The 55,366-nt window shown below is 64.1% G+C and carries 59 protein-coding genes and 3 pseudogenes (1 of these 62 cut by a window edge); 28 read left to right on the forward strand and 34 right to left on the reverse strand.

Annotation, left to right across the window (positions count from 1 at the left end):
- The 5 genes and pseudogenes from LQ220_RS13660 to LQ220_RS13680 form a co-directional block, all read left to right on the forward strand.
- Positions 1 to 108: pseudogene (locus LQ220_RS13660) on the forward strand (IS5/IS1182 family transposase); the annotation flags it as partial.
- A 149-nt stretch (positions 109 to 257) separates the two neighbouring features.
- Positions 258 to 662, forward strand: a complete 405-nt coding sequence (locus LQ220_RS13665; protein ID WP_066764031.1) for a DUF2147 domain-containing protein — start codon at positions 258 to 260, stop codon at positions 660 to 662.
- Between the two features lie 38 nt (positions 663 to 700).
- Complete coding sequence (locus LQ220_RS13670; protein WP_025290589.1) at positions 701 to 2,002, forward strand: porin; 1,302 nt, start codon at positions 701 to 703, stop codon at positions 2,000 to 2,002.
- A gap of 14 nt (positions 2,003 to 2,016) precedes the next feature.
- Positions 2,017 to 3,678: a long-chain fatty acid--CoA ligase gene (locus tag LQ220_RS13675; protein WP_047099898.1), complete on the forward strand. Its 1,662-nt coding sequence runs from the start codon at positions 2,017 to 2,019 to the stop codon at positions 3,676 to 3,678.
- An 81-nt stretch (positions 3,679 to 3,759) separates the two neighbouring features.
- On the forward strand, positions 3,760 to 4,230 hold the full coding sequence (locus LQ220_RS13680; RefSeq protein WP_004206963.1) for a MerR family DNA-binding transcriptional regulator: 471 nt from the start codon (positions 3,760 to 3,762) through the stop codon (positions 4,228 to 4,230).
- Between the two features lie 59 nt (positions 4,231 to 4,289).
- On the opposite strand, the gene LQ220_RS13685 is transcribed toward LQ220_RS13680, so the two are convergent.
- The 6 genes from LQ220_RS13685 to copC form a co-directional block, all read right to left on the reverse strand.
- Entirely contained in the window at positions 4,290 to 4,562 is a 273-nt protein-coding gene (locus tag LQ220_RS13685; RefSeq protein ID WP_017503288.1) for a hypothetical protein, read from the reverse strand.
- A gap of 372 nt (positions 4,563 to 4,934) precedes the next feature.
- On the reverse strand, positions 4,935 to 5,351 hold the full coding sequence (locus tag LQ220_RS13690) for a MerR family transcriptional regulator (RefSeq protein ID WP_230188858.1): 417 nt from the start codon (positions 5,349 to 5,351) through the stop codon (positions 4,935 to 4,937).
- Positions 5,348 to 7,705 carry a heavy metal translocating P-type ATPase gene (locus tag LQ220_RS13695; protein ID WP_230188859.1) on the reverse strand — a complete coding sequence of 786 codons (2,358 nt, stop codon included), beginning with the start codon at positions 7,703 to 7,705 and terminating at the stop codon, positions 5,348 to 5,350. The genes LQ220_RS13690 and LQ220_RS13695 overlap by 4 nt, the downstream gene beginning before the upstream one ends.
- Positions 7,706 to 7,812: 107 nt before the next feature.
- Entirely contained in the window at positions 7,813 to 8,487 is a 675-nt protein-coding gene (locus LQ220_RS13700) for a class I SAM-dependent methyltransferase (RefSeq protein ID WP_017501308.1), read from the reverse strand.
- Between the two features lie 36 nt (positions 8,488 to 8,523).
- Entirely contained in the window at positions 8,524 to 9,429 is a 906-nt protein-coding gene (gene copD / locus LQ220_RS13705; protein ID WP_230188860.1) for a copper homeostasis membrane protein CopD, read from the reverse strand.
- Positions 9,430 to 9,433: 4 nt separating this feature from the next.
- A complete protein-coding gene (gene copC, locus LQ220_RS13710) occupies positions 9,434 to 9,811 on the reverse strand; it encodes a copper homeostasis periplasmic binding protein CopC (RefSeq protein ID WP_007406420.1) in 378 nt (125 codons plus the stop codon).
- Positions 9,812 to 9,943: 132 nt separating this feature from the next.
- On the opposite strand from copC, the gene LQ220_RS13715 reads away from it, so the two are divergent.
- From LQ220_RS13715 to LQ220_RS13755, 9 genes are all read left to right on the forward strand, one after another.
- Positions 9,944 to 10,216: a hypothetical protein gene (locus LQ220_RS13715; RefSeq protein WP_010336583.1), complete on the forward strand. Its 273-nt coding sequence runs from the start codon at positions 9,944 to 9,946 to the stop codon at positions 10,214 to 10,216.
- Positions 10,216 to 10,653: a periplasmic heavy metal sensor gene (locus tag LQ220_RS13720; RefSeq protein ID WP_029547545.1), complete on the forward strand. Its 438-nt coding sequence runs from the start codon at positions 10,216 to 10,218 to the stop codon at positions 10,651 to 10,653. Before LQ220_RS13715 ends, LQ220_RS13720 begins: the two co-directional genes overlap by 1 nt.
- Complete coding sequence (locus LQ220_RS13725; RefSeq protein WP_010336585.1) at positions 10,650 to 11,216, forward strand: RNA polymerase sigma factor; 567 nt, start codon at positions 10,650 to 10,652, stop codon at positions 11,214 to 11,216. The genes LQ220_RS13720 and LQ220_RS13725 overlap by 4 nt, the downstream gene beginning before the upstream one ends.
- 66 nt (positions 11,217 to 11,282) lie before the next feature.
- On the forward strand, positions 11,283 to 13,211 hold the full coding sequence (locus LQ220_RS13730) for a copper resistance system multicopper oxidase (protein WP_010336586.1): 1,929 nt from the start codon (positions 11,283 to 11,285) through the stop codon (positions 13,209 to 13,211).
- Complete coding sequence (locus tag LQ220_RS13735; protein WP_004212733.1) at positions 13,208 to 14,395, forward strand: copper resistance protein B; 1,188 nt, start codon at positions 13,208 to 13,210, stop codon at positions 14,393 to 14,395. Before LQ220_RS13730 ends, LQ220_RS13735 begins: the two co-directional genes overlap by 4 nt.
- Before the next feature lie 90 nt (positions 14,396 to 14,485).
- The gene (locus tag LQ220_RS13740; RefSeq protein WP_007406421.1) at positions 14,486 to 14,959 is read left to right on the forward strand and encodes a DUF305 domain-containing protein; all 474 of its coding nucleotides are present in this window, start codon (positions 14,486 to 14,488) and stop codon (positions 14,957 to 14,959) included.
- 58 nt (positions 14,960 to 15,017) lie between these two features.
- Positions 15,018 to 16,553: a PAS domain S-box protein gene (locus LQ220_RS13745; RefSeq protein ID WP_230188861.1), complete on the forward strand. Its 1,536-nt coding sequence runs from the start codon at positions 15,018 to 15,020 to the stop codon at positions 16,551 to 16,553.
- On the forward strand, positions 16,543 to 17,166 hold the full coding sequence (locus LQ220_RS13750) for a response regulator (protein ID WP_048938668.1): 624 nt from the start codon (positions 16,543 to 16,545) through the stop codon (positions 17,164 to 17,166). Before LQ220_RS13745 ends, LQ220_RS13750 begins: the two co-directional genes overlap by 11 nt.
- An 81-nt stretch (positions 17,167 to 17,247) precedes the next feature.
- The gene (locus LQ220_RS13755; protein WP_048938667.1) at positions 17,248 to 17,655 is read left to right on the forward strand and encodes a response regulator; all 408 of its coding nucleotides are present in this window, start codon (positions 17,248 to 17,250) and stop codon (positions 17,653 to 17,655) included.
- Between the two features lie 61 nt (positions 17,656 to 17,716).
- Here LQ220_RS13755 and LQ220_RS13760 read toward each other — a convergent pair.
- From LQ220_RS13760 to LQ220_RS13770, 3 genes and pseudogenes are all read right to left on the reverse strand, one after another.
- Positions 17,717 to 18,400 (reverse strand): annotated as a pseudogene (locus LQ220_RS13760) (magnesium and cobalt transport protein CorA); the annotation flags it as partial.
- A 421-nt stretch (positions 18,401 to 18,821) separates the two neighbouring features.
- Positions 18,822 to 19,259, reverse strand: coding sequence for a DUF411 domain-containing protein (locus LQ220_RS13765; RefSeq protein ID WP_185706855.1), 438 nt, complete (start codon positions 19,257 to 19,259; stop codon positions 18,822 to 18,824).
- Positions 19,260 to 19,355: 96 nt separating this feature from the next.
- A pseudogene (locus LQ220_RS13770) lies at positions 19,356 to 19,556 on the reverse strand (MFS transporter); the annotation flags it as partial.
- Between the two features lie 226 nt (positions 19,557 to 19,782).
- Between LQ220_RS13770 and LQ220_RS13775 the strand changes: the two are divergent.
- Genes LQ220_RS13775 through LQ220_RS13785 form a run of 3 tightly spaced genes read left to right on the forward strand, consistent with a single transcriptional unit; the run spans position 19,783 to position 23,931 of the window.
- Entirely contained in the window at positions 19,783 to 22,485 is a 2,703-nt protein-coding gene (locus LQ220_RS13775) for a TonB-dependent receptor (RefSeq protein WP_230188862.1), read from the forward strand.
- 10 nt (positions 22,486 to 22,495) lie between these two features.
- A complete protein-coding gene (locus LQ220_RS13780; protein ID WP_004213138.1) occupies positions 22,496 to 23,200 on the forward strand; it encodes a PepSY domain-containing protein in 705 nt (234 codons plus the stop codon).
- Positions 23,197 to 23,931 carry a PepSY domain-containing protein gene (locus LQ220_RS13785; protein WP_004213137.1) on the forward strand — a complete coding sequence of 245 codons (735 nt, stop codon included), beginning with the start codon at positions 23,197 to 23,199 and terminating at the stop codon, positions 23,929 to 23,931. The genes LQ220_RS13780 and LQ220_RS13785 overlap by 4 nt, the downstream gene beginning before the upstream one ends.
- A gap of 3 nt (positions 23,932 to 23,934) precedes the next feature.
- On the opposite strand, the gene hutC is transcribed toward LQ220_RS13785, so the two are convergent.
- The 10 genes from hutC to LQ220_RS13835 form a co-directional block, all read right to left on the reverse strand.
- On the reverse strand, positions 23,935 to 24,675 hold the full coding sequence (hutC, locus tag LQ220_RS13790; protein ID WP_004213136.1) for a histidine utilization repressor: 741 nt from the start codon (positions 24,673 to 24,675) through the stop codon (positions 23,935 to 23,937).
- A gap of 140 nt (positions 24,676 to 24,815) precedes the next feature.
- A complete protein-coding gene (locus LQ220_RS13795) occupies positions 24,816 to 25,253 on the reverse strand; it encodes a DUF411 domain-containing protein (protein ID WP_004213035.1) in 438 nt (145 codons plus the stop codon).
- Between the two features lie 68 nt (positions 25,254 to 25,321).
- On the reverse strand, positions 25,322 to 26,563 hold the full coding sequence (locus LQ220_RS13800; RefSeq protein WP_015449261.1) for an MFS transporter: 1,242 nt from the start codon (positions 26,561 to 26,563) through the stop codon (positions 25,322 to 25,324).
- A complete protein-coding gene (locus LQ220_RS13805; RefSeq protein ID WP_230188863.1) occupies positions 26,557 to 27,543 on the reverse strand; it encodes a copper resistance protein B in 987 nt (328 codons plus the stop codon). The genes LQ220_RS13800 and LQ220_RS13805 overlap by 7 nt, the downstream gene beginning before the upstream one ends.
- On the reverse strand, positions 27,540 to 29,246 hold the full coding sequence (locus LQ220_RS13810; RefSeq protein ID WP_015449263.1) for a copper resistance system multicopper oxidase: 1,707 nt from the start codon (positions 29,244 to 29,246) through the stop codon (positions 27,540 to 27,542). Before LQ220_RS13810 ends, LQ220_RS13805 begins: the two co-directional genes overlap by 4 nt.
- Before the next feature lie 25 nt (positions 29,247 to 29,271).
- Positions 29,272 to 30,288 (reverse strand): alcohol dehydrogenase AdhP, encoded by a 1,017-nt coding sequence (gene adhP / locus LQ220_RS13815; RefSeq protein ID WP_230188864.1) that lies wholly within the window; start codon positions 30,286 to 30,288, stop codon positions 29,272 to 29,274.
- Positions 30,289 to 30,314: 26 nt separating this feature from the next.
- On the reverse strand, positions 30,315 to 31,835 hold the full coding sequence (locus LQ220_RS13820; protein WP_015449264.1) for an aldehyde dehydrogenase family protein: 1,521 nt from the start codon (positions 31,833 to 31,835) through the stop codon (positions 30,315 to 30,317).
- A gap of 252 nt (positions 31,836 to 32,087) precedes the next feature.
- On the reverse strand, positions 32,088 to 32,417 hold the full coding sequence (locus tag LQ220_RS13825) for a hypothetical protein (protein WP_004212674.1): 330 nt from the start codon (positions 32,415 to 32,417) through the stop codon (positions 32,088 to 32,090).
- Between the two features lie 147 nt (positions 32,418 to 32,564).
- Positions 32,565 to 32,966, reverse strand: a complete 402-nt coding sequence (locus tag LQ220_RS13830; RefSeq protein WP_015449265.1) for a hypothetical protein — start codon at positions 32,964 to 32,966, stop codon at positions 32,565 to 32,567.
- Positions 32,967 to 33,289: 323 nt separating this feature from the next.
- Positions 33,290 to 33,580, reverse strand: a complete 291-nt coding sequence (locus LQ220_RS13835; RefSeq protein WP_076605627.1) for a hypothetical protein — start codon at positions 33,578 to 33,580, stop codon at positions 33,290 to 33,292.
- A gap of 627 nt (positions 33,581 to 34,207) precedes the next feature.
- On the opposite strand from LQ220_RS13835, the gene LQ220_RS13840 reads away from it, so the two are divergent.
- A complete protein-coding gene (locus tag LQ220_RS13840) occupies positions 34,208 to 35,674 on the forward strand; it encodes a multicopper oxidase domain-containing protein (protein ID WP_037479746.1) in 1,467 nt (488 codons plus the stop codon).
- A gap of 1,331 nt (positions 35,675 to 37,005) precedes the next feature.
- On the opposite strand, the gene istB is transcribed toward LQ220_RS13840, so the two are convergent.
- The 6 genes from istB to LQ220_RS13870 all read right to left on the reverse strand — a co-directional run bounded on the left by istB (position 37,006) and on the right by LQ220_RS13870 (position 43,591).
- Positions 37,006 to 37,836, reverse strand: coding sequence for an IS21-like element helper ATPase IstB (gene istB / locus LQ220_RS13845; protein WP_037479744.1), 831 nt, complete (start codon positions 37,834 to 37,836; stop codon positions 37,006 to 37,008).
- Positions 37,833 to 39,332 carry an IS21 family transposase gene (istA, locus tag LQ220_RS13850; protein WP_093068369.1) on the reverse strand — a complete coding sequence of 500 codons (1,500 nt, stop codon included), beginning with the start codon at positions 39,330 to 39,332 and terminating at the stop codon, positions 37,833 to 37,835. The genes istB and istA overlap by 4 nt, the downstream gene beginning before the upstream one ends.
- 57 nt (positions 39,333 to 39,389) lie before the next feature.
- Positions 39,390 to 40,409, reverse strand: coding sequence for a Cj0069 family protein (locus tag LQ220_RS13855; RefSeq protein WP_162182219.1), 1,020 nt, complete (start codon positions 40,407 to 40,409; stop codon positions 39,390 to 39,392).
- Between the two features lie 88 nt (positions 40,410 to 40,497).
- The gene (locus tag LQ220_RS13860) at positions 40,498 to 41,166 is read right to left on the reverse strand and encodes a Fe-Mn family superoxide dismutase (protein ID WP_017184236.1); all 669 of its coding nucleotides are present in this window, start codon (positions 41,164 to 41,166) and stop codon (positions 40,498 to 40,500) included.
- A 74-nt stretch (positions 41,167 to 41,240) separates the two neighbouring features.
- Entirely contained in the window at positions 41,241 to 42,638 is a 1,398-nt protein-coding gene (gene chrA, locus LQ220_RS13865) for a chromate efflux transporter (protein WP_017184237.1), read from the reverse strand.
- 2 nt (positions 42,639 to 42,640) lie between these two features.
- On the reverse strand, positions 42,641 to 43,591 hold the full coding sequence (locus LQ220_RS13870) for a chromate resistance protein ChrB domain-containing protein (protein WP_025160483.1): 951 nt from the start codon (positions 43,589 to 43,591) through the stop codon (positions 42,641 to 42,643).
- Between the two features lie 168 nt (positions 43,592 to 43,759).
- Here LQ220_RS13870 and LQ220_RS13875 point away from each other — a divergent pair, with 168 nt between their 5' ends.
- The 7 genes from LQ220_RS13875 (at position 43,760) to LQ220_RS13895 (ending at position 48,062) form a co-directional block, all read left to right on the forward strand.
- Positions 43,760 to 44,650: a DUF1259 domain-containing protein gene (locus LQ220_RS13875; protein WP_230188865.1), complete on the forward strand. Its 891-nt coding sequence runs from the start codon at positions 43,760 to 43,762 to the stop codon at positions 44,648 to 44,650.
- A gap of 77 nt (positions 44,651 to 44,727) precedes the next feature.
- Positions 44,728 to 45,051, forward strand: a complete 324-nt coding sequence (locus LQ220_RS13880) for a PepSY domain-containing protein (protein WP_202408384.1) — start codon at positions 44,728 to 44,730, stop codon at positions 45,049 to 45,051.
- Between the two features lie 75 nt (positions 45,052 to 45,126).
- Positions 45,127 to 45,453, forward strand: a complete 327-nt coding sequence (locus tag LQ220_RS25020; RefSeq protein ID WP_354957803.1) for a Rap1a/Tai family immunity protein — start codon at positions 45,127 to 45,129, stop codon at positions 45,451 to 45,453.
- Positions 45,454 to 45,635: 182 nt separating this feature from the next.
- On the forward strand, positions 45,636 to 46,985 hold the full coding sequence (gene zwf, locus LQ220_RS13885; RefSeq protein ID WP_081912901.1) for a glucose-6-phosphate dehydrogenase: 1,350 nt from the start codon (positions 45,636 to 45,638) through the stop codon (positions 46,983 to 46,985).
- A 34-nt stretch (positions 46,986 to 47,019) separates the two neighbouring features.
- Complete coding sequence (locus tag LQ220_RS13890) at positions 47,020 to 47,214, forward strand: hypothetical protein (protein WP_037476108.1); 195 nt, start codon at positions 47,020 to 47,022, stop codon at positions 47,212 to 47,214.
- The gene (locus tag LQ220_RS25025; protein WP_202807666.1) at positions 47,198 to 47,383 is read left to right on the forward strand and encodes a hypothetical protein; all 186 of its coding nucleotides are present in this window, start codon (positions 47,198 to 47,200) and stop codon (positions 47,381 to 47,383) included. Before LQ220_RS13890 ends, LQ220_RS25025 begins: the two co-directional genes overlap by 17 nt.
- Positions 47,316 to 48,062, forward strand: coding sequence for an HAD-IIB family hydrolase (locus tag LQ220_RS13895; protein ID WP_009824013.1), 747 nt, complete (start codon positions 47,316 to 47,318; stop codon positions 48,060 to 48,062). The genes LQ220_RS25025 and LQ220_RS13895 overlap by 68 nt, the downstream gene beginning before the upstream one ends.
- A gap of 146 nt (positions 48,063 to 48,208) precedes the next feature.
- Here the strand turns inward: LQ220_RS13895 and LQ220_RS13900 are convergent, their stop codons facing one another.
- From LQ220_RS13900 to LQ220_RS13940, 9 genes are all read right to left on the reverse strand, one after another.
- Positions 48,209 to 48,649 carry a four-helix bundle copper-binding protein gene (locus LQ220_RS13900; protein ID WP_037476106.1) on the reverse strand — a complete coding sequence of 147 codons (441 nt, stop codon included), beginning with the start codon at positions 48,647 to 48,649 and terminating at the stop codon, positions 48,209 to 48,211.
- A 14-nt stretch (positions 48,650 to 48,663) separates the two neighbouring features.
- Entirely contained in the window at positions 48,664 to 49,107 is a 444-nt protein-coding gene (locus tag LQ220_RS13905; protein ID WP_037476104.1) for a DUF1622 domain-containing protein, read from the reverse strand.
- Complete coding sequence (locus tag LQ220_RS13910; protein WP_043150670.1) at positions 49,094 to 49,816, reverse strand: hypothetical protein; 723 nt, start codon at positions 49,814 to 49,816, stop codon at positions 49,094 to 49,096. Before LQ220_RS13910 ends, LQ220_RS13905 begins: the two co-directional genes overlap by 14 nt.
- Complete coding sequence (locus LQ220_RS13915) at positions 49,813 to 50,541, reverse strand: hypothetical protein (RefSeq protein ID WP_043150673.1); 729 nt, start codon at positions 50,539 to 50,541, stop codon at positions 49,813 to 49,815. The genes LQ220_RS13910 and LQ220_RS13915 overlap by 4 nt, the downstream gene beginning before the upstream one ends.
- Positions 50,541 to 52,451: a 2Fe-2S iron-sulfur cluster-binding protein gene (locus LQ220_RS13920; protein WP_132884055.1), complete on the reverse strand. Its 1,911-nt coding sequence runs from the start codon at positions 52,449 to 52,451 to the stop codon at positions 50,541 to 50,543. Before LQ220_RS13920 ends, LQ220_RS13915 begins: the two co-directional genes overlap by 1 nt.
- Positions 52,452 to 52,474: 23 nt before the next feature.
- Positions 52,475 to 52,795 carry a hypothetical protein gene (locus LQ220_RS13925; protein ID WP_132884057.1) on the reverse strand — a complete coding sequence of 107 codons (321 nt, stop codon included), beginning with the start codon at positions 52,793 to 52,795 and terminating at the stop codon, positions 52,475 to 52,477.
- 58 nt (positions 52,796 to 52,853) lie between these two features.
- Positions 52,854 to 53,075, reverse strand: coding sequence for a hypothetical protein (locus tag LQ220_RS13930; RefSeq protein WP_062345065.1), 222 nt, complete (start codon positions 53,073 to 53,075; stop codon positions 52,854 to 52,856).
- The gene (locus LQ220_RS13935) at positions 53,072 to 53,551 is read right to left on the reverse strand and encodes a heavy metal-responsive transcriptional regulator (protein WP_062345064.1); all 480 of its coding nucleotides are present in this window, start codon (positions 53,549 to 53,551) and stop codon (positions 53,072 to 53,074) included. Before LQ220_RS13935 ends, LQ220_RS13930 begins: the two co-directional genes overlap by 4 nt.
- A gap of 142 nt (positions 53,552 to 53,693) precedes the next feature.
- Positions 53,694 to 54,050: a hypothetical protein gene (locus LQ220_RS13940; protein ID WP_204991459.1), complete on the reverse strand. Its 357-nt coding sequence runs from the start codon at positions 54,048 to 54,050 to the stop codon at positions 53,694 to 53,696.
- A 242-nt stretch (positions 54,051 to 54,292) separates the two neighbouring features.
- On the opposite strand from LQ220_RS13940, the gene LQ220_RS13945 reads away from it, so the two are divergent.
- From LQ220_RS13945 to LQ220_RS13955, 3 genes are all read left to right on the forward strand, one after another.
- A complete protein-coding gene (locus LQ220_RS13945) occupies positions 54,293 to 54,655 on the forward strand; it encodes a hypothetical protein (protein WP_132884058.1) in 363 nt (120 codons plus the stop codon).
- 77 nt (positions 54,656 to 54,732) lie between these two features.
- Entirely contained in the window at positions 54,733 to 54,990 is a 258-nt protein-coding gene (locus tag LQ220_RS13950; protein WP_132884059.1) for a hypothetical protein, read from the forward strand.
- Between the two features lie 62 nt (positions 54,991 to 55,052).
- Positions 55,053 to 55,366 carry the 5' end (the start) of a TolC family protein gene (locus LQ220_RS13955; RefSeq protein ID WP_132884060.1) on the forward strand. It continues 949 nt past the right edge of the window, so the window shows 314 of its 1,263 coding nt (coding positions 1-314); the start codon lies at positions 55,053 to 55,055; its stop codon lies beyond the right edge, outside the window.

The following is a 55,366-nucleotide window of genomic DNA, read 5'->3' on the forward strand; positions in this document are numbered from 1 at the left end:
TTTGGACGCCTCAAGCATTTCCGCCGCTTTGCCACACGCTACGATCGGCGAACCATCCACTTCGCCGGCTTCGTTCATCTCGCCGCTGCCATGATCTGGTTACGCTGAATGTCGATCCGACCTAATAGGCATTTTGATGACGCATTGAGCTATTGACTTACCTATACGTCATCGAGATGGTTATGGGACGCTGATTCGCCGCATATTGGCTCCAGACGTGAAACAGACGGTCGCCTGAAGGCGCGCGGAGAGGAACGATGTCGATCATTCTGACACTACTGGCTTCGAGCACTGCATTGCCCGCCGACACCGTTGTCGGTCGCTGGCAAACCGAGAGCCATCATGGCGTCGTGGAAATCACCCGCTGCGGGCAATCAATCTGTGGTGCCTTGATCAGTTCCGACGGGATCAAAGCCAACCCCGAACTACGTGACGAAAAGAACAAGACCGCTGCGTTGCGCGGTCGTCCGCTTCGTGGATTGCAGATGCTGCAGGGTTTTACGTGGAAGTCGGGCAGTTGGTCGGGTGGCTCCATCTACAACGCTGAGGATGGCGGCACATACAGCGCGACGGTCACATTAGCCGATCGGGATCATTTGCGCCTCAAGGGCTGCATCGTCTGGCCCCTTTGCAAGACGCAGACATGGACGCGCATCCGATAAGCACGAGGAATTTGACAATCACGAAAGGGGAGACGGGCGTGGCAGGCAAAAATTGGAAAGTTGGGATCGCAACATCGGCCCTGGCGGCTGGATTGCTCGCGCCGCAAGCCGCGAGCGCGCAGGCCTTTTACCTTCAGGAACAATCGTCCAGAGGTGCCGGACGAGCCTTTTCGGGCGAGGTCGCCGACCAGGGCGTACAGTCCCTCTGGTGGAATCCCGCTGCGATCGCAGGCATGGAAGGAGTCGATGCCCACCAGGCCGTAAGCATAATCCTTCCCAAAGGGTCGGTTGACAATGTCAACACGCTCATTGTCCGTCCCGGGCAGTCGGCTGCGGCTGTAGGCGGGAGCCAACGCTCTCGTGATCCGATCAATAATGGCGTACTACCCTCCGGCGCGATAGCCGTCGGCCTGACATCACGGCTCGCTTTGGGGCTGACCGTCGCCTCCCCTTATAGCTTCACAACCAATTATGATGCCGACAGCTGGGCACGGTATAGCGCCGACAAGACCAAGCTGCGAACATACGACATCCAGCCATCGATCGCCTACCTCGTTACGCCAAATCTCAGCATCGGCGCCGCGCTCAATATCGAATATGCAGACGCATCATTGTCCAACTATCTGCCGAACCTATCGCCTCTTCTCGCCGACGGCCACCAGGAGCTGAAAGGCAATGGTTGGGATCTGGGCTGGTCGGCCGGGCTGCAATATCGCGCCGGCCCCGTGCAACTGGGCGCCAGCTACAAGTCGAGCGTGAAGCATAATCTCGATGGTTCGGTGACGACGACCGGTCTTCTTGGTCCGCTCGCCGGGCAAAACAGCGTAGTGAATGCAAACGCCACGTTCGAGACCCCCTGGCAGGCGATCTTCGGAGCGCGCGTGGCGGTGTCGCCCAAGGTCACCCTCAACGGTCAGGTGACCCGCATGGGTTGGTCGAAATTCGACGCTATCCGGCTCGGCGCGCCGCTCAACGTTTCAATCCCGGAAAATTACCGGGACACGTGGAGCTTCGCAGGCGGCATCGATTATGCGGTCACACCGGCCTGGACCGTTCGTGCCGGCGTTCAACACGCCCAGACCCCGACGCGCAACGGCAATCGGGACGCTCGAGTGCCCGACAGCAACCGGTGGAATTTCGCTGCCGGCACAAGCTATGCCGTGTCTTCCCGGTTCACGCTCGATGCGGGCGCAGCGTATATCACGTTCAAGGATACGACTATTGATCGCACGACAGCGGCCTATGCCGGCACGGCCGTGCAGACGCCGATCCTGATGGACGGCAAGCTCGAGGACGCGCACGCCGTCGTGCTGTCGCTCGGCGGACGTTTCCACTTCTGATGCTGGAGATCGCCATGCCCCAGCCCGCCATCAGCGCCTTCCCGTCGATACCGGAACCGGCAATTCCGCCACGGCTCCTGACCGACCTCCTCGACAATGCGTTGAACCTTTATCCCGAACGCGTCGCCATCGACTTTCTCGGGCGAACCTGGACTTATGCGCAGGTGGGGCAACTCGTTCGTCGTGCAGCACGTGGATTGCAGGATCAGGGGCTGCGCAAGGGCGATCGGTTCGGCCTGTGCCTGCCGAACTGCCCCTATTTCGTGATATTGTACTTCGCCGCGCTGCGCGTGGGTGCGATCGTGGTCAACTTCAACCCGCTCTACACGGAGCGCGAACTGGAGCATCAGATCCGGGACTCGGGAACGCGCATGATGGCGGTACCGGACGTCCGGATAATCCACGAGAAAGTGCAAGCCGTCGCGCCACGTGCCGGGCTGGACAAGATCGTGTTGTGCGGCATGAGGGATATGCTGCCCTGGCTGCAAGGCCTGGGCTTTGCGCTATTCAAGCGAAAAGACCACGCGCGGATACTCGACGAAGGCCTTCATGTCCGCCTCAAGGCGCTTCTCGCCCATGATGCCGAACCTGACGCGGTCGAACGTCACCCTGATGATGTCGCGGTCCTTCAATATACCGGAGGCACAACCGGCGTGCCCAAGGGCGCAATGCTGACCCATGCCAACCTCACGGCGAACAGCGCCCAGATGGTGGTGCATGTGGGAGGACTTCGCCCGCAGCAGGAGAGAACTCTCGGCGTCCTGCCCATGTTTCACGTCTTCGCACTCACGACGGTGCTCAACTTCTCGGTCGAAATCGGCGCCGAAATCGTCCTGCTGCCGCGGTTTGAGATGAAGCAGGTTCTCAGGACGATGAAGCGCAAGCCACCGACACAGTTCTTCGGCGTCCCTACCATCTATGTTGCCCTGAACGCGCTTCCGGACGACGAGATACCCGATCTCTCGGCCGTGCGCGCCTGTATATCCGGCGGCGCTCCGCTCCCGCTCGAGGTACGCGAGGAGTTCGAGGCACGCACGCGTGCCAGGGTCGTGGAAGGATATGGGCTCTCCGAAACCGCCCCAATCATCGCCTGCAACCCGTTGTTCGGGACGGTGAAGGATAATAGCTGCGGCCCAAGTTTCCCCGGCACCATCATCGAGATCCGCGATCCGGAGAATCCCTCGCGGGTTCTTCCCCAGGGAGAACGCGGAGAAGTGTGCGCCCGCGGCCCTCAGGTGATGAAGGGCTATTGGCAGCGCCCTGCAGAGACCAGTGCTGTCTTCGTCGATGGCGCGCTACGAACCGGCGATATCGGCTATTTTGATGAGGATGGCTATCTCTTCCTCGTCGACCGCATCAAGGACATCATCTTCTGTGGCGGATATAATGTATATCCCCGGATCATCGAGGATGCGGCCTACCAACACCCGGCGGTAAAGGAGGCGATCGCAATCGCGATACCCGATGCCTACAGAGGTCAATCTCCCAAGTTGTTCGTCGCACTGCACGAGGGGGCAAACCTGACCGTCGATGAACTCAAGATTTTTTTGCAGGATCGCCTCAGCAAGATCGAGTTACCCAAGGCTTTCGAATTCCGGGACAGCCTGCCCAAAACGCTGATCGGCAAACTTTCGAAGAAGGATTTGATCGAAGAGGAGAACAAAAAGCTCGCCTGAGCCTCTATCCCCTGTCAAGCTACAAAGCTTATGCGCTTGAGTGGTAGGGTAGCCGTGATTGGAGGACAGGGAGTGGATGGCATGGGGAACTCGCTCCACCTCGCCGAGGACGATGAAACGCTTAAGGACGCGGGTCGCGACAACCCCACGCACAAGGGGAGAACCCGCGCAAAGGATGCGGATTTACAAGTGTACGGCATCCAGGATGTCGCTCAGGAACTCGGACTGACACTTCGCACGCTACGCTTCTACGAAAAGGAGGGGCTCATCGCCCCTCAACGGGTAGGCAGCACCCGGGCATATTCCAGGCGTGAGATCGGACGCATACAGCTGATTTTGCGCGGCAAACGCCTTGGCTTCTCCATCAAGGAAATCAAGGAGTTTCTCGATCTCTACGATGCCGATCCCGAGCATAAGGAGCAAATGGAGCGATTGATTGCCCGCATCCGGGAAAGGTTGGTCGACTTGAAGACGCAGCGCTCTGCGCTCGACCTGACAATCGACGAGCTTACAACCATCGAAGTGGAAGCGATGGCAAAGTTGCAGCGATAATTTGGTCATCCCATTCTCTAACCGAGCGGTAACGCTTGATCGCGGCGCCCCCGATCCAATTAAGCCGTCAAGCGACGAGCGCCGCGCCGATCGCTAAGGCCGCCCCAGAACCGCGCCATGATCATCCAGGCGATGCCCGACGCGGTCATCGCCCCGCCGACCTGCCATGGCTCGAGGCCAAGCACGCGCGCGATGGGGCCCGCGAGCGCCACGAACGACATCATCGCCATCGAGCAGACGAAGGTCTCGAACATCAGTGGCTTCATGCTGAAAGCGCCTGATGCTTCCTCCCCCACTTGTTCGTCGCCTGTCGCTGTCGCAGCTTCGGTCATGCTGCTTCGTCCCGTGATGCGACCGGCGAACGGCCAAGCCTCAGCCCAAGGTGACCACCGCGATCGCGCGTGAACTGGTCGGCTATGCCTGGGACATCGCCCGTCGGGTGTCGCCGGCGATAGCCGGCTGATCCACCCACGACATTAACGAGAGGAGGCGCCAGCGCACCAACTGCATAGCCTTGGCCGGCGTGCCGCGGGCACCCGACTGTGATGGGCAATCCACGGTGTACGGTGGGGCAGGTTCGTCCGACGCCCGAACTTAGACGGAGGATAGGCCCAGCGACGGATACGGGTAGTGCGGTAATCAACCCGCGGATGAGAGCATGATCAATCGTCGTCGATCAGGCGCCCGCGGCACACCCGCCAAGGTCAATGCGACCGCTGGTCTCGAGGCCAGCGAAGGAGTAAACTCGGCCAGCGTCTCGGATGGCAGTCATGAGAGCGTATATCTGTGCCCGTTTTATGTGACGCCCCCGTGTTGCGCAAACTGGTCAAAGCTTCGGCCTTGCGTTGAAGCTCTTCAGCCCGAGCCAATGCGAGGGTCTTCACCTCCGAACTTGCCCGTCCAATATCTGCCCAAAGGCCCAACAGCGTGCGGATCTCCTCGATCGGGAAACCGAGATCGCGGGCATTGGCAATGAGCCGCAGGCGATGGAGATCGCGCGCGCCATAGTCGCGATAGCCCGCACCCCGGCGTGGCGGCGCCGGGATGAGGCCGATCTTCTCATAATGGCGGATCATCCGCTCCGAGACCCCGCTTTGCTTCGACGCCTCGCCGATGTTCACAGCGCTTTCCCGTTGAGGCGCAGCGCGTTGGTCACCACGCTGACCGAGGAGAGCGCCATGGCGGCGGCCGCGATGATCGGCGAGAGCAGGATGCCGAACAGCGGATAGAGCGCGCCCGCCGCCACCGGCACCCCGGCGACATTGTAGATGAAGGCGAAGACCAGGTTCTGGCGGATGTTGGACATGGTCGCCTGGCTCAGCCGCCGTGCCCGCACAATGCCCATGAGATCGCCCTTGAGCAGCGTCACGCCCGCGCTCTCGATCGCGACGTCGGTGCCCGATCCCATTGCGATGCCGACATCGGCGGCAGCCAGTGCGGGGGCGTCGTTGACCCCGTCGCCGGCCATCGCCACCACGCGCCCCTCGCTCTTCAACCGCGCGACGACGGCACTCTTCTGGTCGGGCAGTACCTCGGCTTCGACATCGTCAATGCCGAGCCGCCTTGCCACCGCCTCTGCTGTGGTGCGGTTGTCGCCGGTCAACATCACCACGCGAATGCCTTCGGCCTTGAGTGCGGCCAGGGCCTCCGGCGTCGTCTGCTTCACGGGATCGGCGATTGCAAAGGCGCCGCCGACGGTGCCGTCGACGCCGATGAAGATCGCGGTGGCGCCATCCCGGCGCAGGGCGTCGGCCTGCTCCGCCAGCGCGTCGGTTGCTATGCCCTCTTCCGAGAGGAACCGCGCATTACCGAGCACGATCCGGCGGCCGTCGACGGTGCCGAGCGCGCCGCGTCCGGTGGGGGAATCGAAGTCGGTGACGTCGCTCGTGGGGATGCCGCGATCCTTGGCGGCCTCGACGATCGCCAGCGCGAGCGGATGCTCGGAGGCCCGCTCGACCGAGGCGGCAAGCCGCAGCAGTTCGGCTTCGTCGAAGCCGGGCGCCGGCACGATCTGGGTGACGGCAGGCCGGCCTTCGGTCAGCGTGCCGGTCTTGTCGACGACGAGCGTGTCGACTTTTTCCATATGCTCGAGCGCTTCGGCATTCTTGATGAGGACGCCGAGCCCGGCGCCGCGGCCAACCCCGACCATGATCGACATCGGCGTGGCGAGACCCAGTGCGCAGGGACAGGCGATGATCAGCACGGCGACCGCCGCAACCAGCCCGTAGGCGAAGCGCGGCTCGGGGCCCCAGATGCCCCAGGCGATGAACGCGACCACCGCGACCGCGATGACCACGGGCACGAACCAGCCCGACACCTGATCGGCCATGCGCTGGATCGGCGCGCGCGAGCGCTGCGCCTCGGCGACCATCTGGACGATGCGCGCCAGCATGGTGTCCCGGCCAACCTTGTCGGCGACGATAACGAGCGCGCCGGTCTGGTTGAGCGTGCCGCCGATCACCGTGTCGGCCTTGGCCTTGGTGACGGGCATGGACTCACCGGTGACCATCGACTCGTCGAGCGAGGAACGGCCGTCCTCGACCACGCCATCGACCGGCACCTTCTCGCCGGGACGCACACGCAGGCGGTCGCCGACCGCAACGAGATCGAGGCTGATTTCCTCTTCACTGCCATCGGAACCGATCCGGCGCGCGGTCTTTGGAGCAAGGTTAAGCAGCGCCTTGATCGCGCCCGAGGTCCGCTCGCGCGCGCGCAGTTCGAGCATCTGGCCGAGCAGCACGAGGACAGTGATCACCGCGGCCGCCTCGAAATAGACGGCAACCATGCCGTCCTCTCCGCGGAAGGCGGGCGGGAACAGCTGGGGCGCGAGCGTCGCGACGACGCTGTAGATCCAGGCGACCCCGGTCCCCATCGCGATCAGGGTGAACATGTTGAGGTTGCGGGTCTTGAGCGAGGCCCAGCCACGCTCGAAGAAGGGCCAGCCCGCCCAGAGCACGACGGGTGTCGCCAGCACGAACTGGATCCATACCGAGATCGACATCGGCACGAGGCGATGGATCGCGGGAAAGAGATGCGCGCCCATCTCGAGGATCAGCACCGGGAGGGCCAGCATCAGGCCGACCCGGAAGCGCCGTGTGAAATCGACCAGCTCATGGCTGGGGCCGCTGTCGGCAGTCACGGTCGCGGGCTCGAGCGCCATGCCGCAGATCGGACAGGATCCGGGATGGTCCTGCCGGATCTCTGGATGCATCGGGCAGGTCCAGATCGTGCCTTCGGGCGCCGCGACCGGCGGCGCTGGCGGGCCGAGATAGCGCTCGGGATCGGCGATGAATTTGGTCCGGCAGCCCGCGCTACAGAAATGATAGCGTTCACCGCCATGCTCGGCTTGATGCGCCGTGGTCGCCGGGTCGACGGTCATGCCGCAGACCGGGTCCTTGACGCCGGTCGCCGCTTTCGCGGCGCTGTGGCCGCCGCAGCAACCGCCGCCATGCGCCGCTCCATGTGTCTCGTTCATCGCCTTGCTCCTTTCGACGCCTGACGATCTAGGGTCTGACACCGTGTCAGGGTCAATACGTAATCGCCTAAGCGGATAAATCGGCGGGCCCGTTCGCCTGGCCGCCATCAGCCAAGGTCATTGGCAACCGTAAGGCCGTGGTCCTGCGCCGGTCGATGCGCCGTAAACAAGTCGATCGCGCCGGTGATGGTCAAAAGCCGAAACGTCTCGGCCACATGCCTGAAGCCGGCCGCCGCGATCAGGCCGGGGAGCACGCCGTCGGCATTGGGCCGGGTATCATCGATGCCATCGAGCCGCTGCACGGTCAGGCGGAAGGCAAGCCGCATGAAACCCTGCTGGCGGCCATAATCGGCGATCACCAGGCGCCCACCCGGGCGCAGCATGGCGAACATGGCGCGCAGGGTTGCCGCCTTCTCCCTGACCGGCATCTGATGCAGCACGAGACTCGACACGACAGCGTCGGCGGTACCCGGGGCCACGTCCCTGGCAAATCCCTGACGCCAGTCGATATCGGCCCGCCGCACAGCGGCCTTGTGCCGCGCGATGTCGAGCGCCTCGGCATCGGGATCGAGACCGATCACCTGCGTCCTGGGCTCGGCTTGCTTGAGCATCAGCGCGAAGCTGCCGGTGCCACAGCCGACGTCGACGACCGTCTCACCGGCTTTGGGCGCCAGGGCGGCGAGCATGGCGGCACGCCACCGCTTCTCCCGCGTCCACAGGCGGATCGCGCGATCATAGTCTTTCGTCGATCCGGTCCCGAGGGGCGGGGTGTAGGATTGCATAGGCTTCTCCCAACGCGAGGCGTCCGAAACGATAAGCTACATCGACATGGGCGGCGATAGTGTCCCCAGCCAGGCGACGAGGCTCGCGCGCAGCAGCGCCTGCGCCCGTGGCGCGTCCTCTTCCTCGATCGCCTGCGCAAGTGCCGGGGTCAGGCGATAACGGTTGAGCGCGGCCAGGCCCAGCATGCCGGCGAACAGCAGCAGCTTGGCGATGAGCAGCAGGCCGTAGGTCGACTGCCCGAGCGAGGCGATGTTGCCCGGACCGACGAGGAACCAGCCGTTCACCGTCCCGGTCAGGATCAGCAGGGCGACGATGATCGTGCCGACGAGGGAGAAGCCCCGCAACGCTTCCTCGGCGAGCGTGACCCGGTCCATGTCTTGAGCGGCGAGATCGTCGGTTGCGAGCCTGGGAAGTACCAGCGCGAGGAATGCGGCAAGCGCGCCGACCCAGGCGCCGGCGGCGAGCAGATGGATGAGATCGGCCCCCAGTTGCAGCCAGCCCGCCTCGCCTTCGCCAGCCGCGCCATGCCCACTCCAGGCGAGGGTCGCGAGTGCGACCGCGCCTGCCAGAGTGGAGGCGATGAAGGCAGGACGGGATTGCCGGCGATAGAAGGGGATGGAGAGCAGAAGAACGAGGAGCGCGACGAGGCGCGCCTTCAGCGCCGTTCCCATGGACGTGCCGTTGAACAGCTCTGCGACCATGGAAAGATCAGGCTGGGTGAGCGGCAGCCCGGTCATGGCCGCTGCCTGCAACGCGAACCCCAGCGCCGACAGCAGGAGGGCGAGACAGGCGAGACCGGCCACCATTGCTACCATCGGCAGATGCCGCTGTACCATCCGGCCGCCGCCGGGCGCATAGAGCGCGAACAGCGGCAGGCCGAACAACAGGCCGAGATCGACGTAGAGCGCCCAGCGGACGGCGACGAGTGCCACGTCGTTCATGGCGTCACTTGACGGTAAAGGCGAGATTGCCCTGGATGCGGTGCGTGTCGGTCGAGACGACGTGCCAGGCGACCTGATAGCTGCCCGCCATGAGCGGCTTGGCGAGCGTCAGCACGAGCGTCTTGTCGCCTTCGACGGACGTCTTGAAGCCGGTTACCGCCATGCGGTGGTTGGGCATGCCGGGCATGCCGGTCATCACGATCTCGGCGCCCGACAGCTTCGGCATCAGACCTTCACTGAAGGTGAGCGTTATACGCGACGGCGCCGGGACGCTGGCGTTGGCGGCGGGCGTCGAGGACACGAGCTTGGGATGGGCGTAGGCCGGAGCCGAAACACTCAGGCCGACGGCGGCGATGGCTGCGAGCGGCGAAAAGAAGCGCATTTGGACATTCTCCTGTCAGTGACATGAGAGAATACGCAGCCGCGACCTGCACCCCTCGCAATTTTCTTTTTGTTCCCGGACAAGGGTTGCCGGACCATCCTGCGTATTGAGAAGTGAAGACGGAGAAACATCATGGACCACCTCGACGACATGCTCAGCCGGTTGCGGGAAGCGCCGCTCGATCCCCGGCTTGCCGGGCTGGACAGCCGCGTCATGGCCGAGATCGCCCGGCTCCAGGCCATGCCCCGCCTGAGCGCCACGACATTCGGTATCGCCGCGGCAGCAGCCTTGTTCCTGGGAATTGCCGGCTCGGCCGTGCCTGTGCGGTCGACCGAAGCCGGGCCGATATCGCCCTTTGACGCGCGGCCCGCGCTCGCTCCTTCGACGCTGCTGAGTTCACAATGATGCGCGACCGCCGGCTCCTGCTCCTCGTCCTGCTGACCTTTGCCGCGGCGATCGCCGGTGTGGTCATCGGCCGCGTCTATGTGGTTCCGGTGCGCCCGGTCGAAAATGAGTTGCACGACCTGCTCCATCGCGATCTGAAGCTGGACACCGCGCAACATAGCCGTCTCGAGACGATCGAGAAGAACTATGCGATCCGGCGTCAGGCACTGGAGGCCGAACTGCGCGCCGATAACGCGCGGCTCGCCGAGGCGATCGAGGCGGAGCATGGCTATGGTCCTCGGGTTGCAGGGGCGGTGGATCGCTCGCACCAGGCGATGGGCGCGCTGCAGAAGGAAACACTCGAGCATATCTTCGCGATGCGGGCCGTGCTGCGCCCGGATCAGACGGACAAGTTCGACGACGCCGTGGTGAAAGCGCTGACGGCCGAGAAAAAATGACGCTCCACCTCCCCGACTGCTCGGACGGGGAGCTTGCGGCTCTGGCGCTTGCAGGCCGGCAAGCGGCCTATGGCGAGCTGGTCCGCCGGCATCAGGGCTGGGTGCACCGCCTCGTGCGCAGCCATGTCGGGAACCGCGACGAAGCGCTCGACGTGACCCAGGCGAGCTTCGTCGCCGCCTTCGCCGCACTCAACCGCTATGACGCTGCGCGACCCTTCCAGGTCTGGATGTCCCGGATCGTCATCAACAAATGCCATGACTGGCGGCGCCGGCGCGCGGTCCGGAACTTCTTCTCCATGGCCCTGCCGCTGGGCGAGGCGGATGACGTCGCCGATGAGGCGCCGCTACCCGACCAGGCAATCGGCGCCGAGCAGCAACTGGCAGAGGCGATGAAAGCGATCGCCGCCCTGCCCGCCTCTCTCAAAGACACGCTCATCCTGCGGACGATCGACGAGAAATCGGAAGCCGAAACCGCCGAGATTCTCGGCATCAGCCAGAAGGCAGTCGAGACCCGCCTCTACCGCGCCCGCGCACGCCTCGCGGAAATGTTGAAGAAAGTTTGAGGGGGATGAGGCCACGCTGCGTATTTCCAATAGGTCCGCCCTCTTTCTTAAAGCTGAGACAACCGAATGATTTCTGCTCTCGACCGCCGCCAGTTCCTCCGCGGCGCGGCCCTCGCCGGTGGCGGCGCCGCCTTGTCAGCCTGGCTGCCGGCCTGGGCGCAGACGATCTCGCCGGGGATGCGACCGACGCTGCCGACCGTGTCGGGCGAAGACATCACGCTCACCATCGCCCGGCAGTCGATGACCATCGACGGGCGCAAGTTCCGGGCAATCGGCCTCAACGGCACGGTCCCCGCCCCGCTGATCCGGCTGCGCGAGGGCCAGCGCGTGCGGCTCAACGTCATCAATCAGCTGGAGGAGGACAGCTCGATCCACTGGCACGGGCTGATCCTGCCGGCCAATATGGACGGTGTGCCGGGCGTGTCTTTTCCGGGCATCAAGCCGGGCTCGAACTACCTCTACCAGTTCTCCGTCGTGCAAAGCGGCACCTACTGGTACCACAGCCATTCAGGCCTGCAGGAACAGGAAGGCCATTACGGCCCGATCATCATCGATCCCGCCGGTGCCGATCCGGTCGCCTATGACCGCGAGCATGTCATCGTGCTCGCCGATCACAGCGCGCTCTCGCCGCAGGCGATCTTCCGGCGCCTCAAGGTCAACCCCGGCCATTTCAATTTCCAGCGCCAGACCCTGGCCGGGCTCCTGTCGGGCAAGGATCAGCCGCTCAAGGACCGGCTCGACTGGGGCCAGATGCGGATGGACCCGGCCGACATCTCCGATGTGACCGGATCCACCTACACCTATCTCGTCAACGGCCATGGTCCGATGGACAACTGGACCGCGCTCTTCACCCCGGGCGAACGGGTGCGGCTGCGGGTCATCAATGCGTCGGCGATGACCACCTTCAACGTCCGCATCCCCGGCCTGCCGCTGACCATCGTTCAGGCCGACGGGCAGAATGTGGTGCCGGTCACCGTCGACGAGTTCCAGATTGGTGTTGCCGAGACCTACGACGTCGTTGTCAGCCCAGGCGATGACAAGGCCTACACCCTTGTCGGCGAGGCGATCGACCGCTCGGGCATGGCGCGTGCCACGCTCGCGCCGAGGGCCGGCATGGCCGGCGAGGTTCCCCCCTTACGCAAACGGCCGCTCGCCGACATGAAGGACATGGGCATGGACATGTCCTCGATGCCGGGCATGGAAGGCATGGACATGTCGGGCGGCGCTATGCGGGGCGTCGATCCGACGGCCGAGAAGAACGCGTCCGCGCGCCTCGCGACCGGCGCGGCGGCAGCGATGGCGACCATGGACAATAGCGCCATGGCAGGCATGGATCATTCGGGGATGGATCATGGATCGATGGCCGGCATGGACCACGGCGCGATGGGCGCCGATGGCCAGATGGCGGGCATGGATCATGGCGGGCACGCGATGGGCTCGATGAAGATGCGCGACTTCTCGAACGCGCCGCAGGTGAAGCGCGACCCGAGCGTCCAGACCATCTCGCCGATGCCCGTAGACCGCACCGGCGAGCCCGGCCAGGGCCTCGCCGACGTCGGCCACAAGGTGCTTGTCTACAGGGACCTGATGGCGCTCGATCGCAATCCGGACGTGCGCGCGCCGAGCCGCAGCATCGACATTCACCTCACCGGCAACATGGAGCGGTTCATGTGGTCGTTCGACGGCGAAAAAATGTCGGACCATCACGAGCCGATCCCCTTCATCGAAGGCGAGCGGGTGCGCGTCAATCTCATCAACGACACGATGATGGGGCATCCGATCCATATTCACGGGCATTTTTTCGAGCTGGTGACGGGGCATGGCGATCACAGCCCACGCAAGCATACGGTGATCGTCCAGCCGGGCGGCAAGGTGACCTGGGACTTCACCGCCGACGCGGTCGGCGACTGGGCCTTCCACTGTCACCTTCTCTACCACATGCATGCAGGGATGATGCGGGTCGTAAGCGTCCGTCCGAAGGGAGATGCCCAATGACCCGCATCCTCACGCCGCTGGTGAGCGCGATCGCCCTTCTCTCCGCCGCGCCCGCCTTTGCCCAGGATCATTCGATGCACGACATGCCCGGCATGGCGCCGCCGGGCGGGGCGCGGCCGGCGCAGGAGAAAAAGAAGGACAAGGCCGCCGCGCCGCGCCCCAAGCCCGCTGCCGGGCCGCGCGCTCAGAAGCCAGCGCCGGACGCCACCTCGGCGATGGACCATTCGCAGCACCAGGCCAGTCCTGCGCCGCAGGGAGATGCCGCCGGTCAACCGCAACCCGCTTCTCCCGCGATGGCGGAGATGCCGGGCATGGACCACTCCCAGCATCAGGACGGCGCGATGCCGGACATGCCCGGGATGGACCATTCGCAGCATGGCGAGACCGCCATGCCCGGAACCTCCGCCATGCCCGGCATGCAAATGACCGGCACGGCGCTTCCGGCCGGCAATGCGCCCCCGCCGCCTCCCCCAAGCGACCACTTCGCCGATCGTGATTTTCCCGGCGGCGAGATGGCGCGCTCGCGCGACATCATGATGAAGGATAGCGGCGGCAACAATTTCGGGCAGGTGCTGCTCAACCTGTTCGAGTATCAGGCGCATAGCGGCCGCGATGGCTATCGCTGGGATGGCGAAGGCTTTTACGGCGGCGACATCAACCGGCTCTGGCTCAAGAGCGAGGGCGAAGGCGAGTTCGGCCGCGGCATCGACAGCGCCGAGGTGCAGGTGCTCTACAGCCGGGCCATCGACCCCTATTTCAATCTTCAGGGCGGTATCCGCCAGGACTTCGGCCGCGGGCCCGACCGCACCTACGCGACGATCGGCGTCGAGGGCCTGGCTCCTGGCATGTTCGAGGTCGAAGGCGCGCTGTTCCTCTCGACCAAGGGCGATGTTCTGGGCCGGGTCGAGGGCTATTACGACCAGCGCATCACCCAGCGCCTGATCCTCCAGCCGCGCGCCGAGGTCAATTTCGCCGCACAGGATATTCCGGAGAACGACATCGGTTCGGGGCTGGTCAACATAGAGCTCGGCGCGCGCCTGCGCTACGAATTCAGCCGCCAGTTCGCGCCTTACATCGGCGTTTCCTACCTGCGCAAAGCCGGAGACACGGCGCGGCTGTCGAGGCTTGCGGGCGAGGACGTCCATGCCACCAGCTTCGTCGCCGGCGTTCGCTTCTGGTTTTAGCATCAGGACGGCTGATGGCGGGGGCGAACAAGAGAGCGGGGCGTTACACTCATACCCAGGTCGGCCGGCGCCGAGCGAAGGAGATACGCCATGGACCATTCGTCCCACATGAACACCCGGAAGATGGGCGCCTATTGGAGCCTTGCCGTTCAGACCGTCATCAGCGGCGTCATCATGTATCTGGTGATGTTCGTCATGATCGACGGGCTCGACAGCTTCTACAACAACCTCAACATGCTCTACATGACGCTGATGATGGTCGCGCCGATGGTGGTGCTGATGATCCTCGCCATGGGGCACATGTTCGCGTCGAAGGCCGCCAACATCGCGCTGATCGCCGCGTCGCTGGTCGCCTTCTTCGGCAGCTTTGCACTCATCCGCACCCAGACCACGATCGGCGACACGGCCTTTCTGCGCTCGATGATCCCGCACCATTCCGGGGCGATCCTGATGTGCCAGGAAGCAAAGCTCAGCGATCCGGAGGTCATCCGGCTTTGCGAATCGATCAAGCGCTCGCAGCGGCAGGAAATCGACGAGATGAAGGCCATACTCGCGCGGCGCTGAGTGGCACGGTCGGGCTACGCCCGGATACGTGCGCCCGGCCAGGTATGTGAGCCGGCCGATGGTCGACACGAGGCGCGGGGCGGACGAGATTGCAAGCGACGTAGCGCGGCTTGCGCCGCTGTTCCTGCGACAGGCTGGCGGCCACGTCCTGACGCTGCTCGATCCTTCCGGGATCGTGCTGAGCTATAATGAAGAAGGCGAGCGTGCCGAATGCTGGCCGCTCGATCGCGTTCTGGGACAGCCCCACGACCTGTTCTACCCGCCTGACGAGATTGCGGCGCGTCGTCCAGGCGCAGACCTGGCGGCCGCCCTTCACGAGGGCACGCTGGAGCGCGAAGCGTGGCGGGTCTGCGAGAACGGCGCGGAATATCTCGCGCGCCTGACGATCAGCGCCCTGTTCGAAGGCGACACACATCGAGGCTTCGCCTGCATCAGCCGCGATGTCACCGACGAGGCGGCGGTCCGCGCATCGATCGAGACCCGCGAGCAGCATCTGCAATCGATTCTGGCGACGGTGCCGGATGCGATGATCATCATCGACGAGACCGGCGCCATCACGTCGTTCAGCGCAGCGGCACAACGCCTGTTCGGCTACAGCGAAGCCGAGCTCGTCGGCCGCAACGTCTCCTGCCTCATGCCCCAGCCCGATCGCGACCGGCATGACGAATATCTCGCGCATTATCTGCAGACCGGCGAGCGCCGGATCATTGGCCTCGGTCGCGTCGTGGTCGGCCAGCGCCGCGACGGCTCGACCTTCCCGATGCAGTTGTCGGTCGGCGAGGCCGGTGAAGAGGGCCAGCGGCTTTTCACAGGGTTCATCCGGGATCTCACCGCCAAGGAGCAGGATGAGCTCAGGCTCAAGGAACTGCAGGCAGAGCTGGTCCATGTCTCCCGGCTGAGCGCGATGGGCACGATGGCCTCGACCCTCGCGCATGAGCTCAACCAGCCGCTTGCCGCGGTCGCGCTCTATCTCGAGACGATCCGCGACATGCTCGACGAGCGGGACGACGAACCTTTCGTGTCGCTACGGTCCGTGATGGACGATGCGGCACAGGAAACGCTGCGGGCCGGCCATATCGTCCGGCGCCTGCGCGATTTCGTCGCCCGCGGCGAGGTCGACAAGAGCCTCCACGAGCTGCCGCAGGTCATCGCCGAGGCGAGCCAGCTCGCGCTGGTCGGCGCCCGCGAGCGCGGCATCCGCAGCTTCTTTGCACTCGATCCCGTCGCGACGCCGGTCCTCGTCGACAGGGTGCAGATCCAGCAGGTACTGGTCAACCTAATGCGCAATGCCATCGAGGCGATGGCGGAGTGTCCGGTTCGCGACCTCAAGGTGGCGACCAGGTTGCGCCCTGACGGGCTGATCGAGGTGACTGTGGAGGATACCGGCCCCGGCATCGCCGACGAGGTCCGCGAGCAGCTCTTCACGGCGTTCAACTCGACCAAGGCCGACGGCATGGGCCTCGGCCTCTCGATCTGCCGGACCATCATCGAAGCGCATGGCGGCCGCATCTGGATGGAGCGACCCGACCGCGGCGGCACCCGTTTTCATTTTACGTTTATCCATGCGCGGGCGGAGGAGGAACATGGGGGATAGACGCGTCATCCATCTCGTCGACGACGAGGAGAGCATTCGCAAGGCGGCGAGCTTCGCGCTCAAGACCGCGGGCTACGACGTCGTGACCTATGCCTCGGGGGTGGAGTTTCTCAAGGAGGCGAAGTCGGCGGCCGTCGGCTGCGTCATTCTCGACGTGCGCATGCCCGAGATGGACGGTCTCGAGGTTCAGGCCGCCATGGCAGCGCGCGGCGTCAACATGCCGGTCATCGTCCTGACCGGCCATGGCGACGTGTCGGTTGTGGTGCAGGCCATGAAAGGCGGCGCGGTCGACTTTCTCGAGAAGCCCTTCGAGAAAGCCGCCCTGCTCGGCGCCGTCAGCCGCGCGTTCGCGCGTCTCGACGATGTCGACCTTCGTACCCTGGAAACGTCCGAAGCAGGGGTGCGGGTCGCTGCACTGACGCCCCGGGAGCGGGAAGTGCTCGAAGGGCTGACTAACGGCCTGCCTAACAAGACAATCGCCTATGACCTGGGCTGTTCGTCGCGAACGGTCGAGGTCCATCGCGCGAGCCTGATGTCCAAGCTCGAGGTTCGCAATCTGTCCGAAGCCCTGCGGATCGCCTTTGCCGCTGGCATGGGCCGCAAGCCGAAATGACTGCGACCTCTACGTAGCGACGGGACGAGGCGCGATATGCGATCGATGGTGCAATCGTCACACGGGTGTCCGCTTCTCGCAATGCCATCGGTCCGTTCCACCCAGCATGATGGCAGATACACCATCCTCGTCTCCGACGACGATCCCGGCGTGCGGCGTGGCCTCCAGCTGCTGCTAAGATCGCGCGGCTATGCCGTGTGGGGATATACGACCGGCCACGCGCTGTTGGCCGACCCCCGCGCGAAGGAAGCAGACTGCGTCATCCTCGACTATCGCATGCCCGACATCGACGGATTCGCGATGCTGAGTCACCTTCGCGAGATCGGATGGTCGGGACGCGCCATCATGATCTCAGGCTTTCACGACACGCTGCTGGCCTCGCGGGCCGCCGAGGCGGGCTTCGATCACGTTCTCGCAAAGCCTTTGATCGGCAGGGCTTTGCTCGATGCGTTGGACCGGCACCGCGCCGAGACGCTTCGAAAGCATTGAATTGTGGCAACCTGCCCCCGGCGGCCTCAACCTCGCGCGATGTGGCAAGCGGTCAGCGACGTCAAAGCCAGTGGTTGCGTTTGAACCGGATGTAGAGTCCGATGCAGACTGCGGCGATGACGCCGAGGATGACGAAATATCCCCACTGCGTCTTCAGTTCGGGCATATTCTCGAAGTTCATGCCGTAGATTCCGGCAATCGCGGTAGGCACCGCGAGGATCGCGGCCCAGGCGGCAAGCTGACGCGTGATCGCACCCTGGCGCTGCTGTTCGAGCAGGTGACTCGCCTCGAACACCGAGATCAGGATGTCGCGGATGCCGGTGATGGCGCTCTCAACCCGGAGCATGTGATCGAGCAGATCACGGAAATAGGGTTTGGAGGCCTCATCAAGCCGCGGAAGCTGCAGGTTCACCAGCTTGCGACCGACCTCGAGCATGGGACCGAGCACGCGCTGGAAGCGGACCAGCACACGCCGCAGCGTGAAAATCCGGGTCACCTCCTCGCGGGTGAGGAAGGCCGCAAGCATCCGCTGCTCCATCTTGAGCACGTCCTCCTCGATCGCCTCGACGATCGGGAAATAGCCATCGACGATGAAGTCGAGAATGGCGTGGAGCACATAGTCCGGACCCTCGCGCAGCAGCTCCGGCGTGATTTCGAGATGCGCGCGAAGCTCGCTGTGCGAACGTGCCGAACCCTGCCGAACGGTGATGAGGAAATTCTCGCCCAGGAATATCGCGGTGGAGCCCATGTGTAAGACCGTTGCTCGAAGCCAATTCGGACGCTGCGGACAGCGGCCAGACGTTGGTGTGAAAATGCGTCTGGACAAGGATGCCGTGCCAGCAGAACACGACAAGCATCGCGAGCGAGAACAGCGTGTTCGCCGTCCATCGAATTGAGCGATGCTCGCGATGCGACGCGCTTGTGATGCGCAGGTGTCGCGACCCCGGTGACATGGATGACTCAATCCGCGCCACGGGTCATTGCCCCCGACGTCCCTACGACACCGGATATTAGATCACTAAACTGAGATGATATTTCATCTCCCTTGAGGGCAGCAGTACGCCCACGCAAGGTCGGCGTCGGGCAAGCGCCGTGCGCCGCTCCTGGTCTCGACATCGTTCGGCCAGGCGAAGTAGGATTTCGGATTATCGAGAGCTTGCTCAGCATCAGTGCCGCGCGAAAACATGCTGCCCGGTGCTGCCGAACGACACCACCGTATAGGGTTGGCGGGCAGCCCCCGCCACTTCCATGCCCTCCGAGCCGATCGGCATCCCCGCCACCGCAATGCCTCTGACGCCTACGGGACGGGTTGCCAGCAGGCGCTTGATATCGGCGACCGGGACATGCCCCTCGATCAGATAGCCATCAACCATCGCGCTGTGGCAGGATGCCAGCGTGCCCGGCATGCCGGCCCTCCGCTGAAGCGCCCCGCGCGACGCATCGTCGCGCATGACAACCTTGCGGCCCAGTTTCGCGCGAAGCGCCTGGGCCCACTTCTCACAGCATCCACAGCCCGGGTCCCGGTGGACGACGACATCATTCGCCGCAAGCGCTGCGCCGGGCAGGGCGAGGAACAGCAAGAGGGCGGATAGACGGGTCTTCATGAACGGCTCCCGGAAGCAGGCGATAGGGATCCTAATGATCTATACGCATCGATGCCCCCTACCCATCATCACGCAGATGTTTTCACGATTGTGGGCGGCCAGCAGGCCGAGCGTCAGTCCCGCAAGCCGCCTCGGCATGGTCACCAGCCAATCGAGCCTCGCATGGAAGATCTGTGCCGCCAGCATGCCCAATCCGCAGAGACTGAGCATCCAGGCAATCTCCTCGCGGCTCAGCGAAATGGCGCTCCGCGTCACCAGGAGATTGACATGCATCGCCGTCAGCCCGCCGCCCGCGACGAAAGGTATGATATTCTATCCTCTTCTTTCAAAAGCTTTCGCAAATGAGCGCTCGCAAAAATATCTCTTCAGTCATGAGGGTTCGACGTCTGGCGTGCGCATTACAGCTATATCTCTATCTAAATTTCACGAGACTAAGCTGTTGGAAAAACAGGAAAAATACTGTTGACCTGTATATACAACTGATGTTGTCTGTGGCTGTTCTAAAACATCAGGGGGATTGCACATGACCATCAGGATGGCCCTGCTCGGCAGCGCCGCCATCGTCGCGGGCTACGCCGCGCCGGCTCTCGCTCAGGCCGATCCGACACCCCAGCCAAAGGCACAAGTCCCGGAGGATGCCAGCGACATCGTCGTTACCGGCTCACGAATCCGTCGGCAGGATCTGGCCGGGGTTGGACCGGCCACCGTGGTCACCGCCGAGCAGATCCAAAATACCGGCATCGTCAATATCGAAACCGCTTTGCAGCGTTTGCCGGCCAATGCCGGCTTCGCGGGCAACCAGACATCGGCCTACTGGACGAACAACGGTTATGGCACCGCTCAGGTCAATCTGCGCGGCCTCGGCATCAAGCGCACACTCGTGCTTCTGAACGGCCGGCGCCTCGTCGCGGGCGGCACCGGCGCCAATTCCTCACCCGATCTCAACATGATCCCGGTCGTGGCGCTGGCACGCACCGATGTCCTCAAGGATGGCGCGTCCGCTATCTACGGGGCCGATGCCATGGCCGGCGTGGTCAACCTTGTCACGCGCACCGATTATGAAGGCCTGGGTCTCAGCGTCCGACAAGGCATTACCGAGCGCGGCGACGGCTCCGATCTCACCGCGGACCTACTTTGGGGCATTCGCAACGATCGTAGCGGGTTCATGGCAGCAGTCACCTACCAGAAGACCAGCGCCGTCAACATGGCCTCGCGTGCGCCCTGCTCGCTCGCTGAAACGACGCCGGGCTCGCTGAGCTGCGTCAACAGCGCCTCGACGATCGGCGGACGCGCGGTGCTGCCCAACGGCCAACAGATCAACTTCAACCAGGTACCCGGAGGGAACGGGAACTTCTACGAGCCTTACAGTCCCGCCAAGCACAACTTCAACTCGAACCCGTTTCTCAATGCGGTCAGCCCAGTCGAGCGCGTCAGCACGGCCTTCTTCGCGGACTATGCGCTGACCGACGGTATCCAGGCGTTCGGCGAGTTCCTCTATACGTTCCGCAAGTCGAATCAGATCGCGACACCCGGCACGCTGCGCAATCTCTCGATACCAGCCAGCAATCCGACCAATCCGACCGGCCAGAACCTGGTCCTGGCCCAGCGCCGCCTCGCCGAACCCGGCGCGCGCCACTTCTTCCAGGAGACCGATACCTGGCAAGGCACCTTCGGGCTGCGCGGCAAGCTGGCGAACGACTGGGCCTGGGAAGTCGCGGGCAGCTTCGGGCGTAACACGGCCGTCGACGGCTCGACCAACATCGCCAATCTCGAGCGCGTCGCGAACACGCTCGACAGGAGCAAATGCTCCAGCACGGCGGGCGCGGCCATCCCCTGCGGTGACTATCTTGGGTTCGGAGACCTGACACCTCAGGTTCTGGATTATATTCTGTTCACCTCGCGCGATCGCGGAGGCAACGAACTCGGCACGGTCACGGCTGACCTCAACGGCGATCTCTTCTCCCTTCCAGCCGGCGCGGTGTCCTTCGCCACCGGCGTGGTCTATCGGCGCGAAAAAGGCTGGCGCGATCCCGACCCGTTGACGGTGCTCGGCGTGGCGAACGTCAATCAGCAGGATCCTATTTCGGGCTCGAGCACCGCCAAGGAAGCCTATCTCGAGCTATCGGTGCCGGTGCTTGCCAACACAGCTTTCGCCAAGGCGCTCACGCTCGATGGCGCAGTCCGCTACTCAGACTATAATCTCTTCGGGAGCGACTGGAATTACAAGCTCAGTGCCGACTGGGTAGTCAATGACAGCATCCGTCTGCGCGGCACTTATGGGACGGGCTTTCGCATTCCCAACGTGCCGGAGCTTTTCGGCGGCGTCTCGGAAGGCAATCTGACCACGACCGATCCCTGCTCGCGCTACACCTCCAGCGGCAACGTGACCTTGATCGCCAATTGTCAGGCGTCCGGTGTGCCGGCCAACTATACGCAGCTCGGCACCACGATCCTCACCACAGTGGGCGGTAACCAGAGCCTTCGGCCCGAAAGCTCCACGACCTGGACCGTTGGTACGGTGATATCGCCGCGCGGCATCATCCCAGGGTTGTCGCTGACGGCAGACTGGTTCGACATCAAGATCAAGGACGCGATCCGGGCCATTCCCGGCTCGACCAAGCTCGCAGTCTGCTATGCGAGCCAGAACCTGTCGCACCCGTTCTGCAGCGACTTTACGCGCAGCGCGCTGACCGGCGAGGTCACTTACCTCTCCGCCCAGCCCATCAACACCGGCCGCGAGGAGATGAATGGTCTCGATCTGGGTCTGGTGTACAGTGGTGCGGTGGGCGAGGTGAAGATCTCCTTGGATCTCAACATGACCTATCTCAACAAATATGTCGTAAACCCCTTCCCCGGCGGCGCGCCGATCTATTTCGACGGGTTTATCGGGGGCGGCAATGGCGGCTATCCGAAATGGCGTGGTTATGGCGTGCTGACGGCGGAAAAGGACGGCATCAGCGCGACCTGGTCGACACAATGGATCGGCAAGGCGACCGACTTCAACGCATCGGCCGGCGACATCGGCTACCGCACGCCGAACGTCTTCTACCACAATCTTCAGCTTGCCTTCGCGATCGACGAGAAGACACGTTTCCAGATCGGGGCCGATAATCTGTTCGACCGCAAGGCGCCCTATATCCAGAGCTTCACCGATGCCAACACCGACACGATGACCTATGATCTGCTCGGACGGCGCTTCTACGCCGGCTTCCGAACCGCGTTCTGAAGGGCAGCACATGGCAATTCGCTGGCCTTTGGTCATCCGCCGGACGCACAAGTGGCTGGCCCTGATCGTCGGCGTCCAGGTTCTGCTCTGGACGCTGACCGGCTTCTATATGGTGGCCGTCCATATCGACATCATCCATGGCGACGATCTGGTCCGCCCACCGGTCGTCGCCCCCATCGACCTTGCGAGCTTCGTCCCGCCGGCGCGGATTGTTCAATCGGCTCCCGACGCGTCCGAGATCCGCCTGCAACGGTTCATGGATCAGCCCGTCTGGCGCGCGCAAACCCCGGGTGGTCCAAGACTCTTCGATGCAGGTTCGGGACAGCCCATCCCCGATTTGAGCGAGGCACAAATCCGCGCCGCCGCTCGGCGCATCTACAGCGGCACCGGGGACATCGTCGCAGCCCGGCTGCTGACGACGGCGCCACTGGAAATGCAGGCGCGCAAGCCTCCCTATTGGCAGGTCGAATTCGATGCCTGGAACCGGCCAACCCTGTATCTCTCTCCGCAGACCGGTGAGCTGATCTCGCGCCGCCATGCGCTGTGGCGCGTGTTCGATTTCGCGTGGATGCTGCACATCATGGACTATGACGATCGCTCCGACGTCAACAATCCGCTGCTGCGCGTGGCGACCTGGAGTGCCCTTGCCATGGCGCTGGCCGGGGCTTGGCTGCTGCTTTGGTCGTTCCCGCGGCGCAGGAAGAAGAAGGCATGAAGAAAATCCGGTTCACCCCGCTCTTTTTTCGGCGCATCCACAAATGGGTCGGCCTGATCCTGGGCGTGCAGTTTCTCCTTTGGGCTCTGAGCGGCTCGATGATGGCCTTGCTCGATCAGGAGAAGGTCGGCGGACACAGTGCGCAGGCCAGCCATCAGCACGCCCTACCTGCCGGTGACTATATTGCGCCGGCAAAGCTCGCTCTTGATGGTCCCGTGCTCGGCATCGCCTTGCGGTCCCTTGCCACACGCCCCGTCTACGAGCTTCGATCCACCACGGGCACGCGGCTAATCGACGCGACGAGCGGCGCCCCGGTTCGGGTCGACGAGCAGGTCGCGCGCGACGTCGCGACGATGGTGAATGAAGCACCGATCCGCAAGGCAACGTTGCTCGCCGAACCGAATGTGGAAGCGCGCGAGCACGAAGGCACCATGTGGCGACTGGATTTCGCGGACGCAGAGAACAGCAGCGCCTACATCTCCGCCGACACCGGCCGATTCCTGGTCATGCGCGGCGACACATGGCGCACCTGGGATTTCTTCTGGATGCTCCACAATATGGACTATGTGAACCGCACCAGCTTCAATCACCCGCTGATCGTCTTCGTTGCGTTCGGTACTTTGTGGCTGTCGGGGACGGGCTTCTACCTGCTGTTTAAGAGCTTCAGTCGCGCCGACGTGCGATGGTTGCGGCGCAGGCGCAAATCGGCCGTCAAGTTGGGCGCGGGCTGATCGCTAGGTCCCAACAGAAAAAGCCGCCGATAGCTCGAACCGATTGCCCGGGTGCGTGAGCCAAGCGTGCGATACGAGACGTCCGCGACTCCAGGTTCTGCGCGTCATCATTAGCACTGGTTCTCCTTCAGCGAGGCCCAGCATTGTTCGCATGGCTGTATCCGGCATCGCCGCGCACACCCGGTGCTCTACTCGCTCGAGCGGGGCAACACGTGTCAGATATTCATTCGGCGTCGAGGCGCTGAAATCCCTCTCTCCGTAGCGTGGCGCAGCAGATGCCAGCACAAAGCGCTCCTCGACCTGAATTGGGAATTCGGTCTCGTGATGGACGATAAGCGAATGGAAGAGGCGCGTGCCCAAGCCGACTTCCAGCAGAGCTGCCCTTTCCGCATCAGCCCGTATCTCGATATTATAAATGACGCGCGCGCGATAGGCGTGGCCCCTGCCGCGCACCTCCTCCGCGATGTTGCGGATCTCGATCAGCTGCCCGATCGGCCGGGGCTCGGCGACAAAGCTGCCCCGCCCCGCCCGCCGTACCACGACACCGGCCGATTGCAGTTCCCGCAACGCCCGGTTTGCGGTCATGCGCGAGACTTTGAACGTCTCGACGAGCTCGGCCTCTGACGGCGTCTGGTCGCCGGGCTTCAGGCGACCTTCCCGGATGTCCTCGAAAATGCTGTCTTTGATCGCCACATAGCGAGGTTGCTTCTCCGCACCGGCAGCGTCGACCGCGGGTTCGCCCACAGAAGCAGCTTTCGTCCGGGGAGCGGATGCGCGGCTATGGGGGCGAGCGGGAGCATGCATCAAATGACTATACAGGTGGGGGCGAGCAAGTCCCAGTCATTCAAACAGGAAATCACCAGCGAGAGCCGAGGCGTGCGTGATCAATGCCGCGCGAAGACCTTCTGGCCCGAACTGCCGAACGACACCACCGCATAGGGTTGGCGGGCGGCGCCTGCCACTTCCATGCCCTCCGAGCCGATCGGCATCCCCGCCACCGCAATGCCTCTGACGCCTACGGGACGGGTTGCCAGCAGGCGCTTGATATCGGCGACCGGGACATGGCCCTCGATCAGATAGCCATCAACCATCGCGCTGTGGCAGGATGCCAGCGTGCCCGGCATGCCGGCCCTCCGCTGAAGCGCCCCGCGCGACGCATCGTCGCGCATGACGACCGTGCGGCCCAGCTTCGCGCGAAGCGCCTGGGCCCACTTCTCACAGCATCCACAACCCGGGTCCCGGTGGACGACGACATCATTCGCCGCAAGCGCTGCGCCGGGCAGGGCGAGGAACAGCAAGGCGGCAGAAAGACGGGTCTTCATGAACGGCTCCCGGAAGCATGCGATAGGGTTCCTAATGATCTATACGCATTGATGCCCCCTACCCCTCATCACGCTGAAGATTTCACGATGGCGCGCGGCCTCCAGGCGAGCGGCAAGGACACAAGCAGCGCCAGCGACAGACCACCAATCCCCCACAAGACTAAGTGCTGCGCCCCGGGAGCGACGACGGCGATCGCCAGCGGCGCGAGCGCCTGCCCGATGCTGGCGGCGGAATGCTGGAGACCGAGCTTCAGACCCGAAGGGGCTGCCGCACCGCTGATCCAGAAGCTGGTGACCAATCGAAGGGTTGCCGAGCTCCAGCCGGCAGCAACGATGATCCCACTGAGTTCGGCCATGCTCGCGGCGACAGGGAACAGGAAGAGCGCCGCAGCCAGCAGGCCGAGCGTCAGCCCCGCAAGCCGCCTCGGCATGGTCACCAGCCAATCGAGCCTCGCATGGAAGATCTGTGCTGCCAGCATGCCCAATCCGCAGAGACTGAGCATCCAGGCGATCTCTTCGCGGCTCAGCGAAATGACGCTCCGCGTCACCAGGAGATTGACATGCATCGCCGCCAGCCCGCCGCCCGCGACGATCGTGACGAAAAGCAGGATCAGCGTCGCGCCGAGCGTCGGCGCGGGCAGGTCTCCGCCATCGATGCAAGGTGCACACCAGCGCGGCAGACGCACGGCGCAAAGCGCCGCCCCGACGGCACCGATGCCGAAAGCGAGGATCATGAGGGGAGCGCGGGGCAGGATCGCGGCCGAGACCTCCGCCACCAGCGGACCGGCGAGATCGCCCAGAAACAAGAAGGCGGTCAGCCAGGTGAAGCGCCGCGCCTGGTCCGCGCGCTCGTTTGCGGCAAAGCTCGCGCAGAGCAAGCCCAACGGTATGATGGCGGCCGACGCCATCCCCGCCACCAGGCGCAATGCATAAAGCTCAGGCAGCCCGACGAGGCCGATCGGCGCGGTCACCAGGGCGAGGATGACCAGCGCTGCGCGCAACATCGCCCGATAGTCGACCCGGTCCGCGATCCAGCCCCAGAGCGGCGCCGCCAGCAAGGCTGCCAGGGGATGGACCGCGGTCAGGCTCGCGACATGAAAATCATGAGCGCTTGACGATAGCGCGCCACGAGCCGGGTCGACCAGTGCCGGAAGGAAGGCGAGAATGGCCGTCTGTCCCGCCGACGCCGCAGCCGCCGCGAGCAACAAGACGAAAAAGGAGGCCGGCCAGCGACCGTTGGCTTGCGATCCAGCCTTGTCACGCGGCGCGTTCGCGGTCGACCCCTCGAGTGGCCATCCGCGGATCACCACCAGGCGCGCAAGCCGATCACCAGCCTGTGTTCGGAAGGCCCTTCCCCGCGCAGGCGACGGAAATCGGCCGTGCCGTCAAATGCGCGCTCCCAGACGAAGCCGATATAGGGCGCGAACTTGCGCGACACCTCGTAGCGCAACCGTCCGCTCAGCTCGACATTGCTGAAGCCGCTGCCGAGCTGCCGATCGCTCGACCGCTTCGAATAGATATTGGTCTCCACCTGCGGCGTAAGGATCAACCGATTGGTGAACAAGACCTCATCGGACGCCTTGGCGCGCGCCGCGAGACGCCCATCGGTTCCTACATAGCCGGTGAGCTGGACGTCGAACCAATAGGGCGCCAGTCCCTCGACGCCGGCGGCCAGCCATGTCGTCGCGCCCTTGCCGAGATCCTGCCTGACCCCGAGCAGCGTGCCCCAGAACGGGTTCTTGCTGTGCCACCACAGCGCCTCGACGCTGCTCTCCGGATCGAGACGTTGGTCGCGGGAGTTCTTGAGGCCCTGGCTGCGCAGCCAGAGCTTGTCATTGTCCTGACCCTTGGTGACGAGCACGGTCCAACCCACGCCCTGACCCTCGTTGCCGCTGGCGAATTCGAGCTCATCGACAAGTATCTTGGGGATCGAGAGCTTGTCGGCCATCTCATAGCCCGGCAGCGTCGAGTTGCGATAGCCGTCGGCATAATCGTCCGAGTTGCGCGCGTCCGGCGGGGCCTTGCCACCCTGCATCGAGCCCATCTCCATCGTGGCGCCGTTACCGGACGCCTTCGTGTCGGTCATATCCATGCCCGGCATGTCCATGCCCGCATGGTCCTGAGAGCCTTGCGCGGAAGGGGTGTGCTGAGCGGGAGTGGCCGTTTGGGCAGGGGTGGCGGCGGGCGACGGGGGCGAGGCATCCTGCGCGAGGGCGGGAGCCGTGATCGCCGGCGCCAGGAAGAGGGCAGCGCCAAGAGCGATGCCGCGCGAGGGGAAAATCCGGATCATGCGACCACCACCTCCCGGAACATGCCGGCCGCCATGTGATAGAGCAGATGGCAGTGGAAGGCCCATCGGCCCATGGCGTCGGCGGTGACGCGGAAGCTCACCCGCTGGGCGGGCTGGACCACGACCGTATGCTTGCGGACCTGGAAGGCGCCGTCCGGGCCTTCGACATCGCTCCACATGCCGTGCAGATGCATCGGATGCGCCATCATCGTGTCGTTGACGAAGGTGACGCGCAGCCGCTCGTTTGGCTTGAAATGAAGCGGCCTGGAATCGTTGAGCTTGATGCCGTCGAGCGACCAGATGAACCGTTCCATATTGCCCGTCAGATGCAGCTCAATGTCGCGCTCGGGCTCGCGCGGGTCGGGATCGCCGCCCGGCGTGCGCAGATCGGCCAGCGTCAGCACGCGCCAGCCGCGCCCGCGCAGCCCGGCGCCGGGATCGTCGAGATTGGTGCGCGGATAGTCGACGCGCATGTCGGTATTGGCGCCATATTCGGTGCGGGCGTGCCGTGCCCTGGCCGGCATCTCGGTCATGCCGTGCCCGGCATGCGCGTCGCCTCCCATTGCGCCCATCGTCGCCATCGCGCCCATCATGTCGACCGGCTCGAGCCAGGTCCGGGCATCGAGCGGCGGCACGGCTGCCGCCATGCCCGGGGCCGGTGCGATCGTGCCACGCGCATAGCCGCTCCGATCGATCGCCTGCGCGAAGATGGTGCGGGCGCCGCCCTCGGGCATGGTGAACTCGACGTCGTAGGTCTCGCCCGGGCCGATCCGGAATTCCTCGACCGTGACCGGCTCGACCGGCTGCCCGTCGGTCGATACGACCGTCAGCTCGACCCCGGGGATCCGCACGTCGAAGAACGTCGCCGTCCCCGCGCCGACGAAGCGCAGGCGCACGCGCTCGCCGGGCGCGGCGATACCGGTCCAGTTGCCGGCGGGCGGCGCGCCGTTCATCAGATAGGTGTAGGTCGCGGCAGAGACATCGCTGTAGTCGGTCGGGTTCATCCGCGAGCTGTTCCACATCCGCCGCCGCTCGAGCGCCTTGCCCAAGCCCATGGTGCCGACATCCTTGAGGAAATCGCCGGCGGTCGGCTGCGCAAAATTATAGTAGCTGCTCTGCTTCTTGAGATTGAGGAAGATCTGCAACGGCGGCTCGTCCGACCAGTCGCTGAGCACGATGCAATAGTCGCGATCGGGCGCCCGCGCCGTCGGCACCTGTTTTGGCTCCACGATGATCGCTCCATAGAGTCCCGTCTGCTCGGCGAGCGTGTGAGCGTGATACCAGTAGGTTCCGCTCTGGCGGACCTCGAAGCGATAGGTGAAGGTCTCGCCCGGCGCGATGCCGGCAAAGCTGATGCCGGGCACGCCGTCCATCTCCGCCGGCACGATGATGCCGTGCCAATGGATGCTCGACATCTCCTTGAGGCCGTTGCGCACACGGAGCGTGACCGTATCGCCTTCGCGCAGGCGCAGGACCGGCGCGGGCACGCTGCCGTTCACGGCAGTCGCGATACGGCGCTTGCCGGTGAAGTTGACTGGCAGCTCGGCGATCTCGAGGTCGAACTCGGTCCCGCTCAGCTCAGCGGGCAAGGTTGGGGCGGATCGCGCGAGAAGCGCCGGGGCGAAACCGGCGACCGCGCCGCCGATCGCCAGCCCCTGGACGAAACGGCGCCGCGCGATCGGCCGGATATGTAAGGGAGACATGAACTGTACTTTCGCGAAGTCGGGTTCAGGCGAGGTCGAGGACGATCCGGCCCTCGATGTCGCCATGATGCATGCGGGAGAAGACGTCGTTGATGTTCTCCAGCTTGTCTGCATGGACCGTGGCCTTGACCTTGCCCTCGCCGGCGAACGCCAGTGCCTCGAGCAGATCGAGCCGCGTGCCGACGATCGAGCCGCGCACGGTAATGCCGTTCAGCACGGTGTCGAAGATCGACAGCGGGAAGTCGCCCGGCGGCAGGCCGTTGAGCGCGACCGTGCCGCCGCGCCGGACCATGCCGAGCGCCTGCTGGAACGCCTTGGGCGAAACGGCGGTCACCAGCGCCCCGTGCGCGCCGCCAATGGCTTTCTTGAGCGCTGCCGAAGGGTCCTCGCTGCGCGCGTTGACCGTCAGTGTGGCGCCAAGGCGTGTAGCGAGGTCGAGCTTGCTATCGTCGATGTCGACCGCGGCCACATTGAGACCCATGGCACGGGCATATTGCACCGCCATGTGGCCGAGCCCGCCAATGCCGGAGACGACCACCCACTCGCCGGGCCGGGCCTCGGTGGCCTTCAGTCCCTTGTAGACGGTGACGCCCGCGCAGAGGATCGGCGCAATGTCGAGGAAGTCGACATTGTCGGGAAGGTGACCAACATAGTTGGGATCGGCGAGGACATATTCGGCAAAGCTGCCATTGACCGAATAGCCGGTGTTCTGCTGTTCGTGGCAAAGCGTCTCCCAGCCACCCAGGCAATGCACGCAGGCGGTGTAGAGCCAGGGCACACCGACCCGGTCGCCTTCCTTCACATGGGTGACGCCGGCACCAACGGCGGCGACATGCCCGACGCCCTCATGGCCGGGAATGAAGGGCGGGTTGGGCTTGACCGGCCAGTCCCCTTCTGCCGCGTGCAGGTCGGTATGGCACACGCCGGTTGCCGCAATCTTGACCAGGACCTGCCCGGGGCCGACCGTCGGGATCGGCGCGTCCTCGATGACCAGGGGCTTGCCAAATTCGCGGACGACCGCCGCCTTCATGGTTTTCGCCATGTCCGTTTCTCCTTTTAAGCGGGGGGTCAGAATAGGCCGAGCGCGTGCTCGTCATAGGAGACGAGCAGATTCTTGGTCTGCTGATAATGATCGAGCATCATCCGGTGGTTTTCACGCCCGAAGCCCGATGCCTTGTATCCGCCGAAGGCGGCATGGGCGGGGTACTGATGATAGCAGTTGGTCCAGACCCGCCCGGCCTCGATCGCGCGGCCGAGCCGGTAGGCGGTGTTGCCGCTCCGGGTCCAGACGCCCGCGCCAAGACCGTAGGCGGTGTCATTGGCAAGTGCGATCGCCTCCTCGACCGTCTTGAACGTGGTGACCGACAGGACGGGACCGAAGATCTCCTCCTGGAAGATGCGCATGTGGTTCTGACCCACGAACACGGTCGGCTGCACGAAATAGCCCTGGTCGAGCGCACCGCCCGGCAGCGCCCTGGCGCCACCGACCAGACACTGCGCGCCCTCGGCCTTGCCGATATCGATATAGCCCAGGATCTTGTGGAGCTGGTCCTCCGACGCCTGCGCGCCGACCTGGACCGACGGGTCGAGCGGATCGCCCTGGCGGATCGCGGCGACGCGCGCCACGGCGCGCTCGATGAAGCGGTCGAAGATCGACTCATGGATCAGGGCGCGCGACGGGCAGGTACAGACCTCGCCCTTGTTGAAGGCGAACAAAGTAAAGCCTTCGAGCGCCTTGTCGAAGAAGGCATCGTCCTCGTCGAGCACGTCCGCCATGAAGATGTTGGGCGACTTGCCGCCAAGCTCCATCGTCTGGGGGATCAGATGGTCCGCCGCGGCGTGCATGATCTGCTTGCCGGTGACGGTCTCGCCGGTGAACGAGACCTTGGCGATGCGCGGATTGGCGGCGATCGCCTGGCCAACGGTCCGTCCCGGGCCGGTAACGACATTGAGCACGCCGGGCGGCAGGATGTCGGCGGTGAGCTCGGCGAACATCAGCAAGGTGAGCGGCGTCTGGGATGCGGGTTTGATGACGGTGCAGTTGCCCGCCGCCAGCGCCGGGGCGATCTTCCACGCCGCCATCAGCAGCGGGAAGTTCCACGGGATGATCTGGCCGACGACGCCGAGCGGCTCGCGGAAATGATAGGCGATGGTGTCCGCATCGATCGTCGAGATGCCGCCTTCCTCCGCCCGGATGCAGCCGGCGAAGTAGCGGAAATGGTCGATCGCGAGCGGCACGTCGGCAGCGCGCGTCTCGCGGATCGGCTTGCCATTGTCGATCGTCTCGGCAAGTGCCAGCAACTCCAGATTGTCTTCGAGCCGGTCGGCGACGCGATTGAGAATCCTGGCGCGTTCGGCGGGCGCGATCCTTGCCCATTGATCCTTGGCGGCGTGCGCCGCATCGAGCGCGCGCTCGACATCTTCCGGCGTCGACAGCGCGAACTCTGCGATCTGGGCGCCATTGATCGGGCTCGTGTCGGCGAAATACTCGCCGCCCGCAGGAGCGCTCCAGCGGCCTCCGATGAAATTATCATAGCGGTGTCGGAAGGAGGCCGCCGCGTTAATGGTCCCGATCGCCTTCTCGAACATAACCTGACTCCATCTCTATCGATGGCCTGACGGAGTAATCTCTTTGCCCGGGTGGCCTATAAGTAAGTTCCGCAGAAGGTAGTCTGGTATCGGGGTCGCGGGCTTGAGGGTCAGACACGCCAACAGAGCCGATGACTATTCATCGACTCCCGAACCTATTCGCGCACGCCTGATCGGAATTATGCCGAGACAGGCGTTACTCGGCCGAGTCTTCTTTTGGCGAGGGCGGCGCTTGGCATTCCAATTCTGGCGTTACGCCCGGACGCGCTTTAGGCTCACCCAATCGCCTTTCTGAAGCGTCCCGTCCCTCACGCGGAAATGAGCATAATGGTCGTCGAAAATCTGGTCGACTTCGACATGACCGACAAGACGGCGGTGGCGCGGCGTTGCGTGATAGACTTCGAGTATCTGCCCGATGTGCGCGCCATCGGCCTTACCCAGGCAGGCCACTGTGCCGCCCGCATCCATACGGACGATCTTGCCGCGCATGAACAAGCTATGGCCGATACCCTGTGCGAGGAGCGGCGTGCTGCCAAAGAGCAGAAAGCCAACAGCAGCACCGACGCCAAGATGTTTTCGCATCGCTGTTTCCTCTGTCAAGTCAGACGCTCGGACCCGGTTTTGAAAGCTGGGAGCACGGGGCGACGCTGGGCATCGTCAAAGAACTGGCCCGCCGCGGGGGAACGGCGGGCCCTCAGCCCCTGGGGTCTGTTCTCGGGGCTGGAAACCTCACATGTCGCTCATCGGCTTGTCGGCCATGGGCTTGGCGGTCTTCTTCTTCGCCGCCGGCTTGGCCTTCTTCATCGGCATCTTGCAGCAGCCACTCTTCGCCTTACCGGCCATGCCCGAGCCGTTCGATGCAGGCGAGCCGCCGGACATGCCGGCCATCCCCGACATGCCCTGTTGATCCTGCTGGGCCGGTTGCCCCTGCTGCTTCTGCGCGCCGGCCTGATGATCCTTCATCATCTGATCGTGCATCTGCTGCCCGCCATGATCCATGCCCTGCTGGTGGGCATGGGCCGGCGCAGCCTGCGCGGGCGCGGGCGTCGACTGGGCGAGAGCGGTGCCGGCGGCGAAGGTTAGCGTCGCGAAGAGGCTGACGGGCGCCGCGAGAAATGTCGTCTGTCGCATTGAGGGTCTCCGAGTGTTCTTCCTGTTGCCCGATCGACGTTCCGATCCCGGCAATTCCGAAGCTTCAATGCTGCTAGCGAGACGCAGTCTGTATACGTAACTTACGAATCCGCTTTTGATCGCGACAAGCATGCGCGGGATCGTGCGGGGTGGACCATGGTCCAAGGTCAAGCCAATTCATGATCCCGCTTGATGGCGGCCGGCAGCGAAGTGCAAAAACCAATTGGCCCGCCGTGGGAGAACGGCGGGCCAAAGCTGCGGTTGAACCAGGCCACGGTCGTTGGCCACCCCGCCTCGTGGTCGGAGCTGGCTTAATTGCAGGGTCAGCAACCGCCCCGCGACCTATGCAACATGCGGGAGGCTCCGTCCTGGGTCCCCATCTCCCGCGTAGCGATCCGATGGTCCTGCATCATCTCACCGGGCATCCGCACTTCGCGGTGTCGCATGCCTTGCATCTGGGCCGTGTCGGACCGAGCCGGCGCCGGCTTCGCCTTGAGCGTCTGTTCAAGGTCGGGCATGCCCGGCGGCATCCCATCGGCGAGAACTGGCCCGGCGCCGACGGCAAGGACGCCAAAGGCTGCGAGCGAAGCGATAATCGCTGCTTTCTTGCGCAAATATGATTCCTTCAAGTCTGAGTTTCAGTTCGACCGGACACATGCCCGGTCGATTCTCGCTCCCCAGGGAGCTTGCCGTTGAGATGGTATCGGCCTGGAGGTGGCAGTATACGTAATTTGCGAAGCTGGCGGTCAGCCTGCAATGTCAGCTTTAGTTCGGCTACTAGCAAAAGCTGGGCGCGGATGACCGAAGACGGCGGCCATCAAAGCCTCCGCCTAGCCCGAGCACTGGAAAGCGACGCCGCCTGCTGCAGTGGCGAACAGCGAAACGTAAATCGCACGCCGCTTTTGCTTCGGCGCGATCGTGGCAAGGCCCACCGCCGAACCAGCCACTCGGACTGGCCCAGGCTAAATTGTCGGAATAGACGCTCGCTCGGATCGGTGCCGCAGTGATTGAACGCTCGCCTGGCTGATTATTGATCAACTGGCGAGGGCCGCAACCAGCTTAGAAGGGCAATTTTGTCTTCCCAGAGGGGGCGGGCACAAAAGCGATCGGTTCGGGTATTACGGATATTGCCCTCCCGCGCGCCCTTTAAGGGAAGAGCGGCGCTTCGCCTCGGTGGATCTCATCGGATCGAGAAAAGCGCGTTTGCGTCAGTTTCACGATTGCTCAGGAGGGGCTTCGAAATGACTTTTCTGAGCCGGCGAACTGTCTTGGCGGGCGGAGGCCTCCTGCTGGGGGCGGCATGCACGCGCAGATTTGCGACGCCGGACCAAGCAGGCACGCTGCCCATTCCTCGCCTGTTAGATGCACGCGACCATGGGCAGAGAATTGGACTGAGGGCGCAGGAAGGGGAAACCACTTTCTTCCCAGGGCGGCGGAGCGCCACCATGGGATACAACGGAAGCTATCTCGGCCCGACTCTGCGGGTACATCGCGGGGACGACGTGACGGTGACTGTCAGCAACAATCTGTCTGCTGATACCACGGTTCACTGGCACGGGCTGCTCGTACCGGGAGAGCTGGACGGCAGCCCCCACCAGACCATTAGTCCAGGCGAGACTTGGCGTCCGACGCTGCCGATCCGTCAGCCGGCGGCCACTCTCTTTTATCATTCGCATGCACATGGCCGAACGGCGGAGCAGGTCTATGCAGGCCTAGCGGGATTGCTCTTCGTCACCGACGAGGAAGAGCAAGGTCTCGGTTTGCCTTCGGATTACGGCGTCGACGATCTACCAATCTTGATCCAGGATCGGCAGTTCGTGGATGGCCGTCTGGTGTTACCGGCGGGCATGATGGTGGCGCTGGACGGGAGGCGGGGCAACGTTATTCTCGTAAACGGCGCGTACAACCCGCGAGCAGACGTTCCCAGAAGCTTAGTGCGGCTGCGGCTTGTAAATGGTTCGAATGCCCGGACTTACGATCTTTCGTTCAGCGACGGACGAGCCTTTTATTGGATCGGCACCGAGGGCGGCCTTTTGGAAAAGTCCGTCGAATTGCAGTCCCTCACTCTGGCCTCCGGTCAGCGGGCTGAGATCTTGGTGGACTTCAGCGATGGCAAACCGGTCTCGTTGGTATCGGCTCCGGACCAAAGCACCCTCAGGGTGCATGGCATGGGCATGATGCATCGGCACGAGGCTAGCGAAAACAACGCAGGGAATGAAACTGTCCTCACATTTTCACCGCGCTTGGCATCGAGTAAGCGAGGTAGCACCACGCTTCCGCTCCTCCTGGCGTCCCGCGCGGTGCCAGATCCGGCGACGGTCGTCGCACGGCGACGTCTGGTGCTCAACATGAGGCTGGGAGGTATGATGGATAGCGACGAAGAGCCGCTAACGATCAACCACAGGCGATTCGATATTGATCGCATCGATGAGGAAGTCGAGCTTGGCGCCGTCGAGATATGGAAAGTCTCCGGGCAGAAAATGGCCCATCCCTTCCACATTCATGGAGTGCACTTCGACGTGCTACGTCGCGATGGCGAGGAACCAGATCTTCTTGATCAGGGGCCACGTGACACCATCGTCGTGGACGAACCGGTCGAGTTATTAATCCGCTTCGACCAGCCTGCTTCAAAAGCGCCCTTCCTGTTCCATTGCCATATCCTGGAGCACGAGGACGAAGGCATGATGGGTCAGTTTTCCGTGACGTAGTGGGAACAACTCAAGAAGCGAAATCCTGCATATGCCAATAAGGGGGCAATGCTCGACGTGTGACTTCGAACTCCGCTCTCGTTTTTGTTCCCTTTTCGGGCTTGGGCCAGAACGTTTCGCACATCTCGATCGAAGGCATTCGATCATCCCGGACACTTGTGCATCACATGACGAACCCTGCGGTTCGTCACGGCCACCAGGCGCCGCGGGCCGCGCTCTATAATGACCATACGCTTGTCGGGCCGTCCCGCGGCCGCTGTCAGTACTCGCGGCAATGAGTAATAGATGGTATCGCCGCGTTCATACCACTTTCCTCCGCCAAGCGGCGTCTGGTCAGGCAATCGGATTTCGCTGTAAGATCCGTTGCGATTAAGAACCCAGGCCATCCCCGACTTACAGCCGGATCGGCCATCAAATGACCAGACACCCGCGAGCTTGGTGGTCGAGGTATCTTCCCCTGCGGGAACGACCCTGGCCGGCGAAGGTAGCGTTGGCACAGTGAGCGCGGCGAAAATCGCCCAGATGGAACACGACCACCGTGTGAAAGTGAGCAGCCGGCATCGATATAACCCGTTAAGCGCGATCGTCATACTGTTCCCTTCCGATCCACACTCACTCCGCTGCGAGCTTCGTTGGTTGCCCTGGGCAGACTATGCCGACCATCTGCCGGTGGTAATGCGTATTTGTCGCTAGACAGAAGAGACGCCTGCGATGGCATCTGATCGCAGATCGCCCAGGACAAGGCAGCCGGCGCAGAACTTGGGATGACGGTGATCGTCTCATGCGCAGTGCAAGCGAGCAACCACATGAGCGGTAACGGGGGTGACGAGTTCGCTTCCGGACGAGGAAAAGGTGACCAGGTGACCTTCATTCTATCCCGACATGTTGGTTTGGACGCTCAAGCCGGGTGCCGAGGCGGAGGCATATAGGCCCGCCCGATGTACTAATCGCAAGCGACCGGTTTTCGGTTCTGATGCTCTTGCGCCCCAGTCAACCGACCGATCGCCATTCGTATATATCACAATTTCGCGGGTCGTTCGCCCCAGATAGGGTCAGAGCAGGTTCGAGTCGTGGAGGGGACGCCAGGCCGAAATGCCGGTTGTTCCCGCTGTCCTAGCCGCCACGAATTCGATGGAGATCCAAGGCAAGAGGAGCATTTGATGTCAGCCGCTTCAGCATTTCCAGCTCTGGCGCAGGCGTCCCCCCGACTGTCAACGGCGGTCGGATTTTAGGCCAGCATGGCGGAGTAAAAGCAGGCCAGTGAATGTGGCGCGGATGATATGCAAAGGGCCCCGATCGGGGCCCTTTGCATATTGGCCGTTTTCGGCATTTCAGTCGGGCGTGGTGGCCTGGTTTTGGTCCGCCCCGGCGGTGCGGCGGCGGCGGGCAGACTGCTTGAGCCGGTAGCTGTCGCCATTCATGGCCAGGATGCTGACGTGGTGGGTAAGGCGATCAAGGAGCGCGCCAGTCAGCCGCTCAGAGCCCAGGACCTGGGTCCAGTCCTCGAAGGGTAGATTTGAGGTCACGATCGTGGAGCCGCGCTCGTAGCGCTGGGAGAAGGTTTCGAACAGCAGTTCGGCCCCCGTCGGCGAGAGCGGGACATAGCCCAGTTCATCGACAATCAGCAGTTTTACGGCGGCAAGTTCGCGCTGCATCCTCAGGAGCCGCTTTTCATCGCGGGCCTCCATCAACTGGTTCACCAGGGCGGCAGCGGTGGTGAACAGGACGCTGAAGCCCTTCTGGCAGACGGCCAAGCCCAGGGCGAGCGCTACATGGGTTTTGCCTGTCCCGCTGTTGCCCAGCGCGATGATGTTTTCCCGCCGCAGGATATACTCGCAACGCGCCAGTTCGAGCACGAGCATCTTGTTGAGGCTGGGGATGGCCGTGAAGTCGAAGGTGTCCAGGCTCTTGACCGCCGGGAACCGGGCGGCGCGGATACGGCGCTCCACCGTGCGCCGCTCCCGGTCGATGAGTTCCAGCTCGATAAGGCGCAGAAGATAGCGGGTATGATCCACGCCATCGCGCGCACATTCCCGGGCCAGCTTCTCATACTCGCGCAGCACGGTGGGCAATTTGAGCTGCTTGAGATGATGCGCCAGCAGCACCTGCGGCGTGCCCGCCGTCGTGCCGATGGGCATCTTGTCATCCCCCGCCCGGCTCATGCAGCGATCCCCGGCAGCAGGCTGGCATAGTCGGCAGCGCGTGTGGTCTTGACCTCCATCCTGGGCAGGTGCGGATACGCTTCCAGGTCGAGCCGGGCGGGTCTACGCTCGATCCGCGCCAGTGCGATCTGCTTGACCGCATCGAAGCCGATAGCCCCGATGTGGATGGCCTCTTTCACCGCGAAGGTCACCACCTCCATCGGCATTGCCTCAAGCAGGCGCAGGACCTGAATGAACTCGCGCTTCCCCTTGTTGCCCATCCGCACCTCAAGGAGATGCCGCAGGTGCTGGAAGTCCTCCGGCAGGGTCCAGTCCTGAAGCGCGGCGGCCTGATCGAGCGCGCCTGGCTTGGTCTCGATCAGCGCTAGATAATGCAGCGGGTTTGCCACAAACATGGCCTCGCCATAACAGCGCGGATGACGGGCAATCTCCTCGCCCCCGCACAGGATGACAACCCGGTCGACGAAGCCCTTCACTACAACGTCCTGGAAGCCATAGCAGGTCGGCACCGAGTAATCGTTGGTGCGGTAGCGCACGAGCGCGGTCGAGGAGACGCGTGCCCCCTTGGTCTCGCATGGTTCGAACGTGCCGGCGGGCAGCGGGCGCAAAGCCGCCAGATCTGCCGCCAGGCGCTCCCCGATCGTCTCGGTGTGGCGCCCGGCTCGCTCTTCCTGCCGGGCCCGGCACCGCCGTTCCAGCTCTGCGTTGAAGTCGTCATAGGTCGCCGCGCGCGGGATCGGCACCATGAAGTGCGAGCGCGCATACTTCACCAGCCCTTCGACCTTCCCCTTGTCGTTGCCCTTGCCTGGGCGGCCAAAGCGATCGGCAAACAGGTGGTGGCTGACCAGCCCCGTGAAGGCCTGGGTCCGCTCACGCTTGCCATCCCCGCAGATTTTGGCGACCGCGATCTTGGTATTGTCGTACAGGATCGAGAGCGGCACCCCGCCAAAGAAGGCGAACGCGCAAACATGTCCGTCCAGAAAGGCTTCCGTCGTCTCGGCAGGATAGGCCTTCACAAAACAGGCATCCGACTGCGGAAGGTCCATGCAGAAGAAATGCACCTTCTGCCGCACTCCACCGATCACGCCCACCGCTTCGCCAAAGTCCACCTGAGCGTGCCCTGGCGGATGCGCCAGCGGCACGAAGGTCTCGCGGCTGCGCACACGGCTCTGCCGCACGTAATCCTTCACCACCGTATAGCCACCGCCGTAGCCATGTTCATCGCGCAACCGCTCAAAAATCCGCTTGGCCGTATGCCGCTGCTTGACCGGCGCGACGTAATCCTCAGCCAGTATCCGGTCGATCACCGGCAGCAACAATCCTAGCTTCGGCTTGGCGACAGGCTTGGAGCGCGTGTAGCCAGGCGGCAGCGAGAAACGGCACATCTTCGCGATCGTCTCTCGGCTCAGGCCGAAAACCTTCGCTGCCTCCCGCTGGCTGTTCCCTTCAACAAACACAAAGCGGCGTACCGCTGCATAGCTCTCCACGGCAAACATCCCCGGCCGCTCCAAAAAGAGCAACCTTACCAATGGCTGGTTTTTACTCCGCCGCGCTCAGCAATTTGCCGGCGCTCCATTGGCCTGGTTTGTCACCGCCCTGCACACTGGCTGGACGGCGCTTGGCGGAAATGGTGCAACCGAACTAGCATTGATCTCGCAAAGCGCATAGGAGCCATCGCTGATGGCTTCACCAGGGCGAAATAGGAAGTCGGCGTCCCAAAGAAGCGGAAGATCGTGGTCGGCGATCGACAGCAACCTTTGCATCTCTGGAATCCAGCGATCCTCCATCGCTTTCCGTAAGGCTGCGAAGCGCGTCACCTCCGGTCCGAACATGGCGCGGCCCATCGGCTGTGGGGTTGACGACGTTGTATCAATGGCCGTTGGCGTCATCAGCGCAGTGATCAGGTTGTGCCCAAAGCCAACCACTCGGTGCCCGCACACGTAGCAGCGGACCATGCCCTCGGACGACTGCGGCTGATAAGCCTGATCGATCAGCACGCCGCCGTCGTTTAGAAACGGCACCCACCTTTCCAAGCACTCGGCTAGGCTGATGCGCTCCGATTTGCTTCCTTGGCGGGCCTCTTGAACTTTCACCGACGTTTTCAAAGCCGGAGCGTTTCCCGCTTCGTCTAGTTGGACACGCCATACATTCCTGCCGCCGTTGCCGTAGTTCGGCTTCAGCACGCGCGGGCCTGCGGCAAGATGTTCGGGGAAACGAGCGCGAAGGCCTTCAGCGTCCACGTATCGATCGACATCGCTGCCCCATTCCATGGATCGCGTTGTGTAGAGCACTTCCTTGACGCCGATTTTGGCGATCACGTCAGGATGCGCGCTGACGACAACGCCGCACCCCGCGACTTCGCGCAGCATTGGATCGAGCTGCGAGCGGTCGCCTGAAATGTCCAACGGATTCACCCAGACCAGCACTGCGTCGCACGACAGCAGCTCGTCCCGAATCTCGCGAACCGCCTCGTCCCTGTACAGTACAGGCCACTGCCGGGCTTCATGAAAGCGATGCGTCCACTCGGCTGCTTGCCCACGCCAAAGAAGAGCGATGTTCGGGCCGGATGTCATTGTTGCATCTCCCCATCGGACCTGTCCCCTTTGTGGTCGCGAACTCAGGTGTCGCGCAGCAGTGGGTGTTAAGCCACGGCGGTCGGGTTCAGCCGCCGCCGCGCAAAGCCGCGGCATAGCGCCGGTCGACCACTTCCCAGTCGATGTTGCGGAAGAAGGCGTCGACATATTTGGCGGCGGCGGTGCCGTAATCCATGTGGAAACTGTGCTCGTACATATCGAGCGCGAGCAGCGGCACGCCGGCAATCGCACCGTGCATATGATCCCACGCCCAATGGTTGTGCAGCGAGCGCGTGTGGAGATTGTAGACGAGCACGCACCAGCCCGATCCGCCGGCAAGGCTCATCCCGGTACGGCGGAAGTCGGCTTCCCAGCGGTCGAACGAGCCGAACGCCGCGCCCAGCGCGTCGCGGATGGAACCGGCTGCCTGGCCGTTGCCGCCGAGCCCGTCGAAATAGACCTCATGGAGCACGACCGAGCCGGTGCGGTGCAGCTCCTCGCGCTTCAATCCGCCATAGACCACCGGCGGCAGGTCCGTGTCAGCGAGCGCGGCGGCAAGTCGTGTCTCGATCATATTCAGGGCCTTGACCGAGCCCGCATAATTGTTCTCGTGGTGCGATGTGATCAGCCTTTCGGAGAGGCCGTGAAGCCTGGCGGGATTGAACCTGAGCGGCTTGACCTGATGATTTCCGGCAAAGGCGGGGACAGCCGCCGGCGCTGCGGCCGGCGTCTGCGCAGAGGCTTCGTTGATAGTCATGGCGGCGGCTCCGATGCCAAGAGTTGCGATTGCACTGCGTCGGGAAAGATGGTCGATCGTCACGCGTCACTCCTTCAGATGATCATTACATATGCGGCCCCGAGGACCGAGCAGACGCCGAGCACCGGCAGCATGCCGGCCTTGAACCGGAACATGGCGAGTATCGCACCCACCGCGAGCGCCAGCGCCGGCCAGTTGACGGACGTTAGGACTGGGAGATCGATGGTGCCGGCTGCGAACGGCACTTCGCGGACTTGCTCGAACAGAGTGTGGATACCAAACCAGACCGCCAGATTGAGGATCACGCCGACCACTGCGGCGGTGATCGCCGAAAGCGCGGCCGACAATGCGCGGTTGCCGCGCAGCCGCTCGATGAATGGCGCGCCGGCGAAGATCCACAGGAAGCATGGCAGGAAGGTAACCCAGGTGGTGAGGATTGCGCCGAAGGTCGCGGCGACGAGCGGCGGCAGCCCGGTCGCTTCGCGGAAGGCCGCGAGGAAGCCGACGAACTGCGTCACCATGATCAGCGGCCCGGGCGTGGTCTCGGCCATGCCGAGCCCGTCGAGCATCTCGCCGGGCTGGAGCCAGCCATAGGTCTCGACTGCCTCCTGCGCGACATAGGCGAGCACCGCATAGGCGCCGCCGAAGGTCACCACCGCCATCTGGCTGAAGAAGGTGGCGATGCGGCTGAACACGTCGTCGGGGCCGAACGCGAACAGCAGCGCTGCGACCGGCCCGAGCCAGAGCAGCAGCAGGACGCCGGAGATGCGCAGCGACCAAGAGAGGTTCGGCCGGGCATGGTCGGGAAGGCCCTCGCCAAGAGCGGTGTCGCGGTCGTGGATTATCTCAGCGCCGGCGGGACCATGTCCGCCGCCGCCCTTGAATGCGGCGTAACCAGCGCGGCCACTGAAGAAGCCGATCAGCGCGGCGGCAAGCACGATCAGCGGGAAGGGCACGTCGAGCACGAAGATCGCGACGAACGCCAGCGCGGCAAAACCGCGCATGACGTTGTTCTTCAAGGCACGCGAACCCACCCGGACCACCGCCTGTAGCACCACCGCCAGCACGGCGGCCTTCAATCCGAAGAACAATCCCTCGACCAGCGGCACTTCGCCGAGCAGCACATAGACATAGCTGAGCCCTAAAATCGCGAGGAAGCCGGGCAGCACGAATAGCGCGCCCGCGACCAGGCCGCCCTTGGTCTTATGGAGCAACCAGCCAATATAGACAGCTAGCTGTTGCGCTTCAGGGCCGGGCAGCAGCATGCAATAGTTGAGCGCGTGGAGGAACCGCTCCTCGCCGATCCAGCGCTTCTCCTCGACCAGGATGCGATGCATCACCGCTATCTGGCCCGCCGGTCCGCCGAAGCTGAGCAGCGCGACCCTGATCCAGACGCGCACCGCCTCGCCAAAGCTGATGCCGTGCTCGTGCAGCGTCTCGACTGCGATTTCAGCGCGTGCGCTGGCCTCCATCTTTAGTCCTCTTTTCGCCGGGTGAAGTGAGCATAGAATCCGTCGAGCGCGGTCGATCCGCGCGCGATCCGCTCCTCGTCGTCGTCGGTGCCGGCACAGATGCCGGCGATAAGCGCGCTCACTCCCGGAGTTTCCGGGCGCTCGAACCGAGCATCGGCAATATCAAGGTCGTGAACAATTTCGCCGAGCGCCCGCAGCGCGGGGTCGGTCTCGAGACCGGTGAGGAACACCAAGGTCTCGAAGGAGCAGCGGTCGCCTTCGTGGGTGAACTCAGCGTCCGCCATGTCGAACCTCAGTTCGTCAGGCTCCGGCACATATCCTTTGCCCTCGACGAACTTGAAGCTCGCCTCGGGGTCGATGAAGCGGCGAATGAGCCAGGCGGACGCGATGCGATCGACATGGACATGGCGGCGCGTCACCCAAACGCGGCGCTTTAGCTCCGCCGGGGTCAGCTCGGGCGCACCGGGGCCGCTCACATCGGGATGTTGGTGAGAGCGGCGGTCCGCCTCGGTGATGGCGGCCTGTGCCGCCTGCCGACCATGCGCACCGAAAAAGTCGATCGCGGCGACCTCGTTCAGGCGTTTGCGCAGGCGGCCCACATCCGCCGCCGCGACATACTCGCCCTCACACAGCGCGCGCGCCTCGCGTGCCAACTCCTCATAGTCGGCGTCACGCGCAGCGTCGAACACTCCGCGCAGCTCCGCATCGCCCATGCCGCCGACAAGGCGCGCTTCGAGGATCAGCGCCTCGCCGCCATTTTCGGTGATCTCGCGATGCAGTTCTTCGAACAGCGCGCGCGTGTCCTCGCGATTGGGGAGCGCATGGACGGCGTTCTTGAGCGGCGCGGCCCCGATCGCCTGCAAACGCCGCCAGACCTTCACCCGCAAATAGGCAGGCTTAGCCGGAAGCTGCGGGATCAGGAGCAACCAAGGGGAAGCTTGTGTATTTGTCATAGTTGTATCGTCACTAGCCTACAAGTGTAAGGGTTGCATCACAAGCCTCATGAGCATAGGACTGCTTATCCCGAAGAAAGAAACCGGAGCGCAATGTCGCGGCTCGCCGGCGGCGCGCTCGCATGACGTGAGGCTTTCCGTGTCGAGTGCGCTGATGAAGGATCAATTATGCTGAAAAAGACCATCGCCTTGGGATTCGCCAGCCTCCTGCTGGCAAGCCCGGCATGGGCAGCGCCGGACTGGTCGGCTGTCGACCGGGCGATAGGACGAGCGGGGGCCGAACAGCCGGGGGGCGTTCACCGCTACAGCTTCCCGCGTTCGGACCTGAGCGTCACGCTGGATGGGGTGACGATCAAGCCCTCCCTCGCGCTCGGCTCTTGGGCGGCGTTTCAGCCGATGGGCGACGAGGCGATGGTGATGGGCGATCTCGTGCTGACCCACGACGAGGTGAACCCCGTTTTGAGCCGCCTGCTCGCAAGCGGTTTTACGATCACCGCGCTCCACAATCACCTGCTCCGCTCTTCGCCTGCGACCATGTACATGCACATTGCCGGCCACGGCGACCCGGTCAAGCTCGCGGCCGCGCTCCGGCAAGCGCTATCAGCCAGTCGGACCCCGCTCGCCGCGCCGCAATCGCCTTCGGCCAGCGCAGCCGCATCGCGGCTCGACCTCGATGTGGCCGCGCTCAACCGGTTGATGGGCGGTGAGGGCAAGACGGCCGGTGGCATCCTCCAATACAGCTTTCCGCGCGCCGAGCGGCTGATGGACGGCGATATGGAGACTCCGCCGACGATGGGCACGGCGACCGCGATCAACTTTCAGCCAACCGGGGACGGCCGAGCCGCCATCACCGGCGATTTCGTACTTGTCGCAAACGAGGTCGATCCGGTCCTGCGCGTGCTGCGGACGAACGGGATCGAGGTCACGGCGCAGCATAATCATATGCTAAACGACGAGCCGCGGCTGTTCTTCATGCACTTCTGGGCCAACGACGACGCAGCCAAGCTCGCCCGTGGGCTGCGCGCGGCGCTCGACAGGATGAACAATCAGAGGAGTTGAACTCGGACGACGGCTCATTGGGCCGTAACCGCCGCCCGCCCGACCCCACGGCCCTTATGCAGGAAGTGGAATGGAACATGGCTAGCAAACGAACTCTCACTGTTGTCGCAGGCGTGGGCGCGGCCGCGCTGGCGATCGCGGGCGTGGCGATCGCGCAAAACCACGAGGCGAACGAAAACCGGATAATCGGCAAGCACAGCGAACGAGACATCCCGCTTGCTCAGGTGCCCGAGGCCGCGATGAACGCGGCACGCGCGCAACTCGCGTCAATAAGCAAAGCGGAGCAAGTCACCCGAAAGGCGGACGGAAGCACGCTCTATGAAATCAAGGGCAAGAACAGCGACGGAAAGACGATCGAACTGTTCGTCACGCCCGAAGGCCAGGTGCTCGGCCGCGAATGATGGATCAGCACGGGGCGCCGGCCGTCGAGGGCCGTGCGCCCCTTCCGAAATGATACTGCGGAATAGGAGACGAAAATGCGGCCAAGGCGATGGATATTGTTATGCGCCGCTTTGGCCGCCCTGCCTGATAGTGCGATCAGCCAAACCGAACCCGCGTCGGCGACGGGCTCGGCGTTGTTCGTAAGCTGTCAAGCGAATGAGCCGCGATGCGGCGCTTACCTCCAAGGCGTGCTCGACATGATGATCGTCGCGCGAAAAGCGGAATGCCGCGCTCCACGCTATGACCGATCGGCGCTGCGCGCGGCATATTTACGCTGGGCGGAGCAGAATAGCTATTTTATGAGTGTTCATATGGTGGCCGGAGCTGAACGCTCGTTAGCGAAGGCTTGGCCATGTCAGTAGCATCGTACCCCGCGGCGTAGCCTGCCCGGCGGCTGCCTTTGAGGGCAGGCGGAGCGTCCGCCTGGCGGTGAATTCCGCCAGCTCAACGATCCCATGTCGCGCCTCAAGCTCGCTAATTAGCCGATGTTCGCATTATGTCTGCCAAATCGTTGTCTGGCGCACAAACCTTGAGGTGACGCCATCTGTGCACCGACGGATTACTGGGAAAGGAATTCACCATCCTCGGCATCGGCCGCAGCGATGGCGATGACGAGACGTTGCGCGCCAGCCTGGATAAGTTCGCGACCGAGGGCGATTGCTGGCGTGATCTGCGCAAGCGCATCGCCTACCTCCAGGGCGATTTCACCGCAGACCGGGTGTTCGACGATGTCGCCCAGGCGTTGGGCGACCGAAGCGCGGTCTTCTACCTTGCCACGCCGGCGCAATTCTTCGGCGCCATCGTCGAAAAGCTTGCCGCCAAAGGCCTGATGGCGGAAGCGGGCAGTCGGTTCCGCCGCGTCGCGATCGAAAAGCCGTTCGGCCACGACCTCGCCTCGGCCAAGGCGCTTGACGCCCGAATCCTCGCCTTGCTCCCGGAAAGCCAGATCTACCGGCTCGACCATTTCCTGGGAAAGGAAACTGTCCAGAACATCCTGGTCGCGCGCTTCGCCAACCAATGGTTCGAAGCGGTGTGGAACAATCGCTATATCGACCATGTCCAGATCACCGCTGCCGAGACGGTCGAGGTCGGATCGCGCGGATCTTTCTACGATGCAACCGGCGCGCTCCGCGACATGGTCCCCAACCATCTGTTCCAGCTGCTGGCGATGATCGCGATGGAGCCGCCCAACAGCTTCGATGCCGACGCGATCCGCGACGAAAAGGCCAAGGTGTTGCGCGCGATCCGCAAGCCCACCGCAGTCTGCGCAGTGCGCGGCCAATATGGCAAGGGCCGTGTCGGCAGCCGCAACGTGCCGGCCTATCGTAAGGTCCCGGATGTCGCTGCCGACAGCAGGACCGAGACCTATGTCGCACTGAAGCTGGAAGTCGACACCTGGCGCTGGGCCGGCGTGCCCTTCTACCTGCGCACCGGCAAGGCGCTGGCAGCGCGCGATACGGAGATCGTCGTCACGTTCAAGGCAGTGCCCTACGCTTTATTCCGCGATTGTCCGATCGACCGCCTGCCAGCCAATCGCCTGATCTTCCAGCTGCAGCCGGACGAAAGCATCGTCTTAGACATGCTGGTCAAGAAACCGGGTCCAGTGATCAAGACCGCAGGAACAACGCTCGATTTCACTTATGCCGACCACTTCAAGCTGTCGGGCCGGACCGGCTACGAAACCTTGCTCTATGACATGATGACCGGCGACCAGACATTGTTCCAGCGCGCCGAGCAGATCGAGGCGGGCTGGGCCGCGGTCCAGCCGATCCTCGATCGCTGGGCCAAGGGCAAGGGCAGGCTTGAATCCTATGCACCAGGCAGCGCCGGCCCGGCCGGCGCAGATGCCCTACTCGAACGCGATGGCCGCTTCTGGCACAGGATCGGCCAATGATGCTTGGCCTCGTCATCTCCGACATCGACGGACTTTGGTTCGCAAGGACAAGAGCCTGGCGTCGGCGACGACTGCCCGGTCGCGGACCTACTATCTGGACATCACCAACTCCTATGCCAACAAGCGAGCTGGCGTCGATGCCCTGGCGCGGGCGCTCGGCCACATGCCCAATGACCTGCCCTTTGCTCGTGCGCACCGGGCTATCGATCGCCATGGGCAAGACGCCTGAGGAGATCCGTAGCGCAGCGCACTACATTTCAACCAGCAACGACAAAGATGGCATCGCCGATGCCATCGACGCATTTCTGCTGCCGCTTGTGGGAGATCATCATGAAGCGACTGGCCGCTTTCGACCTCGACGGAACGCTCGCGCTCAGCAAGCAGCCGCTCGACGATGAAATGGCGGATCTGCTTACCCGCCTGCTCGACGTGACGATGGTAGCGATCATCTCCGGAGGCGACTGGCCGCAATTCGAGAAACAGGTGGTGTCACGCATGCCTGCCCGGGCGCGGCTCGACAATTTCATCATCCAGCCGACCACGGGCACCAAGCTCTATCGTCACGCCGACGGCCAATGGACGCGTATCTATGCCGATCTGTTCACCGGCGACGAAAGCCAGCGCATCCGCGAAGCACTGACCAAGGCGGTCGAGCAGGCGGGCTATGCAAACGAGAACATCTGGGGCGAGCAGATCGAGGATCGCGGCAGCCAGATCACATTCTCCGCGCTCGGTCAGCAGGCGCCGCTCGAGGCCAAGGACACGTGGGATCCGGATCACGCCAAGCGCAAGAAATTGCAGGCCCTGCTCCAGCCGTTGCTGCCAGGCTTTGCCATCAATATCGGCGGGGCGACATCGATCGACATCACCCGCGAAGGCATAGACAAGGCCTATGGCCTTAAGCGCCTTTCCGAGCAGACCGGCGTCGCACTCGACGAGATGATCTTCTTCGGTGACGCGATCTTCCCGGGCGGAAATGATTATCCGGCCAAGCACCTCGGGCTGGATACCGTGCGAGTCCGCGACGTTGCCGAAACCAAGTCGGTGGTTGGCGCGATCGCTGCCTGGCTGGTCTAGATGCGCTACCGCCGATCCTTAACCAGTCCCGCTTTCGCACCCATACGACCCAGCTTCGCAGCGGCCCCACATTGTGGAGCCGACGGATCGCTTCAATAGTGCCGGATCTGCTTGACCCCACTACGCCTGGGCGTGTCCGAGGAAACTCAGCTCGCCATGTCCGCCATCATCCGACAGCTGGCGGCGCAGTCCTTGCAGGTAGCCGAGCAACGCTTCATCCGCTCGTCCACGACGTGGCTCAGGCATTCCCGCGCACATCGTTCGCAGGCGTCAGCGCAGGCGCGACACAGGATGGTATGGAGGGGGGATTCGCGCAGCATCGAGTTGGCGGACGCCTGGCACAGTTCCGCACAGTCGTTCAGCATGGCGATCAGCGACGCCGTGGCTGACGCGCCGCCTCGCTTGGTCAGCCAGGTGGCGGTCTCCAGGCACATGCGGTGCGAAGCCACGCAATCGTCGATGCAGTCCGTCATCGACATCGCCATCCCTTCCATTGGATGCTGCTGCCCCGCCGCCGGCACAGCCAGCGTTCCAGCGGCGGCAAGGCCGGCGCCGGCCATCAGCAATTCGCGTCTCTCGATCATCATGCACCTCCCATCTGCTATCCCTTGAGCGCTGTACCGCATCCGGCGGCCTCAGCCGTCGCAGGCGACCCATCCCACGCCGCGCGTGCCTTCTCCCGCGCCATCCGGGTTTCCTCCCAAGGCCAGTGGCCGTTGATCTCGACCCCGAGCGAGATGCTCAGGAAGGTCCGCACCAGCACCAGCCCTGCCAGCACGATGAGATCGTCGAGCGTCGGGTTGATCACCAGCGACTTGACGATGTCGCCGGCGACCAGGAATTCCAGGCCGAGCAGGATGCTGCGGCCGAGCGCCGAGCGGAACGCGCTATAGGCCTCGGTCCGGTCGCCCGCCCTCGCCCGCCGCGCAAACAGAAAGGTTGCGAGCCCCGCGCCGACCAGGATGGTCAGCGTACCCGCCAGTTCCAGGCCGATCACCGCGAGCCGGAAGAAGGCGCTCAGCCAGTCGGCCTCAATGGTGATCATACCAGCCTCGCTTGCGGATATTGTTGAAGCTGTCGGTGGCGTGACAGGCATAGCATTGGTCGACGCGCGCCTTCGATCCGGCTGCGCGCTGCGAGACCATGCTGAAATGCTCCATGAAGTGACTGGGCGGCGCCTTGTGGCACTCGGCGCACTGCGTCGAATTGACCGACGGATGGCGATAATTGGCGATCTTCCAGCTGTCGGTCTTGTGGCAGCTCGCGCAGTCGGTGCCGAACAGGCCCTGGTGCGGATCGCGGAACGCATGGCAGCTCGCGCAATTGAGCGCGGTCTCGGGGGTCAGGCTTCGAATGTTTGTCGACATGCCCGCCAACGGCTGCCGCCACTTCGCCATGTCGAGCAACGCGGCGTGATCCATGCGGATGATGCCGCGCTCTCCCTCATGTTCGACGTGGCAGGAGGTGCACTGCGTCGCTTTCGCGTGGAACTGCGTCGACTGCTTCGTCCCGAAATCCGTGCCTGCATGGCAGGTGAGACAGGTCCGGGTTTCGACGCCCTTGCCCGGCGTGTGACAGGCCGTGCATTGGCCGGCGAAGGACTGGTGCGCGCTCGAGAGCGGGCCGGGCGAGACGAGCTGCGCCACCAGGCCGGCATCCCTAGGCGCGTCCGATCGCATCCGGATCGCGACCGCGGCGACCATCACCAGCAGGGCTGCGATGAAGACGGCGTAGGAAAGACGCTGCCAGCTCATAGCCAGCGCAGCCCGTAATAGATCGCCGCGCCGACGTGGAGCGCGAGCAGCGCGAAGATGAGACAGCCCAGCAGGATGTGCAGGAACCGCCATCGCGCGAACAGGGTGTTGGTTGCCTCTTCGGCGCGGATCGCGAATTCGGTATCGGCCAGCGCCGCGGCGATCCCCGCCTTGTCCTGGGGGTGCTGGCCCGCGGGCGCATCCCCGGCGACGAACAGATAGCGCTTCCAGCCCGACAGCGGCGCGGCTGCGGTATCGGCCTGCGTCGGCGCCGCCGGCTCCTCGAGGAAGGCGGCGCGAAGCGAGGCCAGTTCCGACCTGCGTCCGCGCAGCGCCCGACCAAGCTGGGCAAGCAGGTAACGGCCGATGAAGCCGGTGATGACCGTCATCAGCAGGAGGACGGTCAGAAGCAGTCCGACCGGGCTTTCGAGCTTGTGCGCGGCGTGGACCAGACCCAGGATCGGCGCCAGCACGCCGGCATAGATGTGGATGGCGAGCAGGGTCGGCTTGCTGACGAGCCGGGAGAGCAGCTTGTCGACCCAGGCGATGTGCTTGGCCGCGACATAGGGAAGCGTCAGCAGCATCAGCACGAGCGCTGCGATCCCGATGATCCCGCCAGCGAGGCTGCCCGGAAAGCGCGGTGACACATGCACGAGGTAGCCGAACGGGAACAGCAGCAGGAACGCGACCAGCAGGCCGACGGCGATGTCGCTGCGTTCGCGCATCAGGCTTCGACCACGAGTGGCGTGCCCGTTCCCTTCGCCTGGCACGCGAGCACATAGCCTTGCGCCTTGTCGGCGGGCGCAAGGCCGGACTCGACCTCCATCGTCACCTCGCCCTGCAGTAGCTTGACGACACAGGCGCCGCATGTGCCCGCACGGCAGGCATAGGGGATCTCGACGCCCGCGCCCTCGGCCGCCTCCAGCACGGTCTCGTCCGCGGGCAAGGCCGCCGACACCCCCGACACGGAGAAGGTCACCGTGCTCGGCGCCACCTCGGCGCTCGGGGCCGGCTTATCCGCTGGCGCGGGCGCGGGCTTGACCTCGAGATCCTCGTGGTCGGCCGGCAGCGAGGCCGGACCGAACGCCTCGGTGTGCAGCTGCGCTTCGGGGACGCCGAGCTCCGCCAGCACGCCGCGCATCGCGCCCATCATCGCCGGCGGGCCGCACATATGGATCCGCCGGCTCGCGATCTCCGGCACCGCAGCCAGGATCATCTCGCGGGTGATCGGCCCTTCGGGGCCCATCCAGACGGTGCCGGGCGCGCGCTGCATCGCGGCGACGACATGGAGGTTGGGAAAGCGGCGTTCGAGCCGCTCGAGCTCGTCGCGGAACACGAATTCCTCGGTCGACCGTGCGCCGTAGAAGAAGAAGATATCGCCCTTCCACGCGGTGTCGGTGAGATAGCGCAGCACCGACATCATCGGGGTGATGCCGACCCCGCCCGCGATCAGCACGATGCTCTGCGCATCCGTTCCCGTGAAGGTGAAGGCGCCGAACGGTCCGCTGACCTTCAGCAGATCGTCGGCGACGACCTTGTCGTGCAGATGTCGCGAGACCACGCCCTGCTCCTCGCGCTTGACCGTCAGCTCGACATAGGCCCGCTGGGTCGGCGAAGAGGCGATCGTGTAGGAACGGCGCGCGGTCTTGCCCGCTTCGGGCTCTACCTCAACCTGCAGAAACTGGCCCGGCAGGAAGTCGAACGGCAGCCGGTCGGCGGCCGGGTCCGCGAGCCGGAAGGTCAGCACGCTCGGCGTCTCTCGCACGATCTGGACCACGCGCAGCTGCCCCGCCCAGCTTTTGGGCTTGCGCAGCGAAGCCCCACCGGGTGCGGCCGCATTGCTCGGCGCGAGCCCAGCGCTGTCGGCAACGGGTGCAGGCGCGGGCGCAACCCTGGTAGCGGGAGGGGCAGCCGTCGGCTCCGGTTTTGCTGGAACCTTGGCGGTGGCGACACCGCCGGCGATCGCTCCGATCCGCCGCAGGCGGAAGATCTGCAGCGCGATCAGCGTGGCGCTCACCAGCCCCAGGAACAGCATGAGAAGCAGGTGCGAGGGCGAGATGCCGAACCAGTGACCGGCATGGCCGGGCGCGGCCTGGTCGATGTCGAGCTGATCGCGCAGCCAGGCAAGCCCGACCTCCCGGGGCGGCTGCAAGCCGCCGATCGCGCCCTGCGCGGCGGTGCCGGAGCGGAACAGGTCGGTTCCCTCGCGCAGGCGCCGCGCCGCATCGAGCCGGGCTGAGACCGTGGTTGCACGCGCGCCGTCGGCCGAGGCGGCGTTGATCATCGCCAGGCCCGTGCTTACCCGTTCGCCAGCCTGCGCAGCGACCCGCTGCCTTGCCGCTTCGTCGAGCGCGGGAAAGGCGAGCAGCTGCGAGATGAAGCCGGTCCGGCGCGATTCGTGGCCGTGCTCATTCTCCCCTTCCCCATTGATCATGCGATCCATCATGGGGTTCATCATCTTCGCCATGTCCGACGACCCCGGCTCTGCCGGTGCGGACATGCCCCCGCCGGCCGGCATGCCTGCGCCATGATGCGCGGCATGATCCCCGCCCTCCTGCGCGCCCGCGCTCGCGGACAGGCTGAGAGCGATTGCGCAGCCGAGGCTCAAGCGTCGAAGGCTGATCCGCCTGGACATCCTCATCCCCTTTTTCAGCGCGCTTACATATCCTTCATCGGCATCGCCGAATTGCTCGGCGCGGGATCGGGTGCCGGCACGGTCTGGTTGCCGGCCCCGGCGCGCATCGCGTCATGGTCCATCGCCTGACGGTGATGCCGCTCCATCTCGGCCTGGTTGCTCATCGCGTCCATCGGCGCCGCGTCTGCAGCGTTGCCGCTGTCGGTCAGGACCGGGGTGGCGGCGACGCTGTTCGCCGCGGGCGGCACCGTCTGGTCGGCCTGGCGGTCGCAGCCCGAAAGCGCGAGCGCCAGCAACAGGCTTCCGCCGACAAGCGGAAGGGCTTTTTTCGCATGGTTGATCATAGCTTGCTCCTTGGCTTGAAAACTGTGTCCGGGCGCCAGGGATGGCGCCCGGACCCGATCATTGCGCGTTGCGCAGGATCTGAAGGCACCGGTCGTGCGAGAGGTTCATCGGGTTGCGCCCCTGCCCCTTCATCTCGCCATGATCATGCGGCGTCTGGAGACCCATATTGCCCTCCATCGCCCGGCAACTCTCGACCTGCGCCGAGGTCGGCCGCGTGGTTACACAGGCGCCCAGAAGCAGCGCCGGCGTGAGGACGGCGATCAAACGCATTTTCGTCATGACAAAACCCCTTTCGCTAGTGATGATCGTTCGTCCTGCGCTGCCTGAAGTTTCTTGTTATGCTGCTGGTCTTTCCGCCGCGCCGTCAGGAAGGCGAGGATCGGGCAATCGGAGACGGGTACTTCACCCGGGCATTCATCGGCGAGCATCCGCAGCATGTCGCGGATATCGGACAGGCGCTCGAGCCGGGCTTCGGCATCCGCGATCTTGGCGAGCGTGATATCGAGCACGGCCTGGGCATGCGCGGTGTCCGACGCCCTGAGCGCCAGCAACTTCCGGGCCTGCTCGAGTGTGAAGCCAAGCTCCTGCGCCGAGCGGATGAAATTGACGCGCTCGAGGTCGGTCGCGTCGTAGAGCCGGTAGCCCGCCGCCGTGCGCGCGGGCTCGCGCAGCAAGCCCATCCGCTCATAATAGCGGATCGTGTCGCGGCCCACGCCCGCGGCGGCGGCGAGTTCGCCGATCTTGAAATTGCCCATGTCATCCGCTCGATCATGCCGGTTGGACCATGGTCCAGGGTCAAGCGGTTTCGCCTCGAGCCCGAACGGTCCCATGCCGCCGGCAACCCGCTGCCCCGACGCCTCGCATCACGGCAGCGTGTGCCGCCGGGCCACCGGCGCGTCAGTTCTTGCGAAGCTCGACGATGTCGTGCTTGGCAGGCGTACCGTCGGCGACGGACACGTGCGCGAAGTGATCATCGAAGATATGATCGATCGTCACATGGCCGACGAGCTGGCGGTGGTAGGTCGGCGCCACGCCCTTGGACGGACCCGGATGGGTCACGACGCGATAGACCTCGAGCTTCTGGCCGACCTCGGCGCCATCGGCCTTGCCGATGCAGACGACCGTGCCGTTGCTGCCCGTGTCGACGATCGAGCCGCGCATGAACAAGCTGTGCCCGATGCCCTGGGCCATAGCGGGGACGGCAGCAAGCATCGAAACGCCGGCAAGCGCGACCATGAGAGTTTTTCTGACCATATTCACCTCCTTGGATGGTAAGCCACCGCCCGGACCTGCCGAGGGGAAGAGCGTCTCTTCAGGCTTGGGACTACGGTCCCGGGTCCAGCCTCGATATACGTAGAGGCCGCAGCCGGTCTTCTTTCCCGGGCCGGGTCTTTATTGACGCGGAGTTGACGGAATCGGCCGTCAGCACTTCAAAATCCGCGCGGCGCGAGACTTTGGTTGGCTGCGCCCGCGAAACCCGCTAGATATCAAGGCTCGTGAAACGCCTGCTCGCCCTTCTGCTCGTCATCGGAGCGCTGTCCGGTCTCTTCGGAGCCCAGATGGCGGCCGCACACAGCGTGCCCCAGGCGGCAAGCGCGCCGCTGGCCAAGGGTATGGATGCGGACTGCATGGCGATGATGGCCAAGCAGCAGCCTGCGCCCAGCGAAAAGCCTTGCAAGGGCCTGACGCTCGATTGCATCGCCGCGATGGGGTGCGTGATCCCGCTGGTCGCAGCTGACCTGGCAGGCGGCGTTGCGCCTGCGCGTCTCTACGACGCGCCCAGCTTCTGGACGACCGACACGATATTGACCGGCAAGGCGGTTGTGCCCGAGCCGGATCCTCCCACCAGCCTTGCCTGATTGAACGAGCACGGGCTGCGCGCATCGATCGATGCGTGCGCGCCCGGTTTCCTTCTTTTCAGTCAAAGGTCTTCGTGATGATCAAAATGCTTCCGGCCGCCCTTGTGGCGGCCCTCGGTCTCGCCGCGCCTGCGCTTGCAGCCGACGCGAGCAGCACGCCGCAAGGCCATTGGGAATGGCGGTCGGCGCCGCAATATGGTCCGCGGGCGACCGGCCCTGCGCGTGTCCGCATATGGGTGCCCCAGAGCCGGGACATCGCCAGCTGCGATTGCGCGATGATGCAGGCAAGCGCCGCCGACTGCATGCGCGGTGCAGTCAGGTCGGACAAGGGTTAACCCACTCCAGAGCGGCGCGTCACATGTTGGCGCGCCGCCTCTGTCATGAGGGGCGGATATCCATGATCATGATGCCGAGGCGCGCTGTGCGACGCCTGTTGCTCTCTCTCGGTGCGACGCTTGCGAGCGCCTGGGCCGTGCCGGTGTCGGCCGGCCCGCTCACCTACGAGCAGGCACTGAGGCTCGCTGCCGCCAATGCGCCGAGCCTCAAGGCGCGCGCGGCGGCGACAGCTGGCGCCCGCTCGTCGGCGGTCGCCGCCCATCGCCTGCCCGATCCCACGCTCGACCTGGGCCTGCAGAACTTCCCGGTGAGCGGCCCCAATGCCGGCAGCTTCACGCGCGACGATTTCACCATGGCGACGATCGGGTTAAGCCA

Origin of the sequence: Sphingobium sp. CECT 9361 (assembly GCF_918741285.1) — a bacterium.
Taxonomy (GTDB): Bacteria; Pseudomonadota; Alphaproteobacteria; order Sphingomonadales; family Sphingomonadaceae; genus Sphingobium.

Excerpts from the sequence above, each read along its gene's own strand:
- LQ220_RS13745 (WP_230188861.1), top strand. The coding sequence starts at position 15,018 with ATGGTCGACACGAGGCGCGGGGCGGACGAGATTGCAAGCGACGTAGCG.
- LQ220_RS13880 (WP_202408384.1), top strand. The coding sequence starts at position 44,728 with ATGGCTAGCAAACGAACTCTCACTGTTGTCGCAGGCGTGGGCGCGGCC.
- LQ220_RS13900 (WP_037476106.1), bottom strand. The coding sequence starts at position 48,649 with ATGATGATCGAGAGACGCGAATTGCTGATGGCCGGCGCCGGCCTTGCC.
- LQ220_RS13860 (WP_017184236.1), bottom strand. The coding sequence starts at position 41,166 with ATGACTATCAACGAAGCCTCTGCGCAGACGCCGGCCGCAGCGCCGGCG.
- chrA (WP_017184237.1), bottom strand. The coding sequence starts at position 42,638 with ATGGAGGCCAGCGCACGCGCTGAAATCGCAGTCGAGACGCTGCACGAG.
- LQ220_RS13825 (WP_004212674.1), bottom strand. The coding sequence starts at position 32,417 with ATGCGAAAACATCTTGGCGTCGGTGCTGCTGTTGGCTTTCTGCTCTTT.
- LQ220_RS13915 (WP_043150673.1), bottom strand. The coding sequence starts at position 50,541 with ATGCGCGAACGCAGCGACATCGCCGTCGGCCTGCTGGTCGCGTTCCTG.
- adhP (WP_230188864.1), bottom strand. The coding sequence starts at position 30,288 with ATGGCGAAAACCATGAAGGCGGCGGTCGTCCGCGAATTTGGCAAGCCC.
- LQ220_RS13820 (WP_015449264.1), bottom strand. The coding sequence starts at position 31,835 with ATGTTCGAGAAGGCGATCGGGACCATTAACGCGGCGGCCTCCTTCCGA.
- LQ220_RS13750 (WP_048938668.1), top strand. The coding sequence starts at position 16,543 with ATGGGGGATAGACGCGTCATCCATCTCGTCGACGACGAGGAGAGCATT.
- LQ220_RS13930 (WP_062345065.1), bottom strand. The coding sequence starts at position 53,075 with ATGACGAAAATGCGTTTGATCGCCGTCCTCACGCCGGCGCTGCTTCTG.
- LQ220_RS13940 (WP_204991459.1), bottom strand. The coding sequence starts at position 54,050 with ATGGTCAGAAAAACTCTCATGGTCGCGCTTGCCGGCGTTTCGATGCTT.
- LQ220_RS25025 (WP_202807666.1), top strand. The coding sequence starts at position 47,198 with ATGGGCAAGACGCCTGAGGAGATCCGTAGCGCAGCGCACTACATTTCA.
- LQ220_RS13895 (WP_009824013.1), top strand. The coding sequence starts at position 47,316 with ATGAAGCGACTGGCCGCTTTCGACCTCGACGGAACGCTCGCGCTCAGC.
- LQ220_RS13855 (WP_162182219.1), bottom strand. The coding sequence starts at position 40,409 with ATGACATCCGGCCCGAACATCGCTCTTCTTTGGCGTGGGCAAGCAGCC.
- LQ220_RS13875 (WP_230188865.1), top strand. The coding sequence starts at position 43,760 with ATGCTGAAAAAGACCATCGCCTTGGGATTCGCCAGCCTCCTGCTGGCA.
- LQ220_RS13795 (WP_004213035.1), bottom strand. The coding sequence starts at position 25,253 with ATGAAGACCCGTCTTTCTGCCGCCTTGCTGTTCCTCGCCCTGCCCGGC.
- copC (WP_007406420.1), bottom strand. The coding sequence starts at position 9,811 with ATGCGCTTCTTTTCGCCGCTCGCAGCCATCGCCGCCGTCGGCCTGAGT.
- LQ220_RS13920 (WP_132884055.1), bottom strand. The coding sequence starts at position 52,451 with ATGTCCAGGCGGATCAGCCTTCGACGCTTGAGCCTCGGCTGCGCAATC.
- LQ220_RS13950 (WP_132884059.1), top strand. The coding sequence starts at position 54,733 with ATGATCAAAATGCTTCCGGCCGCCCTTGTGGCGGCCCTCGGTCTCGCC.
- LQ220_RS13755 (WP_048938667.1), top strand. The coding sequence starts at position 17,248 with ATGCCATCGGTCCGTTCCACCCAGCATGATGGCAGATACACCATCCTC.
- LQ220_RS13700 (WP_017501308.1), bottom strand. The coding sequence starts at position 8,487 with ATGCAATCCTACACCCCGCCCCTCGGGACCGGATCGACGAAAGACTAT.
- LQ220_RS13910 (WP_043150670.1), bottom strand. The coding sequence starts at position 49,816 with ATGAGCTGGCAGCGTCTTTCCTACGCCGTCTTCATCGCAGCCCTGCTG.
- LQ220_RS13785 (WP_004213137.1), top strand. The coding sequence starts at position 23,197 with ATGAAGAAAATCCGGTTCACCCCGCTCTTTTTTCGGCGCATCCACAAA.
- LQ220_RS13720 (WP_029547545.1), top strand. The coding sequence starts at position 10,216 with ATGCGCGACCGCCGGCTCCTGCTCCTCGTCCTGCTGACCTTTGCCGCG.
- LQ220_RS13810 (WP_015449263.1), bottom strand. The coding sequence starts at position 29,246 with ATGTCTCCCTTACATATCCGGCCGATCGCGCGGCGCCGTTTCGTCCAG.
- LQ220_RS13675 (WP_047099898.1), top strand. The coding sequence starts at position 2,017 with ATGCCCCAGCCCGCCATCAGCGCCTTCCCGTCGATACCGGAACCGGCA.
- LQ220_RS13730 (WP_010336586.1), top strand. The coding sequence starts at position 11,283 with ATGATTTCTGCTCTCGACCGCCGCCAGTTCCTCCGCGGCGCGGCCCTC.
- LQ220_RS13715 (WP_010336583.1), top strand. The coding sequence starts at position 9,944 with ATGGACCACCTCGACGACATGCTCAGCCGGTTGCGGGAAGCGCCGCTC.
- LQ220_RS13680 (WP_004206963.1), top strand. The coding sequence starts at position 3,760 with ATGGGGAACTCGCTCCACCTCGCCGAGGACGATGAAACGCTTAAGGAC.
- LQ220_RS13840 (WP_037479746.1), top strand. The coding sequence starts at position 34,208 with ATGACTTTTCTGAGCCGGCGAACTGTCTTGGCGGGCGGAGGCCTCCTG.
- istA (WP_093068369.1), bottom strand. The coding sequence starts at position 39,332 with ATGTTTGCCGTGGAGAGCTATGCAGCGGTACGCCGCTTTGTGTTTGTT.
- LQ220_RS13805 (WP_230188863.1), bottom strand. The coding sequence starts at position 27,543 with ATGATCCGGATTTTCCCCTCGCGCGGCATCGCTCTTGGCGCTGCCCTC.
- istB (WP_037479744.1), bottom strand. The coding sequence starts at position 37,836 with ATGAGCCGGGCGGGGGATGACAAGATGCCCATCGGCACGACGGCGGGC.
- LQ220_RS13665 (WP_066764031.1), top strand. The coding sequence starts at position 258 with ATGTCGATCATTCTGACACTACTGGCTTCGAGCACTGCATTGCCCGCC.
- LQ220_RS13905 (WP_037476104.1), bottom strand. The coding sequence starts at position 49,107 with ATGATCACCATTGAGGCCGACTGGCTGAGCGCCTTCTTCCGGCTCGCG.
- LQ220_RS13735 (WP_004212733.1), top strand. The coding sequence starts at position 13,208 with ATGACCCGCATCCTCACGCCGCTGGTGAGCGCGATCGCCCTTCTCTCC.
- LQ220_RS13775 (WP_230188862.1), top strand. The coding sequence starts at position 19,783 with ATGACCATCAGGATGGCCCTGCTCGGCAGCGCCGCCATCGTCGCGGGC.
- LQ220_RS13780 (WP_004213138.1), top strand. The coding sequence starts at position 22,496 with ATGGCAATTCGCTGGCCTTTGGTCATCCGCCGGACGCACAAGTGGCTG.
- LQ220_RS13740 (WP_007406421.1), top strand. The coding sequence starts at position 14,486 with ATGGACCATTCGTCCCACATGAACACCCGGAAGATGGGCGCCTATTGG.
- LQ220_RS13925 (WP_132884057.1), bottom strand. The coding sequence starts at position 52,795 with ATGATCAACCATGCGAAAAAAGCCCTTCCGCTTGTCGGCGGAAGCCTG.
- LQ220_RS13830 (WP_015449265.1), bottom strand. The coding sequence starts at position 32,966 with ATGCGACAGACGACATTTCTCGCGGCGCCCGTCAGCCTCTTCGCGACG.
- LQ220_RS25020 (WP_354957803.1), top strand. The coding sequence starts at position 45,127 with ATGCGGCCAAGGCGATGGATATTGTTATGCGCCGCTTTGGCCGCCCTG.
- LQ220_RS13935 (WP_062345064.1), bottom strand. The coding sequence starts at position 53,551 with ATGGGCAATTTCAAGATCGGCGAACTCGCCGCCGCCGCGGGCGTGGGC.
- LQ220_RS13765 (WP_185706855.1), bottom strand. The coding sequence starts at position 19,259 with ATGAAGACCCGTCTATCCGCCCTCTTGCTGTTCCTCGCCCTGCCCGGC.
- copD (WP_230188860.1), bottom strand. The coding sequence starts at position 9,429 with ATGAACGACGTGGCACTCGTCGCCGTCCGCTGGGCGCTCTACGTCGAT.
- LQ220_RS13870 (WP_025160483.1), bottom strand. The coding sequence starts at position 43,591 with ATGACAAATACACAAGCTTCCCCTTGGTTGCTCCTGATCCCGCAGCTT.
- LQ220_RS13685 (WP_017503288.1), bottom strand. The coding sequence starts at position 4,562 with ATGACCGAAGCTGCGACAGCGACAGGCGACGAACAAGTGGGGGAGGAA.
- LQ220_RS13695 (WP_230188859.1), bottom strand. The coding sequence starts at position 7,705 with ATGAACGAGACACATGGAGCGGCGCATGGCGGCGGTTGCTGCGGCGGC.
- LQ220_RS13725 (WP_010336585.1), top strand. The coding sequence starts at position 10,650 with ATGACGCTCCACCTCCCCGACTGCTCGGACGGGGAGCTTGCGGCTCTG.